This window comes from Shouchella miscanthi (assembly GCF_007725405.1).
Taxonomy (GTDB): domain Bacteria; phylum Bacillota; class Bacilli; order Bacillales; family Bacillaceae_D; genus Shouchella; species Shouchella hunanensis.
Map to the genome: position 1 here is coordinate 1722994 of NZ_CP042163.1, position 56724 is coordinate 1779717.

Sequence of the window (56724 nt, forward strand, 5' to 3'; positions counted from 1 at the left end):
TGAAGGACTTCACCGATAAGCTCTTCTGAACGACCTTCACCGTAGATAAAAGCAGTATCAATAAAATCCACTCCGTTTTTAATCCCATCGCGAACTAATGCCTTTCCTTTCGCTTCGTCAAGATTAGGATATAAGTTATGCCCACCAACTGCATTGGCGCCTAATCCGATTGGAAACACATGGATACCTGAATGCCCTAATTCTTTTTTACGCACTTCTATCTCCTCCTAAAAGCTGTAATTGAGTACAATTTTATTTTAAAGGTCTTTATTCGATCGTGCAAAAAATTGAACGAAACGTGCGAATCGATCGACAAAAGGGAGAACAAGCAAGGAACAAATGACATTATAGATTGTACTTGCATGAGCCAGTTGTACACTCGGACTATCACTTAACAATGAAGAAAAATGAGCCAAAAATTCGATAAGTGGATAGAAGAGAAGAGCGCCTAATAGATTAAGCCATATATGGGCGTGAGCAACGAGGCGAGCTGTTTTCCCCGCACCAACACTGGCAATGTAAGCTGTGAAGCATGTGCCAATATTTGCGCCAAGCATGATGGCTACGCCAGATTCACTCGTCAAGCTCATTCCTTCAATAAAACTCATCGCAATGCCAATTGTTGCTGTGCTTGATTGGATAATCGTTGTAATGATAGCTCCAACAGTAATCCCGGCTACATAATGGTCGTTTGTCCACGTGAAGAAGTGTTCTGTAAGCGGTAGTGTGCGTAAGGGCTCTGCAAGACCTTCTAGTCCGTTCATAGATAAGAAAATACAACCAATTCCAAATAACACACAGCCAATGACATAAAAAGAGGTGTGTGACAAAAGCAAGCATAGAAAGCCGATAATTAGAAGTGGAACAGCCAAGTCGGTTATATTAAAAGCGATTAACTCCAATGTGAAGCACGAACCAATATTTGCACCAAGTATTACTCCAATCGAATGTTTAAATTGAATGAAACCAGCGGCAACAAGGCCCACTAATAAAACAGTCACTACCGAACTACTTTGAAAGAGCATTGTTATAAGAATACCAACGATGAGCCCTTTTAATGGAGAATTGGTCGTTTTTATTAAGATCGATTTTACTGTTGACGTTCCGACTTGCAAAAGACCAGATCTTAAGATGTAAATACCAAATAAAAATAAAGCAATAAAGACAATTAATAAGGAAAGAAACTCCTTAACCATGCTGAACATCACCTCGTCATTCCCACTATATGGTCTAAAAAGAAGAAGCATGTCTTTTTTCTTTAGGTAGATATGGATATTGAGATCTTATAGTTGACCATAATCCTTGACTGTATTATAATTACTGCAGACGTGTCATAAGCACGTATTGAGTTTGGTTGTTTTCGGAGGGAGGGAAATAGAATGGCAGAAACTCGTGTTCGCAAAAACGAATCGATTGATGCTGCACTTCGTCGCTTTAAGAGATCGCTCTCTAAAGAAGGAACGTTAGCTGAGGTAAAAAAACGTAAACACTTCGAAAAGCCAAGTGTGAAGCGTAAAAAGAAATCAGAAGCAGCTAGAAAACGTAAATTCTAGTTCTGATTAGGAGAGGATGATTTCACTTGACTCTTCTTGAGAGGTTAAACCTGGACCTGAAGACTGCGATGAAAAACAAGGAAAAAGAAACGCTTTCCGTTATTCGCATGGTGAAGTCCTCGTTGCAAAATGAGCAAATTAAGCTCGGACGTGAGCTTACTGAAGATGAAAGCCTTACTGTGCTTAATCGAGAAGTAAAGCAGCGTAAAGAATCCCTCCATGAATTTAAACAAGCGAATCGTGAAGATTTAGCGTTGAAGCAAGAAGAAGAACTTGCTTTGCTCCAACGATATATGCCTAAACAATTATCAGAAGAAGAATTGGAAGCCATCGTTCAAGAAACGATATCTGAGGTAGGTGCAACATCAAAAGCCGATATGGGTAAAGTGATGGGCGCATTAATGCCTAAGATTAAGGGGAAAGCCGATGGTGGTTCAGTCAATCGTCTTGTTGCAAAGCGGTTAACTTAAACATTCTTGATAAACCTCTGTTTTTAACAGAGGTTTTTTAGCGTTCTGTTTGGTTTTGAAAAGCACTTCTGATAAACTTTAAAGAAGAACGAAACTTTTTGTTTTCTTCGTTCGTAAAGAGAATAAGAAAGATTGGGGGGATGGATAGAACGTGAACAAATGGTTGAAGGTTGCATTTGTTTCGTATTTGCTCGTTTTTCTATTACTACCGTTGCAAATGATTGTTAAAGCGGATGATACAAATGATGCAATAGTTTATGTGATACCTGTTGAACAAACAGTGGAGCGTGGACTCGAAGCATTTTTAGAGCGGTCGTTTAATGAAGCCGCGGAAGAAAATGCTGATCACATTATCCTTGATATTCATACACCAGGTGGTGCAGTGGATGCAGCTGGAAACATCGCCAATATTATGAACAATACAGCTATTCCTGTAACCGCATTTATTAATAGCGAAGCGATTTCTGCAGGGGCCTACATTGCGTTAAATGCTGATCAAATTGTGATGGTGCCAAACGGACAAATGGGATCAGCTGGTGTCATTGATGGTAGTGGAAATGCTGCTGAGGAAAAGGTTCAGTCTTTATGGGTTAGTAGAATGAAAACGGCTGCCGAAGAAAACGGACCGGATGGGGGTAGAGACCCTGCCTATGCGGAAGCGATGTCAAACGCTGATTTTGATGTTGAAGGATTCCCGTCTGGGTATTTAACATTAAACGCAGAACAGGCATTAGAAGTCGGTTATGCGGATGCCATTGAAAGAAATGTTGACGGAGTGATTAGCTTTTTAGGCTATCAGTCTGATGAAGTCAACATTGTTCATTCAGAAGTGAGTATCGCGGAGCAAATTGCTCGGTTTGTCACAAATCCTATTGTTATTCCCATTCTTTTATCAATAGGAAGTCTTGGTTTAATTATGGAGCTTTACTCACCGGGATTTGGTGTACCTGGATTTATGGGTATTTCTGCACTGCTTTTATTTTTCTTCGGTCATATGGTAGCAGGTTTTGCTGGTTGGGAATCATTAATATTGGTCGTAGTTGGCATTGTCTTATTAGGCGTTGAGATGGTTGCGCCTGGTTTCGGTATTTTTGGCATACTGGGAATCGGGTTAATTATTGGTGGACTCTTTATGGCTTCTTTTTCAACGACAGTAATGGTCATTTCAGTAGGGATTACCCTTGTAGTGACGATTGCAGCAGCCATTATTTTGTTTGTGTTTTTTGGCAATCGGGGACCATGGAAAAAGCTTGTATTGCAGGCTCAGACAACAAGTGAAGAGGGGTATTTGTCAACTGAAACAGATCAAGCGCTAATGGGCCAAACAGGTAAAGCATTAAGTGACTTAAGACCGGCAGGAATTGCATTAATTAACGACAGACGCCTTGACGTTGTGTCTGAAGGAAGCTATATTGGACGAGGGAGTATGCTCAAGGTTGTCTATACATCTGGTTCAAGGGTCGTAGTTAGAGAAATTGAGCAAAACGATTAAACTAGAATAAGGGAGGAAATAAGAAATGGATGATGGAATTATTATTACGCTCATAATTGTTGCAGCAGCTGTTATTCTACTGGCGATTTTATTTACGTTTGTACCAGTAGCTTTATGGATCTCGGCTATTGCAGCTGGCGTAAAAATTGGCATTTTTGAGTTAGTAGGAATGAGGCTTCGACGAGTTGTGCCAGCTCGCGTTGTAAACCCATTAATTAAAGCGGTTAAAGCAGGAATTGACCTTGATTCTTCAAGGTTAGAGGGGCATTACTTAGCTGGTGGTAACGTTGACCGAGTAGTTAATGCATTAATTGCAGCACAACGAGCAAATATCGAGCTTTCGTTTGAAAGAGCGGCAGCGATTGACCTTGCTGGTCGTGACGTTTTAGAAGCAGTTCAAATGAGTGTAAATCCTAAAGTAATTGAAACACCGTTTATTGCCGGTGTAGCAATGGACGGGATTGAAGTGAAAGCAAAAGCTAGAATTACAGTACGTGCGAACATTGATCGCCTTGTCGGTGGTGCAGGTGAAGATACGATTATCGCTCGTGTTGGTGAGGGGATTGTTTCGACAATCGGTTCTCAACAAGATCACAAGAAAGTTCTTGAAAATCCAGATATGATTTCACAAACGGTATTAACAAAGGGATTGGATTCAGGTACTGCTTTTGAAATCCTTTCGATTGACATCGCCGACATCGATATTGGTAAAAATATTGGTGCAGAGCTACAAACCGATCAAGCAGAAGCAGACAAAAAGATCGCTCAAGCGAAAGCCGAAGAACGTCGTGCAATGGCTGTAGCACAAGAGCAAGAAATGAGAGCTCGCGTTGAAGAAATGCGTGCGAAAGTTGTCGAAGCGGAAGCGGAAGTTCCAATGGCTCTTTCTGAAGCGTTACGCAACGGACACATGGGTGTAATGGATTATATGAACTACCAGAACGTATTGGCTGATACAGATATGAGAGATTCAATTAGTAAATCGTCAAAAGGTGACAGCGACATGTTCCCTGATAACGATCCAAGAAACAAAAATAATTAAGAAAAACCCTCATAAGGCAATGTGTTGTAACCATTAAGAAGGAGGGGATAATGGATGTCAGATTTAGTGCAATTTATCTTGGCGAATCCTCTTATCTTAATTATTATTGTTGGTGTTTTAGTCAGCTCTCTATCAAAACTAGGGCAGTCAACCCAGCAACAAGAGGAGCGTCAAAATCCCCAACGACAATCAGCTGAACCGCAGCGCAGGCAGCAGCCAGCTGAACAGCGACAAGAGGAAGTCCGTTGGGAAGATTATTTCCCGAGTGAATCAGCATCTCCTGAACAAGCTTATGAGCCAATCAATGAGCCATCGAGACAAACTGATGCTCAGCGTGACACAGCGACGCGGCAGAATGAACTCTATGAGCGTCACCGTGAAGCACGTCGTAAGGTTAAAGAGTTAAGAAACCAATCGGCGCCTGTTGTCGCGGTAATGGCCGAAAGTGAGCAGACGAGCTCAGAGGGAAAATTAGATATGGATTTTAAGAATGTTTCCGGAAAAAAAATGATGGAAGCTGTTGTGTGGTCTGAAGTTCTTGGACCGCCAAAAAGTAGACAGCGAAGACCAAGAGGTCGATCGTTTTAACTTTGCAATCTAATAAAGAAAAGAACGTAGCAATCACTTCGGTGGTGCTACGTTCTTTTTGGTGTTCTGAAAAAAATCAAAAACGGGCAGGTGGAATGTAGGCTCCCAGTCATTTTGGTGCTAAGTAAGCAACGCAGTTCATACAATCATTAGGAGGAGGGCTGCTTAATGAGTCGTATGACAAACCGTATAAAAAAATGGGTAACCGAACAAATGCAGCTTCCGGCTGACGTCACGATGGATTTACCGAGAATTACAATGATAGGACAGCTACATATATATATTGAAAACCATCGAGGGGTTTTACAGTTTTCGAATAAGGAACTTCGATTATTGCTAAAAGAAGGACAGCTCCTTGTTACAGGTGATCAATTTGTGTTAAAGACGATCTTGCCGGAAGAATTACTACTTGAAGGAAGAATAGATAAAGTGATGTTTATTAATGAAGAAGGAAAGTAAATACTGTTCATAAGGGGCGAAGCTTTATGAGAAATGGGTTTGTAAACTTAATAGGCGGTGTGGTATCGGTAGAAATTAGGGGCCCTTATCCAGAGCAATTATTAAACCGCTGTCTTAAACAGGGGATTCATATTTGGAACGTCTCTGTAATAGAAACAGAGAAAATCCAGTTTAAAATTCAGTTACGTAATATTCATCAATTAAGACGGTTTCTGAGGGGAACAGATTTAACGTTACGTTTTAAAGAGCGACAAGGTCTTCCTTTTTTCATGAAGCAGATGAAAGTAAGAGCAGGTTTTGTAATGGGGATTGCTGCGTTTTTTGTTGCGTTCTTTCTTCTCTCGAATATGGTGTGGGGGTATTCGATAGAGGGTGCTTCCCCTCAAGTTGAAAAAAAATTAGAAGAAGCGATTGCTGAATTAGGTGTTAAACGAGGTGAGTTTAGTTTTGGTTTACCGAAGCCAAATGAAATTCAAGCGTATGTGACAGATCGAATAGATGAAGCGACCTGGGTTGGTGTGCGAAAAAAAGGGACGAACTATCAATTCGAGGTTGTTGAACAAGTGCGCCAAACAGATCCTGAAATAGTAAGCCCCAGACACTTAGTAGCATCAAAAAAAGCGGTCATTCGATCAATGTTTGTTGAAGATGGGACAGCGGTAAAGAGAACGAATGATGTAGTTGAAAAAGGGGACTTGCTTGTGTCAGGTTTTATCGGTGTAGAAGGGGATGAGCAAACAATTCCAGCTAAGGCCTCTGTAGTCGGTGAAATATGGTATACTTCATCTGTAAGCATGCCCATCACTCAAACCTATACGTCTTTAACGGGGGAGCAGAAAAACAAATACCAGTTAAAAGTTGGCGATGTGTCTATCCCGTTTTGGAATATTACCGCACCGGATTACGAGTCAATGGAAACGTATAAAAAAGAAAGTCAATATACCATTTTTGGCTACCGTTTACCGGTCCAATTAATCGTTGATGAGCATCGTGAAACCCAAAATTTTGAGCGAACGTATGAAAGAGAAGAAGCATTTGAAGTGTTGAAAAAGCAAGCGCGCTTGGACTTGGAACAGGATTTGCCAGAAGGTGCAGACATAGTAGGTGAACAAGTTTTGCATGAAGCGGTTGAAAATGATACAGTTTCATTAAAGATTCATTACCAAGTTCTTGAAGAGATTACGCAAGAAAAACCAATTATTCAAGGAGACTGAGGCGATTGTCAGAAACATCATTGATTCAACTTAACTTAAGAGATGCACAAATAGCACAAGCACTATACGGGCCGAATGATTTGCATTTAAAACGAATTGAAGAAGAGCTATCCATTGAATTAGTGACGAGAGGCGAAGATATACTCATCACTGGCGATAAGCTTCAAATTGAACGCGCAGCAAAAATTATTGAGACACTAATTGGCGTCGTTGAGCAATACGCTCAGTTATCTGAACGTGATGTCTTTTACGCGATTCAGCTAGAAAAAGAAGGAAAGCTAGCTGAATTAAACGAATTATACGATGAAAATATAGCGACAACAGTCAAAGGCAAAATTATTCGAGCAAAAACATTAGGCCAGCGACACTACGTTTCCATGATTCGTAAACATGATATGGTATTTGGAGTAGGACCTGCTGGCACAGGAAAAACTTACCTAGCGGTCGTTTCAGCTGTATCTGCTTTAAAAGAAGGGAAAGTCAACCGAATTGTGTTAACGCGTCCAGCTGTTGAAGCAGGTGAAAGCTTAGGGTTTCTTCCAGGTGACTTAAAAGAAAAAGTTGACCCTTATTTACGTCCGATTTATGATGCACTTCATGATGTGTTAGGCGTAGAGCATACAACGAGATTAATGGAGAGAGGCACAATTGAAGTTGCACCATTAGCCTATATGCGAGGGCGAACGTTAGATGATTCATTTGTTATTCTAGATGAAGCGCAGAACACGACTGAAGAACAGATTAAAATGTTTATTACCAGACTAGGGTTTGGGTCGAAGATGGTTATAAACGGCGATATCACACAGATTGATTTACCAAAGGGAAAGAAGTCTGGCTTACAAGTTGCGCTACACAAGTTACGATCAGTAAAAGGAATTGGCATGGTATATCTTCAGGCATCTGATGTAGTAAGGCATGTGCTTGTCCAACGTATTCTTCAAGCATATGAACAAAACGAGCGGTTGAATGATCAATAATGTGCAAAGCCGAGTGAGGTGACTGTATGTGGAAGAAGATAAGCCTAAAGTATCTGCTCCAAAGAAATGGTGGCGGAAAATAAAGCAGCAACCGTACATACGTACAGTTATTTATACAATACTAGGCTTGATTATGTACGGTATGATGCTTGACAATATTATACCGGAGCAGCTAGAAGTAAATTTGTCCGAGCCGGCTGAACAAGATATTCGTGCACCAATGACAGTCGAAAATCGAGTGGCAACGGAGCAAAGGCGAACGGAAGCGGTAGGCGCTGTCGAAAGCCAAATGAAGCATAATCGGCAATACGAAGAAGATCGAGTTCAGCAAGTAAATGATATCTTCACAGTAATTCGTCTTGAGCGTGAGCAGGAAGTAGAGGAAGAGGAAGAATCTGCTTCGATTTCAGATCAAATTGAAAATGTTCGCTCAGACCTATCTTCGTCAACAAACGCAGATTTGAGTGATGAAGCTCTTGAAGTTTTGTTAGAAACGTCTGACTACCAGTTTCAAGCTGCGCAGGAGGCAGCTGTCAATACCGTTCACGAAACAATGAGTGAACCAATAAAGGTGGGCGATTTACAAGAAGCGAAGCAAAACGCTGAAAATCAAATAGCGGAAGTAACAAGTCTCTCGCCAGACGTTCGTGAAGCCATAAGCAATGTAGTTGATTTAGCGATTGTATTTAACGTAACATATGATGCTGAAACAACACAGCGATTAAGGCAAGAAGCGGCTGATTCAATTGATCCTGTTCTAATACGTGAAGGAGAATTGATTGTAAAAGAAGGCGATCTTGTTACATATGAAATGTATGAACAGCTTCGATTAGTAGGTTTACTCGATGAAGCCACAGTTATATTCCCCTATATTGGACTGGCGCTGTTTGTCTTCATCTTAATTGGAATGCTAATTTATTTCTTAAATGATTCCAATACGACGGTTGCAACAAATAATTCCCATTTATTAATGTTTTCGATTGTGTTTGTTGTCATTCTAGTGCTTATGAAGCTCTACAGTTACTTAGAGTCCCTTATCTCTTTGCCTGGAATTGGCTTTGCGGTTCCGGCGGCGGCAGGGGCAATGTTACTAACATTGTTGTTGCACCCGAAAATTGCCATCGTAACAAGTTTTCTATTTGCTATTATTGGGAGTGTTTTCTACAATCACGATTCCTCTAGTACATTTGCGTTTATGTATGGCTTTTATATTTTGGTCGGTTCTCTTACAGGTATCTATTTCTTGAAGCAATCAAACAAAGCAACGCGAATTTTAAAAGCTGGTTTTTTTGTCCTCTGTGCGAATAGCTTAACTGTGCTATCCATTTTATTAATGAAAAGTATTTATTTGAATTGGGTTGAACTAAGCTTTTATTTCTTAGCGGCGTTTTTAGCAGCTTTCGTTGCTTCAGTTCTTACAATAGGGTTACTGCCGTTTATTGAAACAGGCTTCGGAATTTTATCGACGGCTAGGTTAATTGAGCTTTCAAGTCCAAATCATCCGCTACTTCGAAAGATTTTAACAGAAGCGCCTGGGACGTATCATCATAGCGTTGTCGTTGGGAATTTGGCAGAAGCAGCTTGTGAAACGTTAGGCGAAAATGGTTTACTAGCAAGAGTAGGCGCTTACTATCATGATTTAGGAAAAACACGACGCCCGAGATTTTTTATCGAGAATCAATTAAAAGGGGATAACCCTCATGATAAGATCTCGCCGCAATTGAGTAAAACTATTATTATTTCACATCCATATGATGGCGCTGATTTACTTCGCCAACATAAAATGCCTCGGGAAATTATTGATATTGCAGAACAGCACCATGGCACAAGCTTGCTTAAATTTTTCTACTATAAGGCAAAGCAAGATGATGAAAAGCAACATGTACCGGAAAGCCAATTCCGTTATCCTGGGCCAAAACCACAAACGAAAGTAACGTCCATTATCTCGATTGCAGATAGTGTGGAGGCGGCTGTGCGGTCAATGCAAAAACCAACACCAGATAAAGTCGAGCAATTAGTGGACAAAATTATTAAAGATAAGCTAGAAGACGGTCAATTCGATGAGTCAGATTTAACATTAAAAGAATTAAACCAAATTAAGCTTTCGATGTGTGAAACGTTAAATGGAACGTTTCATCAGCGAATAGAATATCCTGATGATGATGATTGAAAAGGAGTATTAAATGATTGAGATAGACATTATTGATGAGACAGAGACATTGACAGAAGAACAACTAAAGCTTGTTCACGACGTCCTTGCTTATGCGGGCAAAAAAGAAGAAGTTCATCCAGGTGCTGAGCTGTCGGTTACATTTGTAGATGAGGATGCCATACATGAGTTAAATTTAGAACATCGTGGCATCGATCGCTCTACTGATGTGCTATCGTTTGCTTTAAACGATGGAGAGCCAGATTATGAAGCGTTAGAAGGAATTCCTAATTTATTAGGAGATATTATTGTATCCATTGCTCACATTAATCGACAAGCTGATGAGTATAATCATTCATTTGAACGTGAACTTGCTTTTCTTGTTGTTCATGGGTTTCTTCATCTGCTAGGGTATGATCATCAATCAAAGGAAGAAGAAAGGGAAATGTTTACTAAACAAGAGGAGATTTTAGAATCCTATGGCCTTGGAAGATCGAAACCGTAGAGGGTTAAAACGTTTATTTCGTTCATTCAACTATGCCATTTCAGGTCTTGGCTATGTGATTAGGCACGAACAGAACATGCAAATTCATTTAGCTAGTACAATGGCTATTTGTGGGCTTGCCTGGTTTTTTTCCGTCTCAGCGACTGAATGGGTGTTACTCCTACTTGTAATGGGAGGCGTTTTGACAGCTGAAACGCTTAATACGGCAATTGAACGGACAGTCGATTTAGTGACGGAAGACTTTCATCCACTAGCAAAGCGAGCAAAAGATATCGGTGCTGCTAGCGTGTTTATTTTTTGTATCATTGCCATCATTATTGGGGCTATTATATTTGTACCTTATTTTATTAACATTTTATAACGAAAAAGGAGGATTTCTATGGAAAAAGCAGCATTAATTCAGCTCGCTATTGAAGCAAGGGAAGAGGCTTACGTTCCTTATTCCTCATTTAAAGTAGGTGCTGCCCTCCTTCTAGCAGATGGATCGGTTGTAAAAGGAGCAAACATTGAAAATGCGGCATATAGCTTGGCAAACTGTGCTGAACGCACAGCGATATTTAGAGCGTATAAGCCAAATCATCAATCTTTTAAAGCACTTGCTGTGGCGGCGGATACACCAAATCCGGTTTCGCCTTGCGGTGCATGTAGACAAGTATTAGCAGAGTTATGTGAACCAGAAATGCCGGTCTATTTAAGTAATGTAAAAGGTGACTGGCAAGAAACAACAGTAGAAGCGCTACTACCAGGATTTTTTAAAGCGGAGGATATGAATGAATCAAGAGGAAACGTTTAAGTCAGGTTTTGTCTCCATAATTGGGAGACCCAATGTAGGTAAATCAACATTGTTAAATAGAATAATCGGTCAAAAAATTGCCATTATGTCGGACAAGCCTCAAACAACAAGAAATAAAGTTCAAGGTGTTTACACGACAGATGACGCGCAAATTGTATTTATTGATACACCAGGTATCCACAAACCGAAACATCGCTTAGGCGACTTTATGATGAAAGTAGCGACGAATACGCTTCGAGAAGTGGATCTTATTTTGTATGTCATTGATGCAGATGCTAAGTTTGGTCCAGGAGAACAGTTTATTATTGATCGTTTAAAGGATACAAAAACACCTGTTTTTCTAATCGTTAATAAAATCGATAAAGTGAGTAGAGATGCGTTACTTGAAATCATTGCCTCCTACCGTGAACGCTATGAATTTGAAGAAGTCGTGCCGGTATCTGCCTTAGAAGGTGAAAATGTCGAGACGATGATGGATCAAATAAAGGTGCACTTGGATGAGGGTCCGCAATATTATCCAAGCGATCAGATTACAGATCATCCTGAGCGGTTTATTGTTGCCGAGCTTGTTCGTGAAAAAGCGCTACATGTAACAAAGGAAGAGATCCCTCACTCTCTAGCAGTTGTGATTGAGCAAATGAAACGACGAGATAATGGTAAAGTGTATGTTGGCGCAACCATTATAGTGGAACGTTCCTCTCAAAAAGGGATCATTATTGGAAAGCACGGTTCTATGCTAAAGGAAATTGGTCAAAAGGCACGAGTCGATATTGAAGCATTACTTGGTTCAAGTGTGTTTTTAGAGCTATGGGTGAAAGTACAAAAAGACTGGAGAAATCGCCCTTCACAGCTTAAAGATTATGGCTTTAACGAAGACGATTATTAAAGAGAAGCAATGGTCCAAACAAGGCGTTGGACCATTGTTTTTTTATGTTCAAAAAGCTATGATTAACTAAGATGAAAAACGAACAAAAATAAAAAGTCAAGCTCTGCTAATTAACAATATTTCCATCGAATGAGTATAGTAAATTTAGGTCATCATACTTCATAAGAACGATTGAGAGGAGTTGTGAAACAGTGCTTGTTCTATCTTGGAAAGTTTTTTCACAGACAGGAAACATTGAGACTTATTTACTCCATAAGGAATTGGAAAGGGAGACAGTTGGTGAAGAGGTAGAGGTAATGGCTGCCGACGACCAAACGGATTCTACTCTTTCTTAAAAAAGCAGTGACTTGCTGTAAGGAATGAACATGTTAATTAAACAAGAAGGAATTATTTTAAAGACCATTGACTATGGTGAATCAAATAAAATTGCAACAGTATTAACGAAAGATAGCGGAAAACTATCTGTGATGGCAAAAGGAGCGAAGAAGCCTAATAGTCGCTATGCGGCTGTGATGCAACCATTCGTTTATGGCTCATTTGTTTATTTCAAGGGTAGTGGTTTGCCAACAATAAGCCAAGGCGAAATTATTCTATCCTTCAAACAGCTTCACTTTGATTTATTTAAAGCTGCTCATGCTGCGTATATAACAGAATTAATCGAAAAATTGACCGAAGAACGACGGCCGTATGTGTTTTTATTTGATCTATTGTTACTCGCTTTAAAGCAAATTGACACTGGTCAAGATCCGGAAATTATTGCAAGAATCGTTGATCTAAAAATGTTAACGGTTGCTGGAGCAAAGCCTAATTTAGATGGCTGTGCAAGCTGTAAATCGGTTGAGCGCGACCCTATTGCTTTTTCCATTCCTTTTGCTGGTTTTTTATGCAGAAGTTGTGTCCATCGAGATGAGCGAGCTTTCCCAGTTTCGTTATCAATGGTGAAGCTTATTCGCACCTTATACTATGTTGATTTAACGAAATTAGGTTCCATTTCGATTAAGCCAGAAACAAAAGAACGACTTCATCAAATCATATCATCGTACTATCAAGAATACGTTGGTGTGACGCTGAAATCACAACGCTTTATTGACCAGCTAAAAAAAGTAGATGGCACTCATTTTAAACTTGACGAAAAAAAGGATTAAAGGTATGATAGAAAAATATGACGATATGCTATGATGAGAGAAGAAATACTGCTTATTCTTATGATTAATAGCGACTTCAGGGTGGTGTGAGCTGAAGAATCAGGAGCGTATGAGGCACTCTTTGAGCATGTGAACTGTAAAGTGATTAAACACGTTTGTGTTTAATAAGTAGGGTGGAACCGCGGGTAACTCTCGTCCCTATGCCGATAGTAGGCATAAGGATTGAGGGTTTTTTGTTTTTATTAAGGAGGGTAAACATGAACATTCAAACGATGATATTAACATTGCAGTCCTATTGGGCAAAGCAAGGCTGTATAATTATGAACGCCTATGACACTGAAAAAGGTGCGGGTACGATGAGTCCGCATACATTATTACGAACAATCGGTCCAGAACCGTGGAATGTAGCTTATGTAGAGCCATCAAGGCGACCGGCAGATGGACGCTATGGAGAAAACCCGAACCGCTTATATCAGCATCACCAATTCCAAGTGATTATGAAACCTTCGCCAAACAATATTCAAGAACTGTATTTGGAAAGCCTTAAAGCGCTTGGTATTAATCCGCTTGAACATGATATTCGATTTGTTGAAGACAACTGGGAAAACCCAACATTAGGCTGTGCGGGTCTTGGGTGGGAAGTATGGCTAGATGGAATGGAAATAACACAGTTTACGTATTTCCAACAAGTAGGTGGCATGGAAGCATCCCCTGTTTCCGCTGAAATTACTTACGGGATTGAGCGATTAGCAACGTATATTCAGGAAAAAGAGAATGTATTTGATTTGGAATGGGTAGAGGGTTTCACGTATGGTGACATTTTTCTCCAACCTGAGTTTGAGCATTCTACATATACATTTGAAGTATCAGATAGTGAAATGCTCTTCCAGCTATTCAATACGTACGAGAAAGAAGCAACTCGTGTACTAGACCGTAACCTTGTTTTCCCGGCTTATGATTATATTTTAAAGTGTTCACACGTATTTAATCTACTTGATGCTCGTGGTGCGATCTCAGTAACGGAACGCACGGGATACATAGGTCGTGTCCGTACCCTCGCTCGGAAGGCTGCAAAGCATTATTACGAGGAACGCGAAAAACTTGGATTCCCGATGTTGAAAAAGAAGGAGGCAAACTAATGGATAGAAAACCATTTCTCCTTGAAATAGGATTAGAAGAACTTCCAGCCAGATTTGTAACAGATGCAGTGAAACAACTAGAGCAGAATGTGCAGCAGTGGTTAAAAGAGCAAAAGCTTGAGTATAGCCGCACACAGGCTTTTTCAACGCCACGAAGATTAGCGATTATCATTCATGACCTTGCTTCAAAACAAGAAGATTCATCTAGTAAAGCAAAAGGACCAGCAAAGAAAATTGCATTAGATGACAATGGCGACTGGACGAAAGCAGCTTTAGGATTTGCGCGATCACAGAAAGTTGAACCGGAAGCTCTTACAATTGAAGCACATAAAGGTGTGGAATATGTTTTTGCTACATCCTTTTCTGAAGGTGTGCAAACAGTCGACATTTTACCAAGCTTAGAGAAGGTCATTATGAGTCTGAATTTCCCGAAACGCATGAAATGGCATACGTTTGACTTACGCTATGCACGACCAATACGTTGGTTAATTGCCATGTACGGTCAGGAAGTCATTCCATTTTCAATTGCGGAAGTAAAAACTAGTCAGACTACAAGAGGTCACCGTTTCTTAGGAGATGAAGAAATTGAGATAGCCACTCCTGAAAGTTACGAAACGCGTTTACTTGAAAACTACGTAATTGTTGATGCTAAGAAAAGGAAGCAAGCCATTCGTTCTCAACTAAAGGACATGGAAGCAACGAAAGATTGGGTTATTCCTGTAAATGAAGACCTTCTTGAAGAAGTAAACAATTTAATTGAATATCCAACTGCCTTAAGTGGTGGGTTTGAAGAAAAATACCTTCAATTGCCTAAAGAAGTATTAATTACGACTATGAGAGAACACCAGCGTTACTTCCCGGTTGAATCAACTGAAGGCGCGTTACTTCCATACTTTGTGACGGTCAGAAACGGGAATGAAGAGCATATTGAAAATGTATCGAAAGGAAACGAAAAGGTACTTCGGGGACGCTTTGCTGATGCTGCATTCTTTTATGAAGAAGACCAGAAGCTTTCTATAGAAGATTGGAATAAAAAACTCGAAACCGTAGTGTTCCATGAATCGATTGGGACAATTGCCGAAAAGGTTACTCGTACAAAAGAGCTTGCGGTATGGTTAGCAAGAAAAGAGGCGTTGTCAGCTGAAGAAGTGACATTAGTAGAACGCGCTGCATCCATTGCGAAATTTGATCTTGTAACAAATATGGTGGGTGAATTTCCTGAGTTACAGGGACAAATGGGGCAGGATTATGCATTAAAGTCGAATGAACATGCTCAAGTGGCGAGAGCGATTTATGAACAATATCTACCGCGGTTTTCAAATGATATTCTCCCACAAACAGCAGTTGGCTCTATGCTATCCTTAGCAGAAAAGCTCGATACCGTATTATCTTGTTTTGCAATTGGATTAATTCCAACAGGTTCTCAAGATCCTTATGCGTTAAGAAGGCAAGCAAACGGGGTAGTCCAAATTTTATTAGAAACCAAATCAGCCCTTTCTCTTGAAATGATCATTGAGCATTGGGTGGATACATTAAATAAAAAAGGATTTATGACGGCTGGTGTCGAATCTACTAAAGAAGAAGCCATTCAATTCTTTTTAAGTCGGTTTAAGCATCTCATGATCGATTCAGGCTATCGATACGATGTTGTAGAAGCTGTATTATCGGCACCGATCGTAGATGTTTATTCCATGTTTGCTAAAGCAGAAGCCATAAATGAACAGCTTAATGAGCCTGCGTTTAAAAAAGCAGTTGAAGCGTTAAGTCGGGTCACGAATTTAGCACAAAAGGCAGAAACTGATACTACAATTGATGAATCGTTGTTTGAAAATGAATCGGAGACAAAGCTTTTAGCAGCGACGGTGGAAGTGGAGATGAGTTTAGTTGAAGCTTGGAAGCAGCATGATGCAATCGCTGCGTACAACATCTTAGAAGCGTGTCAAGATGCGATTCACTCATTTTTCGAGCAAACGATGGTTATGGTTGAAGATCCAGACGTACGAGCCAATCGCTTAGCTTTGTTAAAAAGGTTAGCGCATTCCATTCAATCCTTTGCTGATTTTCAACAAATTGTCTTTTCTTCGTAACTAGTGTTCAGGTTAGAGAGGTGAGTTCAAATCGAACTTTCAATTAGACAGCAACACATTATTGATATTGTCAAAGAAAATGGACCAATTACTGGTGAACATATAGCGGAGCGTTTGTCTTTAACAAGGGCAACACTCCGCCCTGATTTAGCCATTCTAACAATGTCTGGTTTTCTCGATGCCAGACCGCGGGTTGGTTATTTTTATACTGGAAAGACAGATTCACCTGCTCTATCGGATGAAATTCAAAAGATCAAGGTTCATCATTATCAATCAAGGCCTGTAATCGTTGAACAATCCACCTCTGTATATGAAGCCATCTGTACAATGTTTTTGGAAGACTGTGGCACGTTGTTTATTGTTGATAAACAGTCAACGCTAGTAGGAGTTGTATCTCGAAAAGATTTACTACGAGCAAGTATGGGTGGACAAGCAATTGAAACAACGCCTGTTAGTATTATTATGACGCGAATGCCTAATATTACGATGTGCGAAAAAGAAGACTCTATTATAGAAGTTGCTCATAAGCTGATTTCAAGACAGATTGACGGGTTACCGATCGTGAAAAAAGTGGATGTAGGTTCAGGATATGAAGTAGTTGGGCGTATAACAAAGACGAACATGACTTCTTTATTAGTGGATCTTGCTAAGAATGAAGGAACATAAGGAGGGCTGTTCTTAATGACGCAAACGGAACGCTTAATTGTATACATTGTATCGGATTCAGTTGGAGAAACGGCTGAGCTGGTAGTGAAAGCAGCGGTAAGCCAATTCAACGGATCAAATGTTGAAATTCGCCGTATTCCTTATGTAGAGGACAAAGGAACAATCCAAGAAGTAGTTCAAATTGCTAAAAAAGTGAAGGCGTTAATTGCCTTCACACTCGTTGTCCCAGAGATAAAAAATTACTTGCTTGAAGTTGCAAAAGAAGCCAACGTGGAGACAGTTGACATTATTGGGCCGGTACTAGGGAAAATAAATCAACTTACGAATGAGCAACCTCGCTATGAACCAGGCTTAATTTATCGTTTAGATGAAGATTATTTTAGGAAAGTCGAGGCCATTGAGTTTGCAGTTAAATATGATGACGGCCGAGATCCAAGAGGAATTATTTTAGCGGATGTTGTGCTTATTGGTGTGTCAAGAACATCAAAAACACCACTATCCCAATATTTAGCGCATAAGCGTTTGAAGGTAGCGAACGTTCCCTTAGTTCCAGAAGTTGAACCGCCTGAAGAGCTATTTAAGATCTCAAATAAAAAATGCATCGGTTTGCGTATTAGTCCAGAGAAGCTTAATAGCATTCGTACGGAGCGCTTAAAAGCTTTAGGATTAAAGTCAGAAGCAAATTACGCCAATATTAATCGCATTAAACAAGAGCTGGCGTATGCTCAAGAAGTCATGGAACGAGTGAATTGCCCTGTAATTGATGTTTCGAATAAAGCAGTGGAGGAAACAGCGAATTTAATTTCTAATATGTTCCAAAAACATTGATTGGAAACTGTTTACTGTTCAAACGCTATGTTTTGAAGTATAATTGCCAATTGGGACTCTAATTTTGCAGAATGTATGTATAAATAGGGGATAGATCAAATAAATTTAAAAAGTCAAGACTTTTTCTCGTTTTTTTGGTAATGATAGTAAAGAAGATGAAAGAGCAATGGGTTTCGACAGTTTCTTGTTTTTTTCGTCAAATAAGAAGGAGATCAAACCTTAAATGTTGAATGATACTGTATGAGTTCAACGGTGTACGTTGATGCAGATTCTTGTCCTGTAAAAGAAGAAATCATTAAACTTTGTGATCAATACAAAAAAGAATTGGTCTTTGTGTTTTCATATGCACATAATATGGTCTTGCCTGAGCATGTAAAAACCGTACAAGTTGATGTGGATAAAGAAGCAGCAGATCTGTATTTACTGCAAGCTGTTTCTCGTGGCGACGTATGTATCTCTCAAGATCACGCACTTGCTTCTTTGTTACTTATTAAAGGCGTGACTGTGCTATCGCCTCGTGGCCATGTATACATGGAAGAAGAGATGTCGAGCATGTTACAGTCTCGTTATGCAGCACAAAAGGCTAGAAGAGCGGGAAAAAAAACAAAAGGTCCGCGGAAATTTACTGCCACAGACCGAGAGCAATTTGTGCATTCACTTGAACAAGTTCTTAGCACTGGTAATTGAAGGAATAGGTGAGAGCTGTATGTCTGTGAAAATTCCTGAAGAGAAATTAGCCGAAATAAGGAACGCGAGCGATATTGTCGATGTTATCGGGGACTATGTGCAATTAAAGAAAAACGGTCGACAATATGGTGGACTATGTCCTTTCCACGATGAGAAAACTCCTTCTTTTTCTGTCTCTGAAGAAAAGCAAGTTTATCATTGCTTTGGCTGTGGTGCTGGTGGGAACGTTTTTACCTTCTTGCAGGATTTGGAGGGATGGTCTTTTGCGAAGACCGTGGCTCACTTAGCCGGAAAGGCGAAAATCTCTTTACCGCAAGTAGTTGAATCTAACGAGAATCAAGTTTATGAAGATACTTCAAAAGTTGATGCAATGAAGAAAGCTCACCAGTTAGCCGCTTCGACGTATCACAGTATTTTTATGTTCACGGAAGAAGGTTCTCCAGGGCGTGTTTACGCTCAAGAGCGTTATTTTACAGAAGCTCAAATTGAGCATTTTAAAATAGGGTATGCGCTTGACGAGTGGGAGACGTTAGCGAAGGTGCTTGAGCAAAATGAGTTTGATTTAACGATTATGGAAGAAGCTGGTCTAGTAGCAAAGCGAAAAACAAGTGGCTACTATGATTTATTCCGCAATCGTTTAATTTTTCCTATATCCGATAATAATGGTGACATTGTCGGTTTTGGAGGAAGAATTGTTGGTGAAGGCCAGCCAAAGTATTTAAATAGTCCAGAGACACCTATTTATCAAAAAGCAAAGACGCTGTTTCATATGTTTGAAGCACGGCCGATTATTCGTAAAAAAAATAAAGCCTATTTGTTTGAAGGGGCATTGGACGTAATGGCTGCCTGGAAAGCAGGAATTGAAAATGCCGTGGCGACATTGGGTACAGCTTTAAGTCAAGATCATGCAAAGCTACTTCGGCGTAACGCTGAAGACGTTATCCTTTGCTATGATGGTGATAAAGCGGGCCGTGAAGCCATTCGAAAAACCATTCCTGTGCTCGAAAATGTAGGTTGCCAGATTCAAGTCTGCTTATTGCCGGACGGTTACGACCCAGACGACTATGTAAAGGAGTTTGGCGAAGAAGCCTTGAAAGCCTATTTAGAAGAAGAGCTTTTATCCGTAATGGCTTTTAAGATGTATGACGCTAAACAAACAAAAAACCTTCAAAATGAAGGAGAACGTCTTAAGTATATTGAAGACATGCTTGAAGCTATTGCGCGATTAGAATCGATTGAGCAAGAACATTATCTAAAGCAGCTATCAAATGAATTTAATCTTTCATTCCAAGTTCTTCATCAAGAGATGATGCGCAAAGAAAGAAAGGCTACGCCGCCGCGTCAGCAACAGCAGACTGAACGGCATAAAGACACGGTTAAATCTCATCACGCATTTCAAACGTCTCGTCCAGTTGCTGCCCACATTAAAGCAGAACGAATGCTTCTCGGGTATATGCTACAAGACGAAGAAATGATTTGGAGAGTAACAGAGCGTTTGCAAGATGGCTTTAATATAGATGAACACCAAGCTCTGTATGCTTACTTAATCTCCTTTGTTTCGCAACATCCAGAAAAGGGAATAAAGGAGTTTATAGAGAGTCTAGAAGACCAAAAGCTTGCAAAACTAGCCGCTTATTTGCTTATGCAAGATGTCAAATTAGAGTGTACAGATGCTGAGTTAGACGATTATATTAAGAAAATTGAACAATACCCTAAACTATTACAAATTAAAGAAAAGCAGCAAGCGGCTCGTCTAGAGCAAGATCCAATTCTCGCTGCGCAGAAACAAATGGAGCTCATACGCAAAAAAAGAGAACTGCTAGGTAAGTAACTCGTCGTTAATTTTGGAAGGAGGGGATCGAGTGGCTGATAAACCGTTACGTCCAGTGACTGAAGGTGATCTATCCATCGATCAAGTAAAAGAACAATTAGTAGAATTAGGTAAAAAGCGTGGGACCTTAACGTATGCCGAAATTACAGAGAAAATGGCTTCGTTTGAACAGGACGCGGATCAAATGGATGAGTTTTATGAGTACCTTGGTGAGCAAGGGGTTGAACTCGTGAATGAAGCTGATGATGAAGTCCCATCTATGCAGCAAGTCGAAAAGAATGAAGAAGAATTTGACTTAAACGATTTAAGTGTCCCTCCAGGAATAAAAATAAACGATCCAGTTCGTATGTATCTTAAAGAGATTGGTCGTGTACCGCTTTTATCGGCTGAAGAAGAGATCGACTTAGCTAAACGTATTGAGCAAGGTGATGAAGAAGCAAAAAAACGTTTAGCAGAAGCAAACTTACGTCTTGTTGTATCCATTGCTAAGCGTTATGTTGGTAGAGGGATGTTGTTTCTCGATTTAATTCAAGAAGGAAACATGGGTTTAATTAAAGCCGTTGAGAAGTTTGATTACGACAAAGGATTTAAATTTAGTACGTATGCAACTTGGTGGATTCGTCAGGCAATTACCCGTGCCATTGCTGACCAAGCGAGAACAATTCGTATCCCTGTTCATATGGTAGAAACCATCAATAAACTCATTCGTGTTCAACGTCAACTTTTACAAGACTTTGGGCGTGAACCAACACCTGAAGAAGTTGGAAAAGAGATGGAGCTAACGCCAGATAAAGTGCGCGAAATCTTAAAGATTGCACAAGAGCCAGTTTCTTTAGAAACACCAATTGGTGAAGAAGACGATTCTCATTTAGGTGACTTTATTGAAGACCAAGAAGCTCTTGCACCTTCAGATGCTGCTGCCTATGAGTTGTTAAAAGAACAGCTAGAAGATGTGTTAGACACATTAACTGATCGAGAAGAAAATGTTCTCAGACTTCGTTTTGGACTTGACGATGGCCGAACGCGTACGCTTGAAGAAGTGGGTAAAGTGTTCGGTGTTACTCGCGAGCGTATCAGACAAATTGAAGCAAAAGCATTGCGCAAATTACGTCACCCAAGCAGAAGCAAACGATTAAAAGACTTTCTCGATTAATGAAGTGCACACGGATTCAGCATAGACTGATTTCGTGTGCCTTCCTTGTTTCTATTTTACTTCTTCTTAAAACGGAATGCAAATTGTTGTTGTGAATTTTCTTATAAATCAATTTGAATTTTTTGTGCTATTTTAGGGAAAAGTAAATTGAAGCCTTTTCATAATGGGCAATTTGAAGTAAACTATAGTAGATTCGTGCTTTTTTATACATATCTAATGGTTAGTTCTAACGAGAAAGGAGAGCACCTATATGAAGGGACGTCCGTTAATTCCGTTTGCTTTTATAGCATTATTGGGAATTGTACTTATCGTTGCAATGTCTGCAATTGGTGTTGATCAACGTGCTAGCATGGATGAAGAAGAAGAAGAGCCTGTTGACATTGGAGATCCCGTTGAATATGGACAAGGTATTGTTGAAAGTTCATGTATAACGTGTCATGCAAATGATTTAGGTGGTACTGCTAGTGCGCCAGCGATTAACAATTTAGAGGGACAGTTGTCTCACGATGAAATCGTTGACATTGTAACAAACGGTCAAGGAAATATGCCGGCTTTCGGTGGTCAGTTACAGCCTGAAGAAATTGATGCGGTAGCCGAATATTTATTGTCGATGTCGGAGTAGGAGAGCGGGGGGATAACCCTGCTTTTTTCTTTTGGAAGGAGAAACAACAAATGAACACAAGTCAACTTTCACATAGACTAGAACGTGTAGCGTCTTATGCAGCTGGTTTTAATGTACTAGCGGATATTGGTTCCGACCATGCTTATTTGCCTTGCTATCTCTGTTTAAATGACTACTCTTTAAAGGCAATTGCAGGGGAAATTAATGAGGGTCCGTATCAATCGGCATGGAAGCAAGTGAGATTGTCTCAATTAGAGCATCAGATTGATGTGCGAAAAGGCAGTGGTTTAAATGTGTTGCATCAAGGTGAGGAAGTTGATGTTATTACGGTCGCAGGAATGGGTGGACCTCTGATTGCATCAATTTTAGATGAGGGAAAAGACAAGCTAATCAAAGTGAAGCGGTTGGTACTTCAGCCTAATGTGGCTTCTCACGCGGTACGGAAGTGGTTAATGGATCACCAATATCGAATTGTAGCAGAAGACATTCTCGAAGAAGATGAAAAGATCTATGAAATTATTGTAGCTGAACCCTCTGTAGCTACCGTTTCTTATACAGAGACAGAGCTGTGGCTTGGTCCGCTATTAAAGCAGCATCAGACGTCTGTTTTTAAGAAAAAGTGGGAACACGAAAAAACAAGCTGGAAACGTGTGTTAGAACAACTACAATTGGGTAATAAATCGATAGAGCTTGAACAGAAACAAGCTGACTTAAACCGAAAAATTGCAATGGTTGAGGAGGCCTTATTATGACAAAAGGTGTTACAGCCCAAAACGTCATTAAAGAGTTTGAACAATTTTCCCCACGAAAATATGCGGTTGAAGGAGATCGTAATGGTCTTATGGTCGGAACGCTAAACAAACCTATCCATACCGTTATGATTGCTTTAGATGTTCTAGAAGAGACAATGGATGAAGCCATTGATAAAAACGTTGATCTTATTATTGCGCATCATCCATTATTGTTTAGACCTCTTAAGCAAATTAATTTAGATACAGCAATGGGAAGAATTGTGGCAAAGGCGATTAAGCATGAAATCACCATATATGCCGCACACACCAACTTGGATGTTACAGAGGGTGGAGTCAACGATTTATTAGCGGAAAAACTAATGATTCAATCCCCTGATGTGCTCGTGCCAACGTATAAAGAGAACTTGTTAAAGTTTGTTGGGTTTGTTCCTCGTGAACACGCAGAGGTTATCCGACAAGCATTAGGTGAAGCAGGGGCAGGTTTTATTGGAGAGTATAGTCACTGTGCTTTTTCCGTCGTAGGTGAAGGAACGTTTCGGCCGACTGGTGAGGCAAATCCCCATATAGGTGAGTTGAATAAACAGGAAGTGGTGGAAGAGGAACGGATTGAAACCATTGTGCCAAAAACCCACTTACAGTCGGTCCTTAATGCGTTCTTCGCTGCGCACCCGTATGAAGAACCGGCTTACGATCTTATTCCATTAGAGAGTCCTTCGCTTGTCCGTGGACTTGGGCGAATTGGCAAACTAGAACAGCCGCAGTCATTGCGTGATTATGTGAAGGTAGTAAAACTAGCACTTGGTTTGGAAGGTGTTCGTGTAGTTGGTAACTTAGATAGGAAGATAAAAAAAGTTGCTGTTCTTGGTGGTGACGGTAACAAGTATGTGAATCAAGCGCTGCGTAAAGGCGCGGATGTTTTAGTAACTGGAGATCTTTACTATCATGTAGCGCAAGATGCAAAAATGGACGGGCTAACCATTATTGACGCTGGGCATCATATTGAATCAATTATGAAAGCAGGCGTTGCAAAGGAATTGAACAAGCGAATGAAAGATATGGGTTATTCGATTACCGTTTTTCCTTCATCCGATAGCACGGACCCCTTTCAATTTATGTAAACAAACGAACCCCTCTTGCAACTTGCAAGAGGGGTTGTGTTATTACTTTTTAACACGAACTTTTGGTAAGATTTTTTCAATCGGAACCTTCTTCGTTGTATCCCACGTCGATTCTTCATTTGGATCATAGTTTTCAATAAACGTAATGACTTCCTTAGTAATTGGTGTCGGAGTCGAAGCACCCGAAGTGACACCAACTTTTGTTGCATCTTTAATCCAATCTAATTCTAGCTGAGATAGATCACCGATCCGATAGGCTGGTGTACCAGCAATTTGTTGTGATACTTGAGCTAAACGATTTGAATTGTTACTTTTTGGATCACCAACAACAATCACAACATCGCACTGAGAAGCTTGTTCTGCGACTGCCTCTTGACGAACTTGAGTGGCTAAACAAATCTCGTTATGAACTTCGGCCTTTGGATAAAGCACCATCGCACGCTTCATGATATCAGATACGTCCCACTGACTCATCGTTGTTTGGTTTGTAATAATAATATCACGGTCATCCAACGTTAATGACTCAAGATCCTCCATCGTTTCAACTAAGTGTACAGCGCCAGGAGCAACACCAATTGCTCCTTCCGGCTCAGGGTGCCCTTGCTTCCCTATATAAATAAATTGGTGTCCTTCCGCTGCTTTATCACGAATTAAATCATGAGTGCGTGTAACATCAGGACAAGTAGCGTCGATACAAGTTAACCCTTTTTCTTTTGCTAAACGACGAACTTCTGGAGAAACGCCGTGTGCAGTGAAAATAACGGTCCCGTGTGTTACTTCCTTAAGAATCTCAAGACGATTTGGGCCGTCAAGAGAAATGATGCCATCCTCTTCAAACGCATCTGTAACATGTTGATTGTGAACAATCTGCCCTAGTATATAAAGAGGTCTTGGCAAGTCCAAATTTTGTGCAGCTTGACGTGCCATAACCATCGCGTCAACAACGCCATAACAATAGCCTCTTGGTGAAATTTTTAATACGTCCATAAAAATTAATGGCCTCCTATTAAAAACAGGCCTTCGTTTAGTGAAAGCCGTGTTTTGAATTCATCTTCTATTGTAAAGGAGTTCTGCGCAGGTGACAATCAAGACGCGTTATTAATTTGCTTCTTCTAATAAATTTGTGTCAATAAATTCATATGCCTGCTCTTCGGAGTACTCTTGAACAACAGCCAACTCGCTTGCAACCATTTGCCTCGCTTTTTGAAGATGGTGTCGATCTTGAATATGAAGACCGTTGGATCGTTCAGTTTGCTTCTTTGATAAAGAAGAAACGAGGTGAGCGGCATCAATAATACTTCCTGTCTTAAGCAAATTCTCAGTATCTCTAGAAAATTGACTGGAAGATAAAGGTGTCTCAGGCCCCGTTTTTAATGCATCCGCTACTTGATTGACTTCAGAGGAGGAGATGACCTTTCTAAGCCCGGATTGATCTATGCGAGATTCTTGAAGCATGAGGGTAACGTCAACAAGTGGGAAATGCAGAATATAGTATGATTGTGTTTCTCCTAGAACATTCTTTTCTTCAATATCTTGGATCTTTCCGGCCCCATGATAAGGGTAAACAACGTTGTCTCCGACTTTAAACATGGACATTCCTCCAATCGATTTATACAGTACATTGTAACACATTTGAAGGCAAATATCAAATTATACTATCGTTATAGGAGGCTTGTCAACAACTAAAAACCGATTTATATATAAAGTTTTGGAAGGGATGCTCCCTGTGTTTCCGGTCTTTGTCGGCGCGCTGGTCTCGGCGTGATAGCGGCAGGTGATGCACTAGGTTGAGATTCATGTGTAGCGACAGGCTCCGGAACATGTTGAACTGGTGCAGACGCCACTTCAAGTGGTGCAGCAGAAGTTTCATTAGTAGGGGTTTGTCGCATAGTACGCATCATTCTCCATAGAGTCGGTACATTTTTAATAAAAGGACCGTATTGCTGAACCATTGGTGCAACTTGTTGAGTAATGCCCATTACTCGTTGTGTATTTTCAAGAATTGTCGCGAAATTAAAACCTCCAGAGGCGGCGGATGTTCCTAAACTAGTTAAGCGTCCTCCGCCTAGTAAACGAGCTAAGATACCGCCTCCTCGTGTTGCTCCTGCCATATGCTGCATGGGAGCTGAAGCCATGGAAGCAGTAGGCTGCATAAAACCGGAAGCGGTTCCTAATAACCGACTTGAGCCGCTCGATAAAGGTTGCATCGGAATAGAACTAGCGGGTGGTCCGTAATAAGGCTGCATAACATTCGCTCCTAATAAAATCTAATAATAATAGCCTATGCAAAGATAGGTAATCCGTGCACATTTAAACCTTGGAGTTAATGTGAAATTATGATAAAATGAACTATTGCACGAAGGAACTGGAAAAGAGGAAATGAATATGAATGCAGAAAATTTTTCACGTCTCGGAATAACGAATAAATTACAACAAGCACTTGTTGATGCCAACATATCAAAACCAACGGAAATACAAGAACGGTTAATTCCGGCAATCTTAAACAAAAAAGATGTTATTGGCCAATCACAAACAGGTACAGGAAAAACGTTTGCTTTTTTGTTACCACTTATTGAACAAATAACGGTAACGGAAGCGCATGTACAAGCTATTGTGACAGCACCAACAAGAGAACTAGCGAACCAGCTTTATAATGAAGTAATGAAGCTAATAAAGCCTTTTGAAGGGGAGATCCAAGCGCAGTTGTATGTAGGTGGTACAGATCGTCAAAAGCAGATGGATCGTTTGCAGTCAAAACAACCACATCTTGTTGTCGGAACACCAGGGAGAATTAATGATTTAATACAGCAAAATGCGCTACTAGCACATACTGCCACCACTCTTGTTGTAGATGAAGCAGATCAAATGCTTGATATGGGGTTTATTGAGGATGTAGATAAAGTAGCTGGTAAAATGGCAGAAGAGCTACAAATGCTCGTTTTTTCAGCAACAATTCCTGAGAAACTACAGCCATTTTTACGAAAATATATGTCTCAACCACGTCACGTTCATGTACAGCCTGAGGTATTAGCCGCAAAAGCAGTAAAGCATCAGCTTGTTCCAGTGCGACATAAAGATAAAATGACTGTTCTTAAAGATGTTGTCAAGCACATTAATCCATATTTAGCGATTATTTTTGTGAATACAAAAGAGCAAGCAGATATTGTAGCGGATGAATTAGCGAAAGAATCTTTAAATGTTGAACGTTTGCATGGAGGTCTTGCATCAAGAGAACGACGTAAGGTAATGAAAAAGGTTGATGATGCAAGTGTTCAATTCCTCGTAGCGTCCGATTTAGCTGCTCGTGGAATGGATATCAAAGGTGTCACGCATGTCATTAACTACGAATTTCCGGCTGATTTAGACTTTTACGTTCATCGTGTTGGGCGTACAGCTAGAGCTGGTGCAGATGGTATAGCATTATCGCTGTTTGAGAAAACCGATGAATATGCGTGTGGTAAGCTATCGAGCAAAGGCATTACATTTACATTTGTTGAGTTTAAAGACGGAGAATGGCAACAAGTAAAAGGGCCTATTGGTAGCGGAGGCTTTTCACAAAAGAAACCCCAGTCTGGTGAAAAGAAAAAAGCAGATACAACAGCGGCAAAGCCACAAGAGCGAACAGGTGGAAAAGCTAAAGCAAAACCAAAGAAGGTCAAGCCTGCTTATAAAAGAAAAGCACGCGTTGCACAAGAGAAACGCAATAAACGAGATAACAAATTACGTTCCCGTAAAAGTAAGTAAAGGAGAGTTTGAACAATGTCTTTGTTAATTGGATCACATGTATCAATGAGTGGAAAAAAGATGTTGCTTCAATCAAGTGAAGAAGCAGCAGCTTATGGTGCAAATACGTTCATGATTTATACGGGTGCGCCTCAAAACACAAGGCGCAAAGCAATTGAAGACTTAAATATTGATGCAGGGACACAACATATGCAGGAACATGGGATTCGTGACATTGTTGTTCATGCCCCTTACATCATTAATATTGCCAATACCCAAAAGCCAGAGACCTTTCAGTTAGGTGTTGATTTTCTTCGATCTGAAATAGAGCGAACAGAAGCTCTAGGTGCAAAGCAAATTGTTCTTCATCCAGGAGCCCATGTAGGGGCAGGTCCTGAAGCAGGTATTGCGAAAATTATTGAAGGATTAAATGAAGTACTAACCGAAAAGAGAGATGTGCAAATTGCGCTAGAAACGATGGCTGGTAAAGGATCTGAATGTGGTCGTTCATTTGAAGAACTTGCCAAAATTATTGATGGTGTTACGCATAATGAACGTCTCTCTGTATGTTTTGATACGTGTCATACCCATGACGCTGGCTACGATATTGTAAATGATTTTGATGGAGTGCTCGAATCATTTGACAATATTATAGGCGCTGATCGAATAAAAGTTGTTCATGTTAATGATTCAAAAAACGAGAGACATGCTCAAAAAGACCGTCACGAAAACATTGGCCATGGATTTATTGGTCTAAAAGCTTTAGATTATATCGTTCATCACGATCAATTTAAACACGTGCCAAAAATCTTGGAAACGCCATTTATTGGGGCGGATAAAAAGGATCGTAAACCTCCATATAAACATGAAATTGCGTTACTCCGAAGAGAACGTACGGAGCCTATTGAAAAATAATTAAAAAGAGCACCACTAGTTTTTAAAAACTAGGGTGCTCTTTTTAGTATCTAATGGTAAAATAATGGCAAGATCAACTTTTTATAACATATGATTATATTTTTGAAACAATTGTGACACAGTGGACGAAACATAGGAATCGGTTTCGTTCGTCAATTGATTAATAATGGCTTCCACTTGTTTCTTATTGCCAACGTTTATAGTTTGTTGCCTAAGTATGCGTAAAACACTATCTGCTTGTTGGCTTGTTAATGGGTAACCTTGCTTCTCAGCTAGCTGAAGAAATTCCTCTTTACTAATTGAATTAATCTTTTGATTGATGAGCTGTTGCATGATGAAATTCATGTTGGCACCGCTCCTTAAATAGAAAGTCACTGTTACTATATGATTTAAAAGAAAAAACAGAACAAAAAAAGGAAATAGTGCGCCTTTTCACGAATAAGAGTAAATTATACGGAGATTCGGAAAAAAGTATGATGAGTTGTTATTCTGATTAATGACAAGGGGGGGCGTGAGTATTATGATTCAAAATTTTTTATTAAAAAATGCCCCTAATAGGAGTACTGATATGTTGCACAAAGAGATAAACGGAAAGCATGAGTATCATAACCAAACAATGTTTACACTTATTCAAGAGTTAAACTTACCGTATCTAAAAGTGGATCAAGCTTTAAATGTACTTTCTTGGAATGAAATGTTTAGCTATTTAACAGATATAAAAACAGATGAACTTCAACACTCCACAATTAGTGAACTCGCCATTACACATAACATTGCAGAATTTTTTCTAGACCAAATGGCACTTAGTTCAAAGTATGTACAGATCACGAAGAGTATCTATGAAAATGGTGGAAATGTACTAAATGTTACATTCATTCCAGAAGTTGAAGATGATCAAGTCTATTATTTTATTATGCTTGAAGATTTATCACTACAAACAAAATACGAGGAACTACTGACGTTTCAACATCAAATGCAAGCTGTTTCTCACATTGCCGCTGGCGTTGCTCACGAATTAAGAAATCCTCTTTCCGTTATAAAAGGGTTTTTGCAGCTATCGCATTTAACCTGTGATTTCCAAAAATATTATAATACGATCATTTCAGAGCTAAATCGAATGAATATTATTATTGAAGATTTTTTATCTGTATCTCGAAAGAAAACAAATCGCAAATGGCAATCTCCCTCTAGTTTAATCGAATCTCTAGTTGAATTAATGAAAGCGGAATGTTTATTGCATAGCGTTGAATTACAAGTGGATTTTGATAAATCTTTTTCAATATGTCATATAAATGAATCAATGTTTAAGCAAGTCATGCTAAATTTACTTCGCAATGCGATTGAAGCATTTGATGAAGGAGCGTCTTACAAGTATTTAAAGGTTTCAAGTAAAGAAATAGGTGAATATGTACATATTGAACTCATCGACAATGGAAAAGGAATGCCTAAAGATGTACTTGAACAGTTAGGAAAACCATTCTTCACTACAAAAGAAAAAGGTACAGGAGTGGGTATTCCGCTATGCAAGAAAATTGTTGAGGATCACGGTGGGCAATTTCAGATCTTAAGCGAACGAGACGTTGGTACGAAAGTCATTCTTACATTTCCGCTGCTCGTGTAGTGTGACGAAACGGATTCATTTCTTTTTAGCCTTTTAGAAGGCTTTTTATTTTCAGTTTGAGTAATGGAAGATGTTAGTTGTTGACGGATGTAAGAAGATCGTCTATCCTACTTTGGAGCTGAAGGAGGAGGACGTTCGTATGAAACGTAATCAAAAAAAGCTTATTTTATTAAGTGTACTAGGTTTACTTATTGGCCTATTTTTATATGCAAACAGGTTAACTGGCGGTCAAATGCACGCACATGCAGAGAAGCTTGAACGAGACGCCTATTTAGCCGAATATCAGAAAATCGAGGAAGCAACGGCTTTCTTTAAAAACGACGGGCTAGACGCATCTTTTAATGTGGAAGGCAATGGCGATACATGGAAAAAAGCAAAGCAAGTTAGTGAAGCCTTGTATCAAGATAGTGATGGTCACTTTGAACAATCATGGGGTCTGTACTTAGGATTAGTTGCAGATCAAAAAGATGTAGATCCGTTTCTAGTATATGAGCTACTTAAGGTAGAAAGTGGTGCGACTTTTGATGAACATGCTATTGGACCAGAAACGAAGTATGGACATGCTTATGGAATGGCGCAATTTATGACGAACACCGCTCCGTGGATTGCGGATATGGCGGAGCTTGAGTATAAAAAGGATTATTTATTTAATCCTTACTACGCGATTCACTTATCTGTCCAATATTTACAGTTTTTACACGATCAATACGACGATTGGGATAAGGCACTCACAGCTTATCACAGAGGAATGGGCGGTTTGCAGTCGTACCTTGCGGAAAATGGCCATGCAAAAAGTGACTATGCAGTGACGATTCAAAAGCAAGCAAAAAATCATGATTCCTTATAAAAAACGGCGCTTTTCGCAGCCGTTTTTCTTTTATTTACTAATAAGCAAATCATGGCTGGACAAAATAAAAAAAAAGAGTATAATAGACTGGAGATAAATCGGAATCATTCTGAAATAAGGGGGATGGAAATGATTCGCGAAAATTACGTAACGTTAGATCATATTACGTTCGCATATGGACGTCGTCCTGTATTAAGCGATGTATCACTAACAATCAGACAAGGTGATTTTTTAGGGTTAGTTGGTCCAAACGGCTCTGGGAAATCAACATTAATAAAAATGATGCTCGGTCTATTACAACCAAACGATGGAACAGTAAAAGTATTTGATGAACCGATTGATTCGTTTCAACAATGGGATCGGATTGGGTACGTTTCTCAAAAAGCAAACAGTTTTAGTAGTGGCTTTCCAGCAACTGTGTATGAAGTTGTATCAATGGGTCTGTTCGGTAAAATTGGTTTGTTTCGCTTTATGAAGAAGAAGCATAAAGAGATGGTGTACCGCGCTATTGAGCAAGTGGATATGATGGATTATTTAGATGAAAACATTGGTGAATTGTCCGGTGGTCAACAGCAACGAGTCTTTATTGCACGGGCACTCGTCAGTGATCCTGATTTGTTAATTTTAGACGAGCCAACAGTGGGAATTGATGCAAAGAGTGTTGCTTCTTTTTACGAATTACTTCACACATTAAATCGGGATTTAGGCAAAACGCTTTTATTAATTTCACATGATATTGGAGCAATGACCGATCACGTAAACAAAGTGGCTTGTTTAAACCGGACCATTCACTTTCATGGAAAGACAGAGGAGTTTGCAGCGAAAAAAAATAAATTGGATTTTTATGGACATGATGTTCATTTGCTAACTCACAGTCATGAAGGAGTGCACCATGCTTAATGCGTTTTTAACTTATGACTTTTTACAATATGCTCTATTCACTGGCGTAATGATCGGTTTACTTGCTCCTTTACTAGGAGTCTTTTTAGTTGTTAGGCGAATGTCTTTAATTGCAGACGCTCTTTCACATATTACGCTATCTGGAATTGCATTTAGTTTATTACTCGGCAGCTACATTCCTTTTATGCAGGGGGTTAACCCGCTTTATATGGGTATGGCTTTCTCCGTAAGCGGCTCTTTATTTATGGAAAAGCTCCGTCAAGTGTATATTCACTACAAGGAAATTGCGATACCGATAATTATGTCAGCGGGAATCGGGTTAGGTGTCGTTTTTATTTCAATGGCAAATGGTTTTAATACCGACTTATTAAATTATTTATTTGGCTCAGTCATTGCTGTGAACCGAAGTGATTTTATTACAATCACTGTTATTACAGTCGTTGTGTTATTTATATTAGTCATTTTTTATAAAGAATTGTTTTTCTTATCTTTTGATGAGGAGCAAGCAAAGGTATCTGGCATTAATCGCCGTCTCGTTCATTTAATTTTCATGGTAATGGTTGCACTTGTTATTGCCGCGTCTATGAGAGTAGTAGGCATCTTGCTTGTCTCGGCGTTAATGACACTGCCAGTCGCAAGTGCTATGCGCTTCGCTAAAGGATTTAAGCAATTGTTTTTGTACGCGGTGATATTTGGTGAAATTGCTGTCATCGGTGGACTAATGCTCGCGTTTCAATTAAACTTAGCTCCAGGTGGCGTTATTGTGCTGCTTGCAGTTCTTATTTTGCTGCTGTCGATTTTATTTGGTCGAAATCGTAAAACGTTAGGGCGATTTCCACTTAAAAAAAGATCACGTTCTACTAGCCAATCGAGCTAAAATTCGGTACACTGGTAAGCAGAAGTCAAAGAAGAGGGTTGATTGAATGGATGTTTCCCATGCACTTAATCGCTTAAAAGAACAAGGATACAAATATACAGGTAAACGAGAGGATATGCTTCGCTTGTTTGCGGAGGATTCTAGGTATATGACAGCTAAAGACGTACTCGAAAACATGCAGGATCAGTATCCGTCTTTAAGTTTTGATACCATCTATAGAAACCTATCGTTGTTTGCAGATCTTGAATTGTTAGAAACAACAGAGCTAGATGGCGAAAAGCGGTTCCGTTTTAGTTGTCGAACGTCTGAGCACCATCACCATTTAATTTGTTTAGATTGTGGAAAAACAGAGCATTTTCATAATTGCCCTATGGATGAAGAATTGTTTAAACGATTTCCTGATTTTCAAGTAACTGGACATAAATTTGAAATTTATGGAATGTGCCAAGCGTGTCGACAATAAAACAAAAACAGAGGTGACTTCGTCATCTCTGTTTTTTTATTCCCATCATTTAAACGTTATGAATTGCTGTGAAAGAGAGAACCCTACTGATAAGGAGGGGATACCATGACACCAATTGTAATGTGTAATGTATCAAACTGTCGCCATTGGAAAGATGAAAATCGTTGTGGGGCAGAGAAGATCCTAGTTCAAACCGACAAACTAGAATCAACGTTTACAATGGAAGCGAGTAAAGAATTTGTTCTGGATCAGCTTGGAAAAGTGCGAAAAAGCGAAGAGACGTGTTGTCACACGTTTGAGCCAAAATAAAGAGCAAAGAGGCTTCAGGTCCTACCTAAAGCCTCTTTGCTTTTAACCATTCCTCAACCCAACTTTCGGCTTCTTGCCAGTTTGAAACACGGATCACGCCATCGGGGATCGGTAATCGATTATAGGGTGTGTCGAATAAAATTACGGGAATGCCACATTCTTCAGCAATCATGACAGCATTATCATGTTTATCTTCAAAAAACAGCTCAATGCCTTGTTCTTTGACTGCAGCAAGCTTATTGTGGTGACCAATTAATTCTACGTGTTGATAGGGGATATCGTGTTGTTTTAACCAATCAACAGTAATCGCCTCGTATTGTTTTTTTCGTGCTGTAATAAAGACTAATTCATGATCAACATGCCAACGCTTTAAAATTTGGTCAACTTGCTTGATTAACGGTGCATTACGATAAATAGTTGGCTCATTTGCGAGCATCCAGTCCCAAAACTCGTTTTCATCAATCTTTAATAACTTTGAAAGATCATAATCAGAAATATCATCTAATGTAAAATTTTTATGGAAGTCTTGGTTAATATATGGAATAAAAGTAGCGGGATCTGTAATGGTTCCGTCAATATCAAACCCTAAACGTCTTTGCATGGTATACACCTCAATATAAATTATAAGAATGATTGCTTCTAAAACGAGAAATACTACTCGTATGGAAGGGGATGTCATATGAGTGATCAAAAGAAAGAAAACAAACAACCGTTAACATTAGTGGATAAAGATGATCCTTCATTAACCTTCTTAAATACACATGTTGAAGGCCATGATGGGGAAAAAGGATCTGAATACCTCTATGATGCAAAAGACAATCAGAACTTTGATGAAGAGTATGCATCTGAATTTGCAGCTGACTCAATAGAGGATAGCCAAGATGACTTTGAGAATAGTTCTGGAAAAGGTATTGGAACAATGGGCATTGTTTTTGCCATCACGTCTTTATTCTTAGTTCCACTTCTTTTAGGCCCAATAGGGATTATATCAGGCATTATTGCGATTGTAAAAGGGCGCAAGACATTAGGGATTTGGGCGATTGCCATAGGCGCTATATCCGTTCTTTCGACCCTGATCTTTACACCGCTCTTATAAAAGATAAAACCGACTCTTGATGAGAGTCGGTTTTTTAAATTAATTCGGCTGCGCCTCACGTTGTTTTGCATAGTGTTCTTCAGCTAATTTATCAATTTCTTTCTTTAATTCCTCAACCATTGTTTCTTCAGGTACCTTACGAACAATTTCACCTTTCATAAACAGTAAGCCTTCGCCTCTGGCACCTGCAATACCGATGTCGGCTTCTCTAGCTTCGCCAGGTCCATTAACTGCGCATCCAAGTACGGCAACTTTAATTGGCGCTTTAATGCTTGAAATGTATTCTTCAACTTCATTTGCAATACTAATCAGATCGATCTCAATTCGCCCACATGTAGGACATGAGATTAATGTAGCAGCATTAGCAGCTAACCCGAAAGATTTAAGTAATTCGCGAGCAACTTTTACTTCTTCAACAGGATCTGCTGACAGTGAAATACGTAATGTGTTACCGATACCCATGTTTAAAAGAACGCCAATTCCTGCTGCACTCTTAACCGTACCAGCAAAAAGTGTACCAGACTCTGTTATACCTAAGTGAAGCGGATAGTCAAATGCTTGACTTGCTTTATCGTAGGCTTCAACAGCCAGGTGAACATCGGATGCTTTCATGGAAACGATGATGTCGTGAAAGTCAAGGTCTTCTAGAATTTTAATATGGTGAAGAGCGCTTTCGACCATTGCATCTGCAGTTGGATAGCCATATTTTTCTAGTAAGTGTCTTTCGAGTGAACCTGCATTAACACCAATTCGAATCGGAATTCCTTTTTCTTTTGCTGCTTTTACAACAGCTTCCACATTCTCACGTTTACCAATATTACCTGGGTTGATGCGAATTTTATCCGCACCGCCTTCAATAGCTTTTAAAGCAAATTTATAATTGAAGTGGATGTCTACAACTAAAGGAATGTTAATCCGTTTTTTAATTTCCGCAATGGCTTCAGCAGCACGCATGTCAGGGCAAGCAACCCGAACAACTTGACAACCTGCTTCTTCTAATCGTTCAATTTCCGCAACGGTGGCATCAACATCATGGGTCTTTGTTGTTGTCATACTTTGAATGATTACTTCATCATTACCGCCAATTGTTAAATTTCCCACTTTAACGGGACGAGTATGTTTTCGATGAACTCTTTCGGTCATAGACCATATCGCTCCTTTGAGGGGCTCTTTGCCCGTCTTTTTCTCCAGTCAATGGAGACTCATGCTTATTTTATCAATCACTTGTGCGTTCTGGCAAGGAAATTCACTTACGGATTCTGATAAAGCGGAAAGCGATACGTCTTTCCAATTTGAATGGCGTTTGGGTTCGTTCCATCATTTAATGAGCTGAAATCAGCCAAAATGTCTTCAATCGAATGATTGACTTGGCCGTCATGCAAATGTTCAACGATGGATAAAACCGTTTGGCCGCTTTCAATAATGACTTCTTGATAAGGAAGGGGAGGCGGGTCTTCTTGTCCACTCTTCGTACTTGCTTCATCGTTAGTTGGAAGCTGTGCTGATAAAGTTGAGCCTGTTAAATCGTTTTGAATACCTAGAATAACGATAATGGCAATGGCAATGTACAAAAGGCGTTTCACCAGTCACACTCCTTCTTTTAAAGTATAGCCTTTTTGTATGGGAGAACCTCATTTTAAGTATTCAAGATAAAAATGCTATATTCCTGCTTCACGACATTCACGTAAGTTTGCTTAATTTATACATATTTAAGCGGAATCATACACAGGATTAAACAACAAACTAGGTCTTTTGTCGCTTTTCTAATAAAAGGGAAACAGGTAACGTTTTAAGTAGGAACGTTAGGAAGGTGGAATGTTATTTGAAGCCATTTTTAAAAGTATTCAGTATATTACTGACACTAGCTTTGCTCGTGTATCCATTTGGAAATGTGGCCGAGGCAGATGCTGTACCTGGAGATGTCTTTGTTACATTAGGACAAGATTTGAGTGAGTCCCAAAAAAATGAAATGTTGGAAAGAATGGAAGTGAGTTCAGATGTTCCAACGCTTTATGTCACAAATGAGGAAGAGCATAAATACTTAGGTGATTACATTAGTGCGCAAACAATTGGAAGTAAAGCCTTTTCGTCTTCAAAAATAACGTTAAGTGAACCGGATACTGGTATTCACGTAACCTCTGATCGAATTACATGGGTGACAAATGAAATGTATGCAAACGCGCTTATTACAGCGGGGATAAAAGACGCAGAGGTTTATGTGACGGCTCCATTTAATGTTTCGGGAACAGCTGCTTTGACAGGCTTAATTAAAGCCTATGAGTCCGCCACGGATCAAGTCATTCCAGAAGAACAGAAGAATGTTGCAAACGAAGAAATGGTTCGTACAGCAGAACTTGGAGATGCGATTGGTGAAGAAGAAGCTACTGAGCTTATTACATTAGTTAAAGAAAAGATTGCCACAACGTCAATTGAATCTGAAGAAGAGATGCGTACGATTATTATTCAGTTAGCAGAAGAAATCAATGTAACGTTAACCGATTCCCAAGTAAATGAACTGTCAGCATTGTTTATGAAAATGAAAGACTTAAACATTGATTGGGATACCGTTTCGAACCAGCTTGATAAAGTACGTGACAATTTAAGTGGTTTTTTAGAAAGTGAAGAAGCCCGCTCGTTTTTTGATCGAATGATTGAGGGTTTCAAAAGCTTTTTCAATTCCATTCGCAGCTTTTTTAGTTCATAATAGGGGGGAAGCCCCCTATTTTTTATTTTTTGAAACGTTTTAGAGTGAAGATACGTAATAAGGGGAGAGTAGTAGTAAATTTCTATGAATGGAGGTTACTGACTTGATTGACTGGTTAGATTCAGCAACGGTTGGATTCCTAGTTGTTACCCTTGGAACACTATTTTTAATTGGAGAATTACTTGTCCGAGCAAAGGGATTATTTGGGCTACTTGGTCTTGGGTTAATTAGCGTGTACTTCTTGCACCACTTAAATGGTGATGCAAGCACTTGGGTTATTATTTTTTACCTGATTGGCCTTGCACTCATTATTTTTGATGGAAATGTCACGTCTGATGGAACGATTGCCGCAATTGGAATTCTATTTATGATTGTTGGTCTGGCAACGCCTGCACCAGATCTTGTTTATAGTATTTTAGTCGGTATGGGGACTGTTATTGGCGCTGTTGCTTCTTTGCTTTTCTTGAAAATTTTTCCACATCGAAATATGTGGTCAAAAATGACACTTAAAGAATCTCTTTCATCAGAAGCTGGATACAATTCCATTAATGAAAGTTACAAAGGTTTAGTCGGGAAAAAAGGGAAAGCGTTAACAGCTTTTCGACCAACAGGAACAGTGGAAATAGACGGTGAACCTTATAGTGCTACAAGTGGAAGTACATGGATTGAAGCAGGGACAGAGGTCGACGTGATTTCTGTCGACGGGACAAGGATTTTAATAAGGCGTTCTGAAAATGAACAACAAAAAGAAGAGACTCCAGAAGAAAATAGCTAAAACCAGCTTGTTTACACAAGCTGGTTTTTTGTATGGATAGGAATAGCTAGGTATTAAATCCTATCTTGGAGGAAACGACTGATGAGTAGGCTTACAATTTATTTGTTTTGTAAAAAAAGTGTAAAGATATTTAAAAGCTTATTTACAAATTCTTTATGATCGTTTAATAATAGATGCGGAACATCATTGTTGAGGTTTGTCGAAAACCTAAAAATGAGTTTTTTATGAAGGGATGAGATGAGTGAGTGAGTTTCAAGTATTGCTGTTTACGTTCCTAGGGGGGATCGGAATCTTCCTATTTTCCGTAAAGTATATGGGAGATGGGTTGCAAAAAACAGCAGGAGACGGATTAAGAGGGTTATTAGATAAATACACAACCAATCCTTTTATGGGTCTACTTTCAGGTATTGTTGTAACCATATTGCTTCAGAGCAGTACAGCGACAACGGTTTTAACAATTGGGCTTGTAAATGCCGGATTTATGACGTTGCGTCAAGCAATTGGTGTTATTATGGGTGCAAATATTGGTACGACAACAACGGCGTTTATTATCGGTTTGCCTATTAAAGAGTATGCATTACCGATTATGGCAATTGGTGCATTCTTGCTTTTCTTTTTCAAGAAGAAAAGAATTACCGCTATCGGCCAAGTTATCTTTGGTTTCGGAGGGTTGTTCTACGGTTTAAATTTAATGGGACAAAGTCTACGCCCGTTAGCTGGGTGGGAGCCGTTTGTTGAATTTACGGCACGTATGAGTGATAATCCGCTACTTGGAGTTGTCGTTGGTGTCATTCTTGCAGTTGCTTTACAAAGCTCAACTGCAGCAATAGGACTCGTCCAGCAATTATATGAACAAGGTGCCATGGATTTAGCCGCGGCTTTACCTGTTTTAATTGGGGATAATATTGGAACGACCTTAACGGCTGTTTTAGTTGCCATTGGTGCAACGGTTTCGGCTCGACGCGCTGCGTTAACTCATGTTGTCTTTAACTTAATTGGCGCTATATTAATAATGTCTGTTTTCCCATTCTTTGTGATGTTTATAGACTTCTTGGGGAATCAATTTAGTCTGAGCAACACGCTACAGATTGCAGCTGCACACGGGGTGTACAACGTAGCCAACGTTATTGTTCAATTTCCGTTAATTGGTGTACTCGCTTATATTGTAACGAAGCTTGTGCCAGGTCAGGAACTTGATCTAGACTATAAGCCGAAGCATCTCGATCCGATCTTTATTGGAAGCTCACCAGCTATTGCGCTTGGACAGGCTAAACAAGAAGTCATTCATATGGCTGATTACTCGAAAAAAGCTTTAAAGCAAGCCATTAAATATATGGAGACAGGCGAGAAGAAAGATGCTGACCTCGCTCTTCAATATGAACTAGCGATTAACAACCTTGATAAAGAGATTACCGATTACCTTATAAAAGTATCGTCACGCTCTTTGTCAGCATCAGATTCAAACTTACACTCAACCTTATTAAATGCCGTGCGAGATATTGAGCGCATTGGCGATCATATGGAAAACATTGTCGAGCTAAAAGACTATCAGAAAGCAAATAAAGTGAGCTTGTCCGACATTGCGTTAAAAGACTTGAACGAAATGTTCGAGTTGACGTATTCAACGCTAGAAGAAGCGATGGAATCATTGGAAAGAGATGATTTGGATAAAGCAAATGATGTCTTGAAGCATGAAGAGTTAATTGATAAGATGGAAAGAAAGCTTCGAAAGCAACACATTAAACGAATGAACGATGGTGAATGCTCGGGAGCTGCCGGAATTATTTTTGTTGACATTGTTTCGAACCTTGAGCGAATTGGTGACCATTCTGTAAATATTGCCGAAGCAGTTATCGACGAGCAATAAATTTTAAAAAGATCGGGCGGTTGTCCGATCTTTTTTAAAAAAAGTATTGCACTATGCAAAAATACATGATAATATAACTCTTGTCCTTAACAGAACGGACAAGTGATGAGTAATCCACAGTAGCTCAGTGGTAGAGCTATCGGCTGTTAACCGATCGGTCGCAGGTTCGAATCCTGCCTGTGGAGCCATTTGGCGGTGTAGCTCAGCTGGCTAGAGCGTACGGTTCATACCCGTGAGGTCGGGGGTTCGATCCCCTCCGCCGCTACCAACCCTTACATAGTATTATGGCGATCGTGGCGAAGTGGTTAACGCACCGGATTGTGGTTCCGGCATTCGTGGGTTCGATTCCCATCGGTCGCCCCATTATGATTTAAATAAGTGGACCCTTAGCTCAGTTGGTTAGAGCACTCGGCTCATAACCGATTGGTCGTAGGTTCGAGTCCTACAGGGTCCACCACTTGGAGGAATACCCAAGTCCGGCTGAAGGGATCGGTCTTGAAAACCGACAGGGGTGTCAAAGCCCGCGGGGGTTCGAATCCCTCTTCCTCCGTTCCGTAAACCTTGTTGCCATTGCATGCAACAAGGTTTTTTTATGTTTACTCATTGTTTTGGAGGGAATAGTACTCAGTAAAGCAGATGTGAGCATATTCGTTGCCGTTTGTTTTTTTTAGTGGTACTCTAATTGAGAAGTAAAATCAGTTTAGTATTGAAGGGAGAGCTTTAACATGGCTTACAAATTACCAGAATTACCTTATGCAGCAAATGCACTAGAACCACACATTGATGAACAGACAATGACGATTCATCATGGTAAACACCACAACACCTATGTTACAAACTTAAACGCTGCTCTAGAAGGTCACGAAGATCTTGCAAGTAAAGATATCGAGGATCTTGTTGCGAACTTAGATTCTGTACCAGAAAACATTCGTACAGCAGTACGTAATAATGGCGGTGGACATGCTAACCATGCATTATTCTGGCAGTTACTAAGCCCGAATGGTGGCGGTGCTCCAACGGGTGCGTTAGCGAATGATATCGAGTCTACATTCGGTAGCCTTGACGAATTCAAAACAAAATTTGCTGATGCAGCAAAAGGTCGTTTTGGTTCAGGCTGGGCATGGCTTGTTGTAAACAATGGCAGCTTGGAAATCACAAGCACACCAAACCAGGATTCTCCTCTTACTGAAGGAAAAACACCTATTTTAGGATTAGATGTATGGGAGCATGCGTACTACTTAAACTACCAAAATCGTCGTCCTGACTACATTTCAGCATTTTGGAATGTTGTTAACTGGGATGAAGTGGCTAAGCGCTACGAAGCTGCAAAATAAGAAAGTATGAGTAAGACTACAAGGTAACCACCTTGTAGTCTTTTTTGCATAAATCCGCTCTTCTTTGTGGCATACTACTTAAAAGAATGGGGGGATTGTATTGAGTAACCAAGATAAAAAGAAAAACAATCAGTTTAAAGAGAATAAAAACCACGGTGAAAAGCGTACAGGAAGATTAAGTCAGTTTAAAAATGACTCAGCTCATGGCGATACACTTGATGAATATACAACAGCACAGCGCGAGGAATAAACCATCGAGGAAGGCAAATGGAAGCATTGCCTTTCTTTTTTTATTACAAAAATATATGCATAGCCAAAAATGAAACAGACACACTACTGGTAAGGTGGTGAGGTCATGCCAAAAAAATGGATGGACAGTATTTTTGGGCACGTTGTTGCATCAAAAGATTTAAAATTATTATTATCCATTGGTGGACTTTATGCGTTGAGCGTGGCTTTGTCGAATACGTTTGTCAATGTTTTTTTATGGAAGCAATCAGGTCAATTTATCGATCTTGCCCTCTACAACTTAATGTCTGTTATTTTTCAACCACTTGCATTTTTAATGGCTGGAAAGTTATCAAAGCACATTGATCGCGTCTATGTGCTTCGTATTGGGATTAGTTTGATGTCTTTGTTCTATATCGCTGTTTTAGTTGTGGGAGAAAATGCAGCGCAACATTTACTGCTCCTTGGCTCACTAATTGGACTCGGTACAGGTTTCTACTGGCTTGCTTTTAACGTACTAACGTTTGAAGTAACCGAGCCAGAGACAAGAGATTTTTTTAATGGCTTCTTAGGGTTGTTAACCTCTTTTGCAGGGATGACGGGTCCTCTAACTGCAGGGTTTATTATTACGAAACGAACTGGCTATGAGGGGTATTTCTTTATTTTTGCCCTATCCTTAACGTTGTTTTTACTAGCAGTTATTTTGACCATATGGCTAGGGAAACGTCACGCCAAAGGCAATTTTAATATTAAACATGTGCTAAACGAGCGTAAACGAAATAAAGATTGGCGAAAAGTCACCTGGGCGCATGTTACGCAAGGATTGAGGGAAGGGACGTTTGTTTTTGTCATCGTTGTCTGGGTCTTTGTGGTAACGAATAACGAACTTGCATTGGGGACATATGGATTAGTGACTTCAGGTACCCAATTTATTTTTTATTATTTAACTGCGCGTTTACTTAAAGTGGCGTATCGAAAGCGAGCCATTCTTATTGGTGGATTGTTGTTATACGGAGCAATATTTTTACTCTTATTCGATCTGACGTTTTCTAAATTAATTCTTTATGGAATTATTATATCGGTGGCTTATCCGCTCCTACTCATTCCTTATATATCGTTAACATATGATGTTATTGGCAAAGCGAGTAGGGCAGCCGAGTTACGAGTGGAATACATTATTGTCAGGGAATGGTTTTTAAATATCGGCCGTATTGCATCCATTCTCTTTTTTATCGGGATTATCTCCATTTTCCCTGAAGAACAATCGATTCCATATGTGCTGTTAATAGTAGGGTCTGGTCATTTATGGATTTATTTTTTTGTTAAACGAATTCAGCCTCCAGATGGTCACTCGGAAGTAATGCCAAACGTCAACGAATCAGAAGGGCAGAGTAGTCCTGATAAAACTGTGTAAAATCTCTACAAGCTTTGACAGGATTCTCGTTCTATTTTATAATAACAAGTGTATTACCTGCCGTGTTCGTAAACTTTTTTATGCTTTGAACCTTGAATGTTAAAAGGGAGTTCTAAATGAGTAAAGCAACGCTAAGCTAGCATGTACTAGACAGCGAACCTTTAACTGCGAACACCCACCTACCGATGTAGGTTCATAAAGCATTCATTTGCAACGGCACAAGCGGGTATGACTACTTTAATTAAAGGCATCCGGAGTTCGGGTGTCTTTTTACCTGTAATAGAGTCAGGGAGGTTGTCTAATGGGCGAATCGAAAAGCAATAAGAAGCATCATGTCTCATTGCGCTTAAATATTTTATTTCTTGCTGTGTTTTTACTTTTTTCTGCATTAATTTTGCGGCTTGGTCTTGTGCAAATTGTAAACGGTGAGGAATATGAAGAAGAGTTAAAGCATGTATCAAACCAAACAGCTCTTATTGATGCACCACGAGGGATCTTTACAGATCGCTATGGGTATCCTGTCGTAGAGAACAGCTTAGAACTATCGGTTACATATACGAACCCAGGAAATCAAAGCGGTGGAGATATGATTGAAATTGCCGAAGAAGTGGCTAAATTTATTACGGTAGACACCGAAAATTTACGTGACCGTGATAAAAGAGAATATTATTACACAAAATTGGAACCCCAAGAACGTAGAGCTCTCATTGAAGATATTGAATACAGCGACGAAGATGAAACAACGGAGTATCAGCGTATGATTGACGCTATTTCCGATGAGATGATTGCGAATTATTCAGAGGAAGAAGAGCAAGTTATTGCTATTTTTTCTCATATGCTAAGAGGGACAAACGGTTCCCCACAGCGAATTAAGCAAGGGCTAACGGATGAAGAAGCGCCTAAGCTTGCTGAGCATTTAGACCGTTTACCGAACATTAATATTCAGCGGGATTCTGTCCGAGAATATGTGTATGGTGATACGCTAAAAAATATCTATGGAAGAGTAGGATCAATCCAAACAGAATCCGTTGATGATTATTTAGCAAGAGGCTATATGCGCTCAGACTTAGTAGGTAATAGTTTTTTGGAAAAACAGTATGAGGATGTACTACGTGGTCAAAAAGCGGAAGTCGTTCGAACGAATACCCGTGAAGGCAGTGGCCCAATGGAACAGCTTATTGAAGAAACGCCAGGAAGCCGAGGGAATGACCTTGTGTTGAGCATTGATATGGAGTATCAGCAAATCCTTGACGACATTGTGGAACGTCAAGTTCTTCAAAACCAAGGAATTTTTGTACAGGATGCGTCTTCTTATGCAGTTGTAATGGATCCAAAAACAGGCGATATTTTAGCGATGAGTGGCTTCCAGAAAGAACGTGGGGAGGAAGGATTTAGCAACCCAACAGGCGTTTTTCAAAATGCCTATATGCCAGGTTCAGTTGTAAAAGGTGCCTCTGTACTTGCTGGTCTAGAAGAAGGTGTCATTTCTCCAAGCACGGTTATTCATGACAGACCACTTAAATTTAGCGATGGTACCGAAAAAAAATCATTAAGTACTAGAATAGGCCATGTTGCCTTACGTGAAGCAATGGCACGCTCGTCCAACGTCTATATGTTTGAAATTGCCATGCGGATGGCAGACTTTAATTATACTGAAGGAGTAAGCATTTTCAGTCACGCTAAAGCAAATGAAGTTTTGGATCAAGTGAAGTATTATTTTCATCAATTCGGTCTTGGAGGAGAAACAGGTTTAGACCTGCCAAATGAAGCGACAGGGTTTGCTTCGGATGGTGTTCAGGAATCAGGTAACTTACTTGATTTTATGATTGGCCAGTACGATACGTATACGACCCTTCAGCTTGCACAGTATGTTAGCACAATTGCCAACGATGGCGTACGGATGCGTCCTCGCCTAGTCACTGAAATTGTAGAAGCGAACCCGAATGGTGATGGAGATGGTGCTGTTGTTCGCACAAATACCCCAGAAGTGTTGAATACCGTTGATATGAGCCAAAGCGATATTACAGCAGTACAAGATTCATTCCGAGCCGTTGTAACGAATGCAAACGGTACAGCGAATGGTGTATCAAATAATTTAAATATCGCTGCAAAAACCGGTACAGCTCAATCATTCTTAAATGGTAGACCGACGAACAATTTAAGCTTTGTTGGTTATGCCCCTTATGATGATCCGGAAATTGCGTTTGCGATTATGACGCCAGATACGAATGTTCCTCCTTCAGGAACATCCAGTAATAAAATCTCTGAAAAAATCGCAACAGATTTAACTGAAGCTTACTACGACTTGCAAGATGAACGAAACGGTCCAAAACAAGTGGATTCTGTGGTCGAAGAAGTCGATTTGTTTGAAGAGCAGTAATAGAATTATAGAAGTAGAAAAACAGTGAGCCAATGTGCCCACTGTTTTTTTAACTATAATAGAAAAAGCTCGGCTATCGCCGAACTTCCAATACATGATTCGTAGAACATGTAGATTTTTGTATTTTTTTAAAGGATATATATGCTATCTGTCGAATAGAAGTGTGTAAGCTTAGAAAAATTCATCTACAACTTCGCTTAAGCTCATCTCGCTCGTTAACTCTCCTGTAACTTGCGGACGTAAGTCATTGGATAACCCACGATTGTCAACTTCTTCATAAAAATCATAGGCACTATCTACAATACCAGCTTCTTCTAACATTTCACCTACGTCAATACTTGTCATTCCTGGTACAACGTGAAGAATTGTTCTGTACGCAATTTCTCCTTCATTGTTATCAGAGGGTTCTTCTTCAGCATCAGTGTTTTGCGCTTCAGCAAGTTGTGCCTCTAACTCATCCCAAGCAGCCTGTGTCTCAACGGCGTAACCATTTTCCTGTAAATGAGCGACCATTTCTTCTTCTGTAAAATCGGAACTAGAAGCAGCCTCTTGATCGTTTCCAATAAAGTATGTGATCCCCAAGACACCAGAAGCAATCAATAATCCACCAGCAAAGCTACGAATAGTTTTACGCGTCATTGGCAACTTTCGTCCTTTCTTCTACTTGTCCGTCGAGGTAAGGGGATAAAAGACGATCGACTTCATGTGGTTCAAGGGACGTTTCCAACGCAATACCCTCTACAGAATAGCCACGCTTGTGCAAATCTAGGATCTCCCTTAATAGCTGTTGATGTGAATTGGAGCGATTTTGCTGTTGTGCATCTTTAGCTGCAATTTCCGCATCTAATTCAATGTCTCTTAATTGATTTTTTACTTGATGAAGCTCTTGCATAAAGGAAATTGATAAATGTTCGATTTGATCTTCTATTTTTGAACCTTTGTCCTCTTTAACAAAAGAAACAATAAGCAGAACAATTGCTGTTCCAAGCAAGAGCGCTAACATCCATTCCATGTGTTGTTCCCTCCTATGGATCGTTTTCGCACTCTCCATTATACATGAAATTACGTACGTTTCATTAGGTTAATGAAAATTTATCTATTCGTGCGTCATTTTTTGACAGCTTTAGTCATAATCTCTATCAACCAAGCTTTTTTTAGACTATGAGGAGGTGAGAACACTTGCTGTAACGAGTAAAAAAGCGATTACAAAAACATACAATTTGCACTCATTGTGGAAATGGCGAGAAGCCAGTATGCTTAATAAACAGAGACTCGTGATGTGAAGTAAAAAGAACCGACATCTTACTAGAAGGAGTGAAGATATGAATACAAACAATCATGTATCAAACATTTTTTATGCCATTGGGACAAAGCCGGTTTTTACGGTTGATATCCATTTACGCTTACGGTCTACTCTGCATTCTCAGCACTTATCTAAAATTGGCCTCTGGTATGATGGAAAAACAACGTGGGTTGGTGAAGAAGGCTGGATTGTCAATGCTGCTTTTTCTAGTACAAACACTGTTATTGTAAGTCAGGCATACCATAAAGGCTTAAATATAAAACTAACAATCCGTGATGAGTCATTACAAGAAGAACTTGGTGTTAAGCGAATGATTTCGATGAAGAATGAAGGACACTCCGATAGCAGTGTCAAATTGTTAGCCCAGCAAATTACGTACACACAAGAAGGGCTATCGTTTTATTCACCTGCTGAAAAAGCACTTATCCATTATTCAGATGAGAAATATTCTTTATTTTCTATACAAATGCCGAAAGCTCAATCCATCCAGTATGGTGTCGGCTTAGTGAATCAGATCTGGAATGAGCCGTTAGGAAAATTGTTTTTTGCGCCGTTTTCTGCGACGAAAACTGAAAGTCTAATGGTGTGCACTTGTTTATTACGTGCCAACGAAACGATCAATGCATCTCTTGTACAAATGAGTAGCGAAAATATGGTTCATTTAAAACGATCCAATTATTTAGCGCAACAGAGTGTTTAACAACGTTCGTTAATTAAGTCTTGATTTTACGGTTAGCTTTTGCTATTCTATTTAGGTATGTAAGAGAGAGTTTGGAGGGATAGCACATGCGTGTTCAAGTTACTTTAGCTTGTACTGAAAACGGTGACCGTAATTATATTACGACAAAAAACAAGCGCACAAACCCAGAGCGTATTGAACTTAAGAAATATAATCCGCGTTTAAAGCGCCATACACTTCATCGTGAAACAAAGTAAGCAGACGGTTTACCGCTGCTTCTTTTTATTGACTTTTTTAGTGAGGAGCTGAGGTGTTGAAACAACAATTACGACAACGTTTGCAAAAACAGCTCGAACAAATGAATAAGACTGAGTATTTAGAACGATCACAAGCGTTGGCAAACCAGCTTTATCGAACAAAAGAATGGAAACAAGCTGGCACAATCGGATTAACGTACGCGCGTTTCCCAGAAGTGGCGACATTGCCAATAATGGAGTATGCCTACAAACAAGGCAAGAAAGTGGCATTACCACGTACTAATATGAAAGCACGCGAAATGCATTTCTATTTCATTCAAAACTTAAACCAACTTGAGCTTCGTCCCTACAATCTATATGAGCCAAAAGAAAACCAGAGTGTTTATGTAAGCCCAAAAGAGTTGGATTTGCTTATTGTTCCAGGCCTTGCTTTTTCAAAAGACGGATCGAGGCTCGGAATGGGTGGCGGTTTTTACGATCGGTATTTGCCTTTATTCAAAGGGAAGACAGTGTCGTTATGTTTTAACGAGCAGCTCATTGAATCCATTCCTACTGAAGCACATGACATGAGGATGGACCTTGTTCTTAGTGAGAAATGGCCATGTTAATTGGATGGCTTAGCTTTATTTTACTTGGATGTGTGACGTTATTTTTGTCACATAAGCTAACCATTTCAGGGGCGGTTGCAGCTTTTTTAGTCGGTACAGTAACGGTTATCGGTGTAGGCCCTGCTGGTTTACTCTTATTTGCGGTATTCTTTGGTAGTTCTATTTTATTAGGTAAATTAAAAGGGGCAAGTGTTGATCAAGAAGTCGTTCAAAAGCATGGCAAGCGTGATGCATTTCAAGTGTTAGCGAATGGGGGCTATGCAGCCATCTGTTCCCTCTTTTTAGTCATTTTCCCTTCACTGGCTACTCTTTTTATAGCTGGTTTTGTAGGGTGTCTAGCAACAGCAATGGCTGATACGTGGGCATCAGAAATTGGCAAGCTGAGCCAAGACAAGCCAATCGATTTGTTTTCCCGGAAAAAGGTTGAAAAAGGCGTGTCCGGAGGGGTGACAAGCTTAGGGATGGCAGCAGCATTTGCTGGAAGCTTTATACTAGCAGGTACGGCTATTATGATCTGGTGGAATGAAACGAGTGTCAGCTATCTTTGGTTGTTTTTCTTTACACTAATTGGCTTCTTAGGAAATGTATTAGACAGTGTGCTAGGCTCGACGATACAAGGCTTATACCGTTGCCCATCTTGTGGTTTGGAGACGGAAAAAACGTACCATTGTGAAAAAACGGTACGGATAAGAGGGTTATCGGTTGTCACGAACGATGTCGTTAACTTATGCTGTACAGGAGCAGGTGCACTAATGGGTGTCATTGGTGCGGTTATCTTTTTTTAAAAGGGGAACGGTAAGTCATGGAACGCTATTCACGACAAGTATTATTTAATGGTATTGGTGAAGAAGGACAAGCGAAATTATTACATAGCAGCGTACTTATAGTTGGCCTTGGTGCACTTGGCACTGTGATTGCAAATCATTTAGCGAGGGCAGGAGTTGGCTCTCTTCGTTTAGTAGACCGTGATTTTGTTGAAATGAGTAATTTGCAGCGACAGATGCTCTTTACAGAAGAGGATGCTCATCAACTCGTACCTAAGGCGGTTGCGGCAAAGCGTGCACTTGAAAAAGTGAATTCTGACATTACCATTGAAGCAGTTGTGGAAGATGTCTCGGTGGAATCGATTGAACGGCTTATGGATGGGATTGATGTTGTGTTAGATGGAACAGATAATTTTGAGACGCGCTTTCTTTTAAATGATGCGTGTTTTAAATGGAAAGTTCCTTTTAGCTATGGTGGGGCTGTTCGTACCAGAGGCATGGGCGCATTTTTTATTCCAGGCGTCACACCATGTCTTCGCTGTTTTATTGAAAGTGGCGGTACAGCAGGAGAGACTTGTGATACCGTCGGTGTTCTTGCACCGATCATTGATATAGTGGCATCACTACAAGTGATTGAAGCGATGAAGTATTTGGTGGGAGCAGGTGAGAAACAGCGATCAACGCTAGAGTCATTTGATATTTGGTCGAATACACATCAAACGATAACGTTTTCTCAGAATCGGCCAGGTTGCCCTACGTGTGAAAAAGAAGAGTTTCCTGCATTAAACGAACGCTCTCGTTCTCAAACAACTCTTTGCGGGCGTCAGTCTATTCAAATTACTGCACCGGCTCCTTTTGATCTAACTCACATTGCGAAGCAATTAGAAGCAGTTGCACAAGTGAAAGTGACACCTTTCCTTATACGGGCAGCGATCAATGAAACGGAGACGATTGTTGTTTTTCCAGATGGGCGTGTGTTAGTTCAAGGAGTGGACGATCCTACTCGAGCGAAGACGATTTATAGTAAATACATTGGAAACTAATTCATACTCTTCATTAAGGATGAAATAAGTTTGTCCGTCACATCCTATATGTAGATATATGGAGGTGTCGATATGAAACAAGTCTGTTCCATCCTTTCGATTCTTGTTGTTGGAATAAGTATTTATAAATATCGTTATAAAATCGTAAATGCAATGATGAGACAACCGGGACTAAGAAGAGTGCTCATTCGGTTTGCGCTCAGAATCCCATTTGTACGTCAAAAGTTGATGGGGTCATTATTTTCTTTTCCTCATACGACGGAGAAGCTCTGACAATTGTATCAGAGCTTTTTTTGTAAGCAAGAAAGATTCTTATTCTGCAAAAACTTGCTATAATGACAGTCAGGAAGGAGGAGGTGCGGATGAACGAAATGGCTCACCGTTATCTTTATTGGCAATTAATTGAACATTACGTGCTACATAAACAGTTTCGCTTGCTTGCTCTTCATGATACACAAGCTTGGTTTGAAGATGATTCAGTGAAACCGAGAAGAGTTATACGTCTTGTTTATTCAGAAGTGGATTGGTCCAACCGCTTAAAGCGTGATATATCACATGCACAACAACAATTTGAATCCATTTATAAGCAGCTTGGTATATGGAAAATTCAAGGTGAAAATATTTATGTAATGAGTCAGCCTCCTGTTGATTCATGGGAAGATGCCCTTGCACCGTTTCAAGTCAAGGGAAACAAAGGAACCATTCGCAACCTTGCTCTGCATACAAGTGTGGCTCAGTATCAGGAGGTACTAGATCACGAATTAGCTAAAGATACTATTCCTCCACTACGTTTACAGTCATCAGATGATGAAATGATGCAATTCATTGAACGAATTCGGGGGCAAGTAAAGCAAGTCAACAGCAAACGCCGACAAAATGAAGAAAAAACGCTTCAATTTGGTAAACCACGTTTTATTTATGCCCTGTTACTCTCTTTTGTCGTGATGTTTTTTCTTTTAGAGACGAATGGTGGAAGTACAAATATACAAGTGCTTATTGATTACGGTGCTAAATATAATCCATTAATTGTAGAGGGAGAATGGTGGCGATTGGTCACCTCCATGTTCTTGCATATCGGATTGATGCACTTAGCCTTTAATGCAATGGCACTGTTCTTTCTTGGAACAGCAGTAGAGCAACTCTTTGGCTCTATGCGCTTTTTAATCATTTATTTTGCAGCCGGCTTATTTGGCTCCATTGTCAGTTTTGCATTCAATGATTATGTATCGGCTGGTGCTTCAGGCGCATTATTCGGCTGTTTTGGGGCACTTCTCTATTTTGGCTTAAAGCACCCAACATTGTTCTTTCGTACGTTAGGAAAAAATATTTTATTGCTTCTCGGATTTAATCTTGTGCTAGGCTTTATTGTTCCGGGAATTGATAATGGGGCGCACATAGGAGGTCTAATAGGAGGTTTTCTAATGGCCGCTTTAGTGAAGATGCCGAAAGAAAAAAAGAAAACGCCATTCTACCTTTCCATTAGTGCTTTCGCAATATACGTGATCGCTTCCCTGACGCTTGTTTATTTCGGACAACAACAAGCGAACGCTTCGCCTGAATTAGCGGTATTAGAAGGTCAACGTTTGCTTGAAGCAGGGCAATATGAAGAGGCGCAAGTGTTTATTACGAATGGGTTAGAAAAAGATGGTCAGCAGCCTCAACTTTTGTTTATGCAAGCGTATCTTGATATTCAGCAAGAACGGGTTCAGGAGGCAAAAGAACATTTGGAAAAAGCGCTTCAAGAGCAGCAAGCATTTCCAGAAGCTTGGTTTAATTTAACGCTTATTCATATTGAACAAGAAAACTATGATCAAGCGAAAGAATCAATCCAGCAAGCAATCCAGTATGGAGAGGATAGTCAAATTCCAGACATGGATTACTATTATGAAATCGAACAACAGATCGATGAACAACTCGCTTCATCCACATAAGTAATACGAGAAACTGAATGCATGAGTGACTTTGTCCTTCCTTTTCATCGCCTACCTTACATAGATTTAGACTTGAACGAGCAACCTAGATGAAGAGAATAGGGGGTTCAAGATGAGTAGTGAAGATAAAGGGGTAACAAGCCATTCATCCTATGAAGAGAAGCTCGCTTATGTAAAAGAAGAACTGGCTGTTGATAAGAACTTTGATATCATTTGTTTGGAAATGGTTCACGCCAATCGAAAAATGGCCCTTTTTCTAGTGGATGGGTTTGGGAAAGATAGTGCGCTCACACAAATTCAGCGTGAACTCTCACATACGAGTGAAGAAGAAGTAGACGAATCCTACGATGCGCTCATAAAAAGCCGCATTCCGTATGCGGAGATTGAACAAGAAAAAGATCTTGATACTGCTATTGATCAAGTCTTATCCGGGCCGGCGGCTCTTCTTGTAGAAGGTCTTCCTTATTGTATTATCATTGATACAAGGGAGTATCCTGTTCGCGGTCCAGAAGAGCCCGATACGGAGAAAGTCGTTCGCGGTTCAAGAGATGGTCTTGTTGAAACATTAGTGATGAGCGCCGCTTTAATTCGAAGACGGATAAGAGATCGAACATTCCGTGTAGAATATCAGCAAATTGGACGACGCTCTAAAACGGATACAGCCTTACTTTACATTGCTGATATTGCCGATCCCGATTATGTCCATCAAATCCGTGAATCCATTAAAGCAATTGATACCGATGGATTGCCAATGGCTGATAAGACGATTGAAGAGTTTGTGTTTAAAGAAGGGGGAAACCCATACCCACTTGTGCGCTACAGTGAGCGACCCGATGTATGCGCAACTCACTTATACGAAGGACATGTCATCCTACTAGTGGATGGTTCTCCAAGTGCAATGATAACCCCGACAACATTTTGGAATTTGCTTCAGCATGCAGAAGAATATCGACAAAAGCCTGTCATTGGTGCGTTACTTCGATTTGTGCGTTTTTCGGCAGTGTTTATCTCGCTCTTCTTATTACCTATCTGGTATATGCTAGCGACAAATCAAGAGTTGGTGCCAGAAGCGTACTCTTTTATTGGAACACAAGAGGATGGGAGTATTCCACTTTTTATTCAATTTATGATAGCAGAAGCTGGGATCGAAATGCTGAGAATGGCGTCTATTCATACGCCCAATGCGGTAGCCGAAGCATTAGGGTTAGTGGCCGCACTTTTAATTGGGGATATTGCTATTCAAGTAGGAATGTTTTCACCTGAAGTGATTTTATACTTAGCAATTGCTGCTGTAGGAACATTTGCTACACCAAGTTATGAACTTTCGCTGGCAAATCGGTTTATGCGCCTTTTGTTTTTAATTGCAACTGCAGCGTTTGGCCCAGTTGGCTTTGTTAGTAGCGCAACACTATGGTTTATCGCTTTAGTTCGACTGCGAGGGCTTCGTGTTCCATATATGTGGCCATTTATCCCATTTAATCTTAAAGCGTTGCGAGATGTGTTTTTCCGAATTCCAATGCCTTTAAAAAATCGTAGACCTGCTATCAACCATCCGCAAGATCCGGATAGGTAGCAGGTCTACCTTTTTTAATAACGTTCGATATCTTGCTTGTGTACATCATCTTCTATGTACGGATGACTTGTTTCTACAGGGATGTTCTGATTGGCAATTACAAGACCAAAGGGAGTGTCTGTTGTTGCAGAAACAACTGTATAAGGGATGTTGTTTATCATCGCAAGCTTTACATACTCGTTGTAATCTGAATAGGCTAATTGTCCGTTAATAAACATTTGTATGTTTGGCTTAGCTTTTAGGACGCGCTCTACTTCTGGATAAACCACGTTAGAACGAACTTGATTTATGGTTAACGCGAGATGAAGACGCTCAGCGATTGTTGTTAAGAATATACGTCTTTCTGCAGGCTTTGTCTCCAAACCGCCTCGAATAGCATGCTCTAGTACTTCATTTACATCTCTTGCCATATTGATGCCACCTCTTTCCTAATCAATCCCCTCTATCATCGCAAACCTGTCCTGAAATCTCAAATAAAAACATAGGATGGTAGAAACGAGAAATCAGCACAGGGGTTGATGAGATGTGGATTTGGTTTGTTATTGTATTTTTTGTCCTAGCAATTGGGCTGACGTTAGGAGGGGTATCCACGTTTATGCGTGGACTTCCGCCCATTGTTGTACTCATAGTCCTAAGCTTTTATTTTTTATTCTTTAGCTACATTGGCATGTTTGTCGCGCTCGTAAGTTTTTCTTGGTTCGGCTTTCGTTTTTTTGATATTGCGATTGTGATTTGTTCCTTTTTGTTTATTATCGCCATGATACGTTCATACCATCCTGCTTTTGGCTATCAACTTTTTTATAAACCAATCGCTTGGATTTTGGCCAGTTTGTTTTTCTTTATGGGTTTACAGTGGGGAACGCTCGGATATGGAACTTTTTTTACGATTACGATGACTTTTTTCTTCACGTTAGCGGTTTTTATCGGCATTTTGCTGTATAATTCTATGTTGATGTGGGTAAAAAACGCATACCTCGCTGCCGTTATTCCACTTGCTTCATTCCTTTTAGTTACAGTCATAAAGCTGTTATAATAGGACATGAGGTGTATAGATGAAATCGATCGTAGATATTAGAGACTTATTAAAGCAATATGGTTCTTTTATTTATACAAGAGACCGCGGAATGGATTTGCAACTCATGCAAAAAGAAATAAAAGATTTACATCAATATGGAATGATATCAAGCCATACGTATCAAGGCGCAATATTGATTTTAAAACAAGAGGAAGCGAAACTTGGAATGGGGGATTCTAATGGGGAATGAGCTTTATGCAGGAATTGACATAGGGGGAACATCCGTTAAGCTTGCGTTTATTACAAATGAAGGCGATTTAGTTAAAAAATGGGAAATACCTACTGATATAAAGAACAATGGAATGAATATTGTTAACGACATTGCTGAAACGGTTAAAGCAAATCTAGATGATGACCAGACACTAATGGGTGCAGGTGTAGGAGCTCCTGGTTTTATTGAGATGGAAACAGGTTTTATCTATCATGCTGTTAATATTGGCTGGCGTGATTACCCATTAAAAGACGAGTTAGAGAAAGCTTTAGGCGTTGTTGTGAGAGTTGATAACGATGCGAATTTAGCAGCTCTTGGAGAAAAATGGCAAGGTGCTGGAGATGGCGCTACTGAACAGTTGTTTGTTACGCTAGGAACAGGTGTTGGTGGTGGTATCATTACAAGAGGACAAATTCTTCATGGTGTAGGCGGTATGGGTGGAGAAATTGGTCATATTACTTCTGTGAAAGAAGGAGGATCTCTTTGTAATTGCGGAAAAACCGGGTGCTTGGAAACCGTGTCTTCTGCAACGGGAATGGTTCGTTTAGCTAAAGAAAAACTTGAAGCAGGAAGAACATCGATTCTTTCTCAAAGTGAATCTCTAATACTAACAACAAAAGACATTTTTGAAGCGGTGAAAGCTGGAGATCAAGTAGCGACAGAAGTAATTATGGAAGCGATTGATCATTTAGGCTACGCGATTGCCAATTTAGCAAATACATTAAATCCCGCCAAGATTGTTATTGGTGGAGGCGTTTCAAAAGCCGGAGAAGACCTCTTAGCTCCTCTTCGTGTTGTGTTTGATCAGTATGCCCTGCCACGTGTAGTGGAGCAGGCAGAAATTAAATTGGCTCATTTAGGAAATGATGCAGGTATTTTTGGAGCTGTATGGTTAGCGATACAAGCTGTTAAAGCAAATGAGAATAGAAGCAATTAAGAATTGAAAGTTGAGGTTAACATCAGATGGTGGATTACCGTATAGAGCGAGATTTACTAGGAGATAAACAAGTACCAAAGGATGCGTATTATGGGATTCAATCTTTACGAGCTAAAGACAATTTTCCCATTACTGGCTATCCACCGCACCCGGAACTTATCCGTGCGTTCGGTTATGTCAAGAAAGCGGCAGCAATGGCAAACCGTGATGTAGGCGTCTTGCGTCCGCATATTGCTGATGCCATTATTAAAGCGAGTGACGATGTCATTAATGGACAATTAAACGAACAGTTTATAGTTGATTCCATTCAAGGTGGTGCAGGGACTTCATTTAACATGAATGCGAATGAAGTCATTGCCAATCGGGCAATTGAAATTTTAGGCGGGGAAAAAGGCGATTATTTAAAAGTTAGTCCGAATACACACGTCAATATGGCTCAGTCGACAAATGACGCGTTTCCGACTGCTATTCACATCGCTGCTTTGCACATGACCCAAGGGTTAACGGATGAATTACGAAATCTTATTGCGGAAATGCAGGGGAAAGCAGATGAATTTGACGATGTACTAAAAATGGGCCGTACGCATTTACAAGACGCTGTGCCGATTCGATTAGGACAAGAATTCGGTTCTTATCGGAAAGTGTTGGTCCGCGATTTAAAGCGAATTAGTCGATCCGCTGACCATTTGCATGAAGTCAATATGGGTGCTACTGCTGTTGGGACCGGGTTGAAT

The 56724-nt window shown here is 39.9% G+C and carries 65 protein-coding genes, 5 tRNA genes and 1 other RNA gene (2 of these 71 cut by a window edge); 59 read left to right on the forward strand and 12 right to left on the reverse strand.

Annotated features, from left to right (window positions below; translation table 11 throughout):
- Window positions 1-215: the 5' end (the start) of an aldo/keto reductase gene (locus FPV17_RS08660; protein WP_035396349.1), read on the reverse strand. 715 nt of this gene lie to the left of the window's left edge; the window shows 215 of its 930 coding nt (coding positions 1-215); the start codon lies at window positions 213-215; its stop codon lies off the left edge, out of view.
- A gap of 42 nt (window positions 216-257) precedes the next feature.
- On the reverse strand, window positions 258-1196 hold the full coding sequence (locus FPV17_RS08665) for a Na/Pi symporter (protein ID WP_035396346.1): 939 nt from the start codon (window positions 1194-1196) through the stop codon (window positions 258-260).
- 183 nt (window positions 1197-1379) lie between these two features.
- Between FPV17_RS08665 and rpsU the strand changes: the two genes are divergently transcribed.
- From rpsU to FPV17_RS08790, 25 genes are all read left to right on the forward strand, one after another.
- Entirely contained in the window at window positions 1380-1553 is a 174-nt protein-coding gene (gene rpsU, locus FPV17_RS08670; RefSeq protein ID WP_035396344.1) for a 30S ribosomal protein S21, read from the forward strand.
- Between the two features lie 26 nt (window positions 1554-1579).
- Window positions 1580-2023 (forward strand): GatB/YqeY domain-containing protein, encoded by a 444-nt coding sequence (locus FPV17_RS08675; protein ID WP_035396341.1) that lies wholly within the window; start codon window positions 1580-1582, stop codon window positions 2021-2023.
- Window positions 2024-2174: 151 nt separating this feature from the next.
- The gene (locus FPV17_RS08680; RefSeq protein WP_060705109.1) at window positions 2175-3515 is read left to right on the forward strand and encodes an NfeD family protein; all 1341 of its coding nucleotides are present in this window, start codon (window positions 2175-2177) and stop codon (window positions 3513-3515) included.
- Window positions 3516-3540: 25 nt separating this feature from the next.
- Complete coding sequence (floA, locus tag FPV17_RS08685) at window positions 3541-4557, forward strand: flotillin-like protein FloA (protein ID WP_035396339.1); 1017 nt, start codon at window positions 3541-3543, stop codon at window positions 4555-4557.
- Window positions 4558-4611: 54 nt separating this feature from the next.
- The gene (locus FPV17_RS08690; RefSeq protein ID WP_144558764.1) at window positions 4612-5145 is read left to right on the forward strand and encodes a YqfB family membrane protein; all 534 of its coding nucleotides are present in this window, start codon (window positions 4612-4614) and stop codon (window positions 5143-5145) included.
- Between the two features lie 168 nt (window positions 5146-5313).
- The gene (gene yqfC, locus FPV17_RS08695; protein ID WP_035396334.1) at window positions 5314-5604 is read left to right on the forward strand and encodes a sporulation protein YqfC; all 291 of its coding nucleotides are present in this window, start codon (window positions 5314-5316) and stop codon (window positions 5602-5604) included.
- A 26-nt stretch (window positions 5605-5630) separates the two neighbouring features.
- Entirely contained in the window at window positions 5631-6818 is a 1188-nt protein-coding gene (yqfD, locus tag FPV17_RS08700; protein ID WP_144558765.1) for a sporulation protein YqfD, read from the forward strand.
- Between the two features lie 5 nt (window positions 6819-6823).
- The gene (locus tag FPV17_RS08705) at window positions 6824-7795 is read left to right on the forward strand and encodes a PhoH family protein (RefSeq protein WP_035396331.1); all 972 of its coding nucleotides are present in this window, start codon (window positions 6824-6826) and stop codon (window positions 7793-7795) included.
- Between the two features lie 28 nt (window positions 7796-7823).
- Entirely contained in the window at window positions 7824-9965 is a 2142-nt protein-coding gene (locus tag FPV17_RS08710) for an HD family phosphohydrolase (RefSeq protein WP_035396330.1), read from the forward strand.
- A 13-nt stretch (window positions 9966-9978) separates the two neighbouring features.
- Window positions 9979-10449, forward strand: a complete 471-nt coding sequence (gene ybeY / locus FPV17_RS08715) for an rRNA maturation RNase YbeY (RefSeq protein WP_035396328.1) — start codon at window positions 9979-9981, stop codon at window positions 10447-10449.
- Entirely contained in the window at window positions 10424-10810 is a 387-nt protein-coding gene (locus FPV17_RS08720; RefSeq protein ID WP_035396325.1) for a diacylglycerol kinase family protein, read from the forward strand. Before ybeY ends, FPV17_RS08720 begins: the two co-directional genes overlap by 26 nt.
- Window positions 10811-10828: 18 nt before the next feature.
- Window positions 10829-11242, forward strand: a complete 414-nt coding sequence (locus FPV17_RS08725) for a cytidine deaminase (RefSeq protein WP_035396323.1) — start codon at window positions 10829-10831, stop codon at window positions 11240-11242.
- Window positions 11220-12128 carry a GTPase Era gene (era, locus tag FPV17_RS08730; protein ID WP_035396321.1) on the forward strand — a complete coding sequence of 303 codons (909 nt, stop codon included), beginning with the start codon at window positions 11220-11222 and terminating at the stop codon, window positions 12126-12128. The genes FPV17_RS08725 and era overlap by 23 nt, the downstream gene beginning before the upstream one ends.
- A 191-nt stretch (window positions 12129-12319) precedes the next feature.
- Window positions 12320-12463: a YqzL family protein gene (locus FPV17_RS08735; protein ID WP_078440176.1), complete on the forward strand. Its 144-nt coding sequence runs from the start codon at window positions 12320-12322 to the stop codon at window positions 12461-12463.
- A gap of 30 nt (window positions 12464-12493) precedes the next feature.
- The gene (recO, locus tag FPV17_RS08740) at window positions 12494-13273 is read left to right on the forward strand and encodes a DNA repair protein RecO (RefSeq protein ID WP_035396319.1); all 780 of its coding nucleotides are present in this window, start codon (window positions 12494-12496) and stop codon (window positions 13271-13273) included.
- Window positions 13274-13530: 257 nt separating this feature from the next.
- Entirely contained in the window at window positions 13531-14412 is an 882-nt protein-coding gene (glyQ, locus tag FPV17_RS08745) for a glycine--tRNA ligase subunit alpha (protein WP_038478935.1), read from the forward strand.
- Entirely contained in the window at window positions 14412-16499 is a 2088-nt protein-coding gene (gene glyS, locus FPV17_RS08750; RefSeq protein ID WP_144558766.1) for a glycine--tRNA ligase subunit beta, read from the forward strand. The genes glyQ and glyS overlap by 1 nt, the downstream gene beginning before the upstream one ends.
- Before the next feature lie 30 nt (window positions 16500-16529).
- On the forward strand, window positions 16530-17165 hold the full coding sequence (gene ccpN, locus FPV17_RS08755) for a transcriptional regulator CcpN (RefSeq protein WP_081762284.1): 636 nt from the start codon (window positions 16530-16532) through the stop codon (window positions 17163-17165).
- Between the two features lie 15 nt (window positions 17166-17180).
- A complete protein-coding gene (locus FPV17_RS08760) occupies window positions 17181-17993 on the forward strand; it encodes a pyruvate, water dikinase regulatory protein (protein ID WP_035396315.1) in 813 nt (270 codons plus the stop codon).
- A gap of 240 nt (window positions 17994-18233) precedes the next feature.
- Window positions 18234-18680 (forward strand): YaiI/YqxD family protein, encoded by a 447-nt coding sequence (locus tag FPV17_RS08765; RefSeq protein WP_035396312.1) that lies wholly within the window; start codon window positions 18234-18236, stop codon window positions 18678-18680.
- A 19-nt stretch (window positions 18681-18699) separates the two neighbouring features.
- Window positions 18700-20511 (forward strand): DNA primase, encoded by a 1812-nt coding sequence (dnaG, locus tag FPV17_RS08770; RefSeq protein WP_144558767.1) that lies wholly within the window; start codon window positions 18700-18702, stop codon window positions 20509-20511.
- Window positions 20512-20542: 31 nt separating this feature from the next.
- A complete protein-coding gene (rpoD, locus tag FPV17_RS08775; RefSeq protein ID WP_038478955.1) occupies window positions 20543-21664 on the forward strand; it encodes an RNA polymerase sigma factor RpoD in 1122 nt (373 codons plus the stop codon).
- A gap of 250 nt (window positions 21665-21914) precedes the next feature.
- A complete protein-coding gene (locus FPV17_RS08780) occupies window positions 21915-22286 on the forward strand; it encodes a c-type cytochrome (protein WP_035399030.1) in 372 nt (123 codons plus the stop codon).
- 50 nt (window positions 22287-22336) lie between these two features.
- Complete coding sequence (locus FPV17_RS08785; RefSeq protein WP_144558768.1) at window positions 22337-23038, forward strand: tRNA (adenine(22)-N(1))-methyltransferase; 702 nt, start codon at window positions 22337-22339, stop codon at window positions 23036-23038.
- Window positions 23035-24156: a Nif3-like dinuclear metal center hexameric protein gene (locus FPV17_RS08790; protein ID WP_144558769.1), complete on the forward strand. Its 1122-nt coding sequence runs from the start codon at window positions 23035-23037 to the stop codon at window positions 24154-24156. The genes FPV17_RS08785 and FPV17_RS08790 overlap by 4 nt, the downstream gene beginning before the upstream one ends.
- A gap of 42 nt (window positions 24157-24198) precedes the next feature.
- Here FPV17_RS08790 and FPV17_RS08795 read toward each other — a convergent pair whose 3' ends face one another.
- From FPV17_RS08795 to vrrA, 3 genes are all read right to left on the reverse strand, one after another.
- Window positions 24199-25143 carry a 4-hydroxy-3-methylbut-2-enyl diphosphate reductase gene (locus FPV17_RS08795; RefSeq protein ID WP_035399034.1) on the reverse strand — a complete coding sequence of 315 codons (945 nt, stop codon included), beginning with the start codon at window positions 25141-25143 and terminating at the stop codon, window positions 24199-24201.
- A gap of 111 nt (window positions 25144-25254) precedes the next feature.
- A complete protein-coding gene (locus tag FPV17_RS08800; protein ID WP_038478968.1) occupies window positions 25255-25746 on the reverse strand; it encodes a CarD family transcriptional regulator in 492 nt (163 codons plus the stop codon).
- A gap of 104 nt (window positions 25747-25850) precedes the next feature.
- Window positions 25851-26402, reverse strand: coding sequence for a VrrA/YqfQ family protein (gene vrrA, locus FPV17_RS08805; RefSeq protein ID WP_144558770.1), 552 nt, complete (start codon window positions 26400-26402; stop codon window positions 25851-25853).
- A 139-nt stretch (window positions 26403-26541) separates the two neighbouring features.
- Between vrrA and FPV17_RS08810 the strand changes: the two genes are divergently transcribed.
- Together FPV17_RS08810 and FPV17_RS08815 are read left to right on the forward strand one after the other, a co-directional pair.
- Complete coding sequence (locus FPV17_RS08810) at window positions 26542-27900, forward strand: DEAD/DEAH box helicase (protein WP_144558771.1); 1359 nt, start codon at window positions 26542-26544, stop codon at window positions 27898-27900.
- Window positions 27901-27915: 15 nt separating this feature from the next.
- A complete protein-coding gene (locus FPV17_RS08815; protein WP_035399045.1) occupies window positions 27916-28794 on the forward strand; it encodes a deoxyribonuclease IV in 879 nt (292 codons plus the stop codon).
- Between the two features lie 81 nt (window positions 28795-28875).
- Here the strand turns inward: FPV17_RS08815 and FPV17_RS08820 are convergent, their stop codons facing one another.
- Window positions 28876-29139: a DUF2624 family protein gene (locus tag FPV17_RS08820; protein ID WP_060705101.1), complete on the reverse strand. Its 264-nt coding sequence runs from the start codon at window positions 29137-29139 to the stop codon at window positions 28876-28878.
- A gap of 223 nt (window positions 29140-29362) precedes the next feature.
- Between FPV17_RS08820 and FPV17_RS08825 the strand changes: the two genes are divergently transcribed.
- The 6 genes from FPV17_RS08825 to FPV17_RS08850 all read left to right on the forward strand — a co-directional run bounded on the left by FPV17_RS08825 (window position 29363) and on the right by FPV17_RS08850 (window position 33811).
- Window positions 29363-30415 (forward strand): two-component system sensor histidine kinase NtrB, encoded by a 1053-nt coding sequence (locus FPV17_RS08825; RefSeq protein WP_246117159.1) that lies wholly within the window; start codon window positions 29363-29365, stop codon window positions 30413-30415.
- 139 nt (window positions 30416-30554) lie between these two features.
- Window positions 30555-31262 carry a lytic transglycosylase domain-containing protein gene (locus FPV17_RS08830; RefSeq protein WP_144558773.1) on the forward strand — a complete coding sequence of 236 codons (708 nt, stop codon included), beginning with the start codon at window positions 30555-30557 and terminating at the stop codon, window positions 31260-31262.
- Between the two features lie 129 nt (window positions 31263-31391).
- On the forward strand, window positions 31392-32162 hold the full coding sequence (locus FPV17_RS08835; protein ID WP_412766077.1) for a metal ABC transporter ATP-binding protein: 771 nt from the start codon (window positions 31392-31394) through the stop codon (window positions 32160-32162).
- A complete protein-coding gene (locus FPV17_RS08840) occupies window positions 32155-33039 on the forward strand; it encodes a metal ABC transporter permease (protein ID WP_144558774.1) in 885 nt (294 codons plus the stop codon). Before FPV17_RS08835 ends, FPV17_RS08840 begins: the two co-directional genes overlap by 8 nt.
- 46 nt (window positions 33040-33085) lie before the next feature.
- Complete coding sequence (locus FPV17_RS08845) at window positions 33086-33502, forward strand: Fur family transcriptional regulator (protein ID WP_035398973.1); 417 nt, start codon at window positions 33086-33088, stop codon at window positions 33500-33502.
- 105 nt (window positions 33503-33607) lie between these two features.
- A complete protein-coding gene (locus FPV17_RS08850) occupies window positions 33608-33811 on the forward strand; it encodes a DUF1540 domain-containing protein (protein ID WP_035398972.1) in 204 nt (67 codons plus the stop codon).
- A 25-nt stretch (window positions 33812-33836) separates the two neighbouring features.
- Here the strand turns inward: FPV17_RS08850 and FPV17_RS08855 are convergent, their stop codons facing one another.
- Window positions 33837-34412 carry a 5' nucleotidase, NT5C type gene (locus FPV17_RS08855; protein WP_144558775.1) on the reverse strand — a complete coding sequence of 192 codons (576 nt, stop codon included), beginning with the start codon at window positions 34410-34412 and terminating at the stop codon, window positions 33837-33839.
- Between the two features lie 78 nt (window positions 34413-34490).
- Here FPV17_RS08855 and FPV17_RS08860 point away from each other — a divergent pair, with 78 nt between their 5' ends.
- Complete coding sequence (locus FPV17_RS08860; RefSeq protein WP_060705096.1) at window positions 34491-34907, forward strand: hypothetical protein; 417 nt, start codon at window positions 34491-34493, stop codon at window positions 34905-34907.
- A gap of 39 nt (window positions 34908-34946) precedes the next feature.
- On the opposite strand, the gene ispG is transcribed toward FPV17_RS08860, so the two are convergent.
- Both ispG and yqfZ read right to left on the reverse strand, forming a co-directional pair.
- Window positions 34947-36050, reverse strand: a complete 1104-nt coding sequence (gene ispG, locus FPV17_RS08865) for a flavodoxin-dependent (E)-4-hydroxy-3-methylbut-2-enyl-diphosphate synthase (RefSeq protein WP_038479000.1) — start codon at window positions 36048-36050, stop codon at window positions 34947-34949.
- Between the two features lie 107 nt (window positions 36051-36157).
- Window positions 36158-36490: a protein YqfZ gene (gene yqfZ / locus FPV17_RS08870; protein ID WP_035398123.1), complete on the reverse strand. Its 333-nt coding sequence runs from the start codon at window positions 36488-36490 to the stop codon at window positions 36158-36160.
- 239 nt (window positions 36491-36729) lie between these two features.
- On the opposite strand from yqfZ, the gene FPV17_RS08875 reads away from it, so the two are divergent.
- From FPV17_RS08875 to FPV17_RS08930, 13 genes are all read left to right on the forward strand, one after another.
- Window positions 36730-37611, forward strand: coding sequence for a DUF1002 domain-containing protein (locus FPV17_RS08875; RefSeq protein WP_144558776.1), 882 nt, complete (start codon window positions 36730-36732; stop codon window positions 37609-37611).
- 103 nt (window positions 37612-37714) lie between these two features.
- Entirely contained in the window at window positions 37715-38386 is a 672-nt protein-coding gene (locus FPV17_RS08880; protein ID WP_144558777.1) for an NfeD family protein, read from the forward strand.
- A 241-nt stretch (window positions 38387-38627) separates the two neighbouring features.
- Window positions 38628-40253, forward strand: coding sequence for a Na/Pi cotransporter family protein (locus FPV17_RS08885; RefSeq protein WP_035398120.1), 1626 nt, complete (start codon window positions 38628-38630; stop codon window positions 40251-40253).
- Between the two features lie 113 nt (window positions 40254-40366).
- Window positions 40367-40441, forward strand: a tRNA-Asn gene (locus FPV17_RS08890).
- Window positions 40442-40444: 3 nt separating this feature from the next.
- Window positions 40445-40521, forward strand: a tRNA-Met gene (locus tag FPV17_RS08895).
- A gap of 19 nt (window positions 40522-40540) precedes the next feature.
- Window positions 40541-40616 (forward strand) — tRNA-His (locus FPV17_RS08900).
- 17 nt (window positions 40617-40633) lie between these two features.
- Window positions 40634-40710, forward strand: a tRNA-Ile gene (locus FPV17_RS08905).
- Window positions 40711-40713: 3 nt separating this feature from the next.
- A tRNA-Ser gene (locus FPV17_RS08910) sits at window positions 40714-40803 on the forward strand.
- 175 nt (window positions 40804-40978) lie between these two features.
- A complete protein-coding gene (gene sodA, locus FPV17_RS08915; protein ID WP_144558778.1) occupies window positions 40979-41587 on the forward strand; it encodes a superoxide dismutase SodA in 609 nt (202 codons plus the stop codon).
- A 100-nt stretch (window positions 41588-41687) separates the two neighbouring features.
- Window positions 41688-41837, forward strand: a complete 150-nt coding sequence (locus FPV17_RS21865; protein WP_164468424.1) for a hypothetical protein — start codon at window positions 41688-41690, stop codon at window positions 41835-41837.
- 105 nt (window positions 41838-41942) lie between these two features.
- Entirely contained in the window at window positions 41943-43229 is a 1287-nt protein-coding gene (locus tag FPV17_RS08920) for an MFS transporter (RefSeq protein WP_144558779.1), read from the forward strand.
- A 51-nt stretch (window positions 43230-43280) separates the two neighbouring features.
- Window positions 43281-43462, forward strand: a non-coding RNA gene (gene ssrS, locus FPV17_RS08925) — 6S RNA.
- Window positions 43463-43530: 68 nt separating this feature from the next.
- Window positions 43531-45609: a peptidoglycan D,D-transpeptidase FtsI family protein gene (locus FPV17_RS08930; protein ID WP_144558780.1), complete on the forward strand. Its 2079-nt coding sequence runs from the start codon at window positions 43531-43533 to the stop codon at window positions 45607-45609.
- A gap of 171 nt (window positions 45610-45780) precedes the next feature.
- Here the strand turns inward: FPV17_RS08930 and FPV17_RS08935 are convergent, their stop codons facing one another.
- A complete protein-coding gene (locus FPV17_RS08935) occupies window positions 45781-46248 on the reverse strand; it encodes an MltG/YceG/YrrL family protein (protein ID WP_055736008.1) in 468 nt (155 codons plus the stop codon).
- Window positions 46238-46621: a hypothetical protein gene (locus FPV17_RS08940; protein WP_035398116.1), complete on the reverse strand. Its 384-nt coding sequence runs from the start codon at window positions 46619-46621 to the stop codon at window positions 46238-46240. The genes FPV17_RS08935 and FPV17_RS08940 overlap by 11 nt, the downstream gene beginning before the upstream one ends.
- Window positions 46622-46931: 310 nt before the next feature.
- Between FPV17_RS08940 and FPV17_RS08945 the strand changes: the two genes are divergently transcribed.
- The 8 genes from FPV17_RS08945 to FPV17_RS08980 all read left to right on the forward strand — a co-directional run bounded on the left by FPV17_RS08945 (window position 46932) and on the right by FPV17_RS08980 (window position 53767).
- Window positions 46932-47612 carry a hypothetical protein gene (locus FPV17_RS08945; protein WP_035398114.1) on the forward strand — a complete coding sequence of 227 codons (681 nt, stop codon included), beginning with the start codon at window positions 46932-46934 and terminating at the stop codon, window positions 47610-47612.
- Between the two features lie 86 nt (window positions 47613-47698).
- Window positions 47699-47848 (forward strand): 50S ribosomal protein L33, encoded by a 150-nt coding sequence (rpmG, locus tag FPV17_RS08950; RefSeq protein ID WP_035398113.1) that lies wholly within the window; start codon window positions 47699-47701, stop codon window positions 47846-47848.
- Between the two features lie 56 nt (window positions 47849-47904).
- Window positions 47905-48456, forward strand: a complete 552-nt coding sequence (locus FPV17_RS08955; RefSeq protein ID WP_035398111.1) for a 5-formyltetrahydrofolate cyclo-ligase — start codon at window positions 47905-47907, stop codon at window positions 48454-48456.
- On the forward strand, window positions 48450-49241 hold the full coding sequence (locus FPV17_RS08960) for a DUF92 domain-containing protein (protein ID WP_052008267.1): 792 nt from the start codon (window positions 48450-48452) through the stop codon (window positions 49239-49241). Before FPV17_RS08955 ends, FPV17_RS08960 begins: the two co-directional genes overlap by 7 nt.
- 17 nt (window positions 49242-49258) lie before the next feature.
- A complete protein-coding gene (locus tag FPV17_RS08965) occupies window positions 49259-50263 on the forward strand; it encodes a ThiF family adenylyltransferase (RefSeq protein WP_144558781.1) in 1005 nt (334 codons plus the stop codon).
- Between the two features lie 72 nt (window positions 50264-50335).
- Window positions 50336-50536 carry a protein YqgO gene (gene yqgO / locus FPV17_RS08970; RefSeq protein WP_035398108.1) on the forward strand — a complete coding sequence of 67 codons (201 nt, stop codon included), beginning with the start codon at window positions 50336-50338 and terminating at the stop codon, window positions 50534-50536.
- 89 nt (window positions 50537-50625) lie between these two features.
- Window positions 50626-52194: a rhomboid family protein gene (locus FPV17_RS08975; RefSeq protein ID WP_035398105.1), complete on the forward strand. Its 1569-nt coding sequence runs from the start codon at window positions 50626-50628 to the stop codon at window positions 52192-52194.
- Window positions 52195-52306: 112 nt separating this feature from the next.
- Window positions 52307-53767 (forward strand): spore germination protein, encoded by a 1461-nt coding sequence (locus FPV17_RS08980; RefSeq protein WP_144558782.1) that lies wholly within the window; start codon window positions 52307-52309, stop codon window positions 53765-53767.
- Window positions 53768-53781: 14 nt separating this feature from the next.
- Here FPV17_RS08980 and FPV17_RS08985 read toward each other — a convergent pair whose 3' ends face one another.
- Window positions 53782-54177 carry a YueI family protein gene (locus tag FPV17_RS08985; RefSeq protein ID WP_035398101.1) on the reverse strand — a complete coding sequence of 132 codons (396 nt, stop codon included), beginning with the start codon at window positions 54175-54177 and terminating at the stop codon, window positions 53782-53784.
- Between the two features lie 113 nt (window positions 54178-54290).
- Here FPV17_RS08985 and FPV17_RS08990 point away from each other — a divergent pair, with 113 nt between their 5' ends.
- The 4 genes in view from FPV17_RS08990 to aspA are tightly spaced (at most 26 nt apart) and all read left to right on the forward strand, a layout consistent with a single transcriptional unit that may run on beyond the window.
- Window positions 54291-54800, forward strand: a complete 510-nt coding sequence (locus FPV17_RS08990) for a hypothetical protein (protein ID WP_144558783.1) — start codon at window positions 54291-54293, stop codon at window positions 54798-54800.
- Window positions 54801-54819: 19 nt separating this feature from the next.
- Window positions 54820-55032, forward strand: coding sequence for a YqgQ family protein (locus FPV17_RS08995; protein ID WP_035398095.1), 213 nt, complete (start codon window positions 54820-54822; stop codon window positions 55030-55032).
- Window positions 55022-55990 carry an ROK family glucokinase gene (locus FPV17_RS09000; protein ID WP_060705082.1) on the forward strand — a complete coding sequence of 323 codons (969 nt, stop codon included), beginning with the start codon at window positions 55022-55024 and terminating at the stop codon, window positions 55988-55990. The genes FPV17_RS08995 and FPV17_RS09000 overlap by 11 nt, the downstream gene beginning before the upstream one ends.
- Before the next feature lie 26 nt (window positions 55991-56016).
- Window positions 56017-56724, forward strand: partial view of an aspartate ammonia-lyase gene (gene aspA / locus FPV17_RS09005; protein WP_060705081.1) — the 5' portion only. Its footprint extends 708 nt past the window's final position; the window shows 708 of its 1416 coding nt (coding positions 1-708); its start codon is at window positions 56017-56019; its stop codon lies beyond the right edge, outside the window.

What these genes read in the sequence shown, in the direction of transcription:
- FPV17_RS08665 (WP_035396346.1), bottom strand. Translation starts at nt 1,196, where the DNA reads ATGGTTAAGGAGTTTCTTTCCTTATTAATTGTCTTTATTGCTTTATTT.
- rpsU (WP_035396344.1), top strand. Translation starts at nt 1,380, where the DNA reads ATGGCAGAAACTCGTGTTCGCAAAAACGAATCGATTGATGCTGCACTT.
- floA (WP_035396339.1), top strand. Translation starts at nt 3,541, where the DNA reads ATGGATGATGGAATTATTATTACGCTCATAATTGTTGCAGCAGCTGTT.
- FPV17_RS08690 (WP_144558764.1), top strand. Translation starts at nt 4,612, where the DNA reads ATGTCAGATTTAGTGCAATTTATCTTGGCGAATCCTCTTATCTTAATT.
- yqfC (WP_035396334.1), top strand. Translation starts at nt 5,314, where the DNA reads ATGAGTCGTATGACAAACCGTATAAAAAAATGGGTAACCGAACAAATG.
- yqfD (WP_144558765.1), top strand. Translation starts at nt 5,631, where the DNA reads ATGAGAAATGGGTTTGTAAACTTAATAGGCGGTGTGGTATCGGTAGAA.
- ybeY (WP_035396328.1), top strand. Translation starts at nt 9,979, where the DNA reads ATGATTGAGATAGACATTATTGATGAGACAGAGACATTGACAGAAGAA.
- FPV17_RS08720 (WP_035396325.1), top strand. Translation starts at nt 10,424, where the DNA reads ATGGCCTTGGAAGATCGAAACCGTAGAGGGTTAAAACGTTTATTTCGT.
- FPV17_RS08725 (WP_035396323.1), top strand. Translation starts at nt 10,829, where the DNA reads ATGGAAAAAGCAGCATTAATTCAGCTCGCTATTGAAGCAAGGGAAGAG.
- era (WP_035396321.1), top strand. Translation starts at nt 11,220, where the DNA reads ATGAATCAAGAGGAAACGTTTAAGTCAGGTTTTGTCTCCATAATTGGG.
- recO (WP_035396319.1), top strand. Translation starts at nt 12,494, where the DNA reads ATGTTAATTAAACAAGAAGGAATTATTTTAAAGACCATTGACTATGGT.
- glyQ (WP_038478935.1), top strand. Translation starts at nt 13,531, where the DNA reads ATGAACATTCAAACGATGATATTAACATTGCAGTCCTATTGGGCAAAG.
- glyS (WP_144558766.1), top strand. Translation starts at nt 14,412, where the DNA reads ATGGATAGAAAACCATTTCTCCTTGAAATAGGATTAGAAGAACTTCCA.
- FPV17_RS08760 (WP_035396315.1), top strand. Translation starts at nt 17,181, where the DNA reads ATGACGCAAACGGAACGCTTAATTGTATACATTGTATCGGATTCAGTT.
- FPV17_RS08765 (WP_035396312.1), top strand. Translation starts at nt 18,234, where the DNA reads ATGAGTTCAACGGTGTACGTTGATGCAGATTCTTGTCCTGTAAAAGAA.
- dnaG (WP_144558767.1), top strand. Translation starts at nt 18,700, where the DNA reads ATGTCTGTGAAAATTCCTGAAGAGAAATTAGCCGAAATAAGGAACGCG.
- FPV17_RS08780 (WP_035399030.1), top strand. Translation starts at nt 21,915, where the DNA reads ATGAAGGGACGTCCGTTAATTCCGTTTGCTTTTATAGCATTATTGGGA.
- FPV17_RS08785 (WP_144558768.1), top strand. Translation starts at nt 22,337, where the DNA reads ATGAACACAAGTCAACTTTCACATAGACTAGAACGTGTAGCGTCTTAT.
- FPV17_RS08790 (WP_144558769.1), top strand. Translation starts at nt 23,035, where the DNA reads ATGACAAAAGGTGTTACAGCCCAAAACGTCATTAAAGAGTTTGAACAA.
- FPV17_RS08795 (WP_035399034.1), bottom strand. Translation starts at nt 25,143, where the DNA reads ATGGACGTATTAAAAATTTCACCAAGAGGCTATTGTTATGGCGTTGTT.
- FPV17_RS08800 (WP_038478968.1), bottom strand. Translation starts at nt 25,746, where the DNA reads ATGTTTAAAGTCGGAGACAACGTTGTTTACCCTTATCATGGGGCCGGA.
- vrrA (WP_144558770.1), bottom strand. Translation starts at nt 26,402, where the DNA reads ATGCAGCCTTATTACGGACCACCCGCTAGTTCTATTCCGATGCAACCT.
- FPV17_RS08810 (WP_144558771.1), top strand. Translation starts at nt 26,542, where the DNA reads ATGAATGCAGAAAATTTTTCACGTCTCGGAATAACGAATAAATTACAA.
- FPV17_RS08815 (WP_035399045.1), top strand. Translation starts at nt 27,916, where the DNA reads ATGTCTTTGTTAATTGGATCACATGTATCAATGAGTGGAAAAAAGATG.
- FPV17_RS08820 (WP_060705101.1), bottom strand. Translation starts at nt 29,139, where the DNA reads ATGAATTTCATCATGCAACAGCTCATCAATCAAAAGATTAATTCAATT.
- FPV17_RS08825 (WP_246117159.1), top strand. Translation starts at nt 29,363, where the DNA reads ATGTTGCACAAAGAGATAAACGGAAAGCATGAGTATCATAACCAAACA.
- FPV17_RS08830 (WP_144558773.1), top strand. Translation starts at nt 30,555, where the DNA reads ATGAAACGTAATCAAAAAAAGCTTATTTTATTAAGTGTACTAGGTTTA.
- FPV17_RS08835 (WP_412766077.1), top strand. Translation starts at nt 31,392, where the DNA reads ATGATTCGCGAAAATTACGTAACGTTAGATCATATTACGTTCGCATAT.
- FPV17_RS08840 (WP_144558774.1), top strand. Translation starts at nt 32,155, where the DNA reads ATGCTTAATGCGTTTTTAACTTATGACTTTTTACAATATGCTCTATTC.
- FPV17_RS08845 (WP_035398973.1), top strand. Translation starts at nt 33,086, where the DNA reads ATGGATGTTTCCCATGCACTTAATCGCTTAAAAGAACAAGGATACAAA.
- FPV17_RS08850 (WP_035398972.1), top strand. Translation starts at nt 33,608, where the DNA reads ATGACACCAATTGTAATGTGTAATGTATCAAACTGTCGCCATTGGAAA.
- FPV17_RS08855 (WP_144558775.1), bottom strand. Translation starts at nt 34,412, where the DNA reads ATGCAAAGACGTTTAGGGTTTGATATTGACGGAACCATTACAGATCCC.
- FPV17_RS08860 (WP_060705096.1), top strand. Translation starts at nt 34,491, where the DNA reads ATGAGTGATCAAAAGAAAGAAAACAAACAACCGTTAACATTAGTGGAT.
- ispG (WP_038479000.1), bottom strand. Translation starts at nt 36,050, where the DNA reads ATGACCGAAAGAGTTCATCGAAAACATACTCGTCCCGTTAAAGTGGGA.
- sodA (WP_144558778.1), top strand. Translation starts at nt 40,979, where the DNA reads ATGGCTTACAAATTACCAGAATTACCTTATGCAGCAAATGCACTAGAA.
- FPV17_RS08920 (WP_144558779.1), top strand. Translation starts at nt 41,943, where the DNA reads ATGCCAAAAAAATGGATGGACAGTATTTTTGGGCACGTTGTTGCATCA.
- FPV17_RS08930 (WP_144558780.1), top strand. Translation starts at nt 43,531, where the DNA reads ATGGGCGAATCGAAAAGCAATAAGAAGCATCATGTCTCATTGCGCTTA.
- FPV17_RS08935 (WP_055736008.1), bottom strand. Translation starts at nt 46,248, where the DNA reads ATGACGCGTAAAACTATTCGTAGCTTTGCTGGTGGATTATTGATTGCT.
- FPV17_RS08940 (WP_035398116.1), bottom strand. Translation starts at nt 46,621, where the DNA reads ATGGAATGGATGTTAGCGCTCTTGCTTGGAACAGCAATTGTTCTGCTT.
- FPV17_RS08945 (WP_035398114.1), top strand. Translation starts at nt 46,932, where the DNA reads ATGAATACAAACAATCATGTATCAAACATTTTTTATGCCATTGGGACA.
- rpmG (WP_035398113.1), top strand. Translation starts at nt 47,699, where the DNA reads ATGCGTGTTCAAGTTACTTTAGCTTGTACTGAAAACGGTGACCGTAAT.
- FPV17_RS08960 (WP_052008267.1), top strand. Translation starts at nt 48,450, where the DNA reads ATGTTAATTGGATGGCTTAGCTTTATTTTACTTGGATGTGTGACGTTA.
- FPV17_RS08965 (WP_144558781.1), top strand. Translation starts at nt 49,259, where the DNA reads ATGGAACGCTATTCACGACAAGTATTATTTAATGGTATTGGTGAAGAA.
- yqgO (WP_035398108.1), top strand. Translation starts at nt 50,336, where the DNA reads ATGAAACAAGTCTGTTCCATCCTTTCGATTCTTGTTGTTGGAATAAGT.
- FPV17_RS08975 (WP_035398105.1), top strand. Translation starts at nt 50,626, where the DNA reads ATGAACGAAATGGCTCACCGTTATCTTTATTGGCAATTAATTGAACAT.
- FPV17_RS08980 (WP_144558782.1), top strand. Translation starts at nt 52,307, where the DNA reads ATGAGTAGTGAAGATAAAGGGGTAACAAGCCATTCATCCTATGAAGAG.
- FPV17_RS08985 (WP_035398101.1), bottom strand. Translation starts at nt 54,177, where the DNA reads ATGGCAAGAGATGTAAATGAAGTACTAGAGCATGCTATTCGAGGCGGT.
- FPV17_RS08990 (WP_144558783.1), top strand. Translation starts at nt 54,291, where the DNA reads ATGTGGATTTGGTTTGTTATTGTATTTTTTGTCCTAGCAATTGGGCTG.
- FPV17_RS08995 (WP_035398095.1), top strand. Translation starts at nt 54,820, where the DNA reads ATGAAATCGATCGTAGATATTAGAGACTTATTAAAGCAATATGGTTCT.
- FPV17_RS09000 (WP_060705082.1), top strand. Translation starts at nt 55,022, where the DNA reads ATGGGGAATGAGCTTTATGCAGGAATTGACATAGGGGGAACATCCGTT.